Here is a 57,147-nt window from a genome sequence, read left to right as displayed (position 1 = left end):
CCGGAGCCCGGATCCTCGGGCTGGCCGTCGCGGCCGTGATGGTCGTCGGAGGGGCCGTGGTGACCTACCTCGGCCTCTCCTACGACGGCGGTGTCGGCGGGGAGAGCGCCGGCGGGGACCGCACGCTGGGCACCCTCGGCCCGATCCTCGCCGGCCTCGGCGTCGCCCTGGGCATCGTGGTGCTCCAGCGCCGCCGCTGACCCGGCCCCAATATCCCGCCGACCCGGCGCAAATCACTCGCCGACCCGGCCTGAACTTCGCGCCCAGCCGGCCCGGATCTCCCCAGGGGAGATTCGGGCCGGCTCAGGGCGAAGTCCGGGCCGGGTCAGCGGGTCAGGCGAAGGGGTTGGGCAGCGCGCCGGGGAGGTCGGCCAGCTGCTCGCGGGCGCGGGCCAGGTGCTTGTGCTCGACCAGCACCTCGTAGCGGGTGGCCACCACCTGGGTGACCGAGGAGAAGTCGCGGCGCCCGCGCGAGGCGGCGTACCCGACGAGGGCGAAGATCAGCCCGAACAGCGCGCCGATCACCACCACCGGCAGGAACGTGGCCAGGAAGCCCTCGTCGGTGAAGATCGTGAAGACGAGGCCGATGAAGGTGCCGAACCAGGCTCCCGACGCGAGCCCGCCGACCGCGACGCGACCCGTGGTCAGGCGCCCGGTGATCCGCTCGACCCGCTTGAGGTCGGTGCCGACGATCATCAGGTGCTCGACCGGGAACTTGTTGTCGGAGAGGTGGTCGACGGTGCGCTGGGCATCGGCGTAGTCGTCGTAGACGGCCAGGGACTGGGGGAACTCCAGCGGGAGGGCGGCGCGGGCGCGGGAGCCGGGGGTCATGCTCATGAGCCCATTGTGCAGCCACCGCGCGGGTGGGCGGCTGCACGCGGCGCCTAGGATGGGGACGTCCCTAGCAACAGTTCTCGCCCCTCCCGCCTCCAGGAGCGCCCCGTGCCCCGTGTCGTCGTCGACGTGATGCCCAAGCCCGAGATCCTCGACCCCCAGGGCAAGGCGGTGCTCGGCGCTCTGCCGCGGCTGGGCTTCACCGGGGTCGCCGACGTGCGCCAGGGCAAGCGCTTCGAGCTCGAGGTCGAGGGCGAGGTGACCGACGACGTGCTCGCCGAGGTGTCCCGCGTGGCCGAGACCCTGCTGTCCAACCCGGTGATCGAGAACTTCACCGTGCGCGTCGAGGAGTCCGTCGAGGTGCGCGCGTGAAGATCGGCGTCGTCACCTTCCCCGGCTCGCTCGACGACGTCGACGCGCAGCGCGCCGTGCGCCTCGGCGGCAACGAGGCCGTCGCGCTGTGGCACGGCGAGCACGACCTCAGGGGCGTCGACGCCGTCGTCCTGCCGGGCGGGTTCTCGTACGGCGACTACCTGCGCTGCGGCGCCATCTCGCGGTTCTCGCCGGTGATGGCCGAGGTCGTCGAGGCGGCCCAGCGCGGGATGCCCGTGCTCGGCATCTGCAACGGCTTCCAGATCCTCTGCGAGTCGCACCTGCTGCCCGGCGCGCTGATCCGCAACGACCACCGCAAGTTCGTGTGCCGCGACCAGCGCCTGCGCGTCGAGCGCACCGACACCCCGTGGACCTCCGCCTACTCGGCCGGCCAGGAGATCACGGTCGTGCTCAAGAACGGCGAGGGCGGCTACGTCGCCGACGAGGCCACCCTCGACCGGCTCGAGGGCGAGGGCCAGGTCGTGGCGCGCTACGTCGAGCACAACCCCAACGGCTCGCTGCGCGACATCGCCGGCGTGAGCAACGAGCGCGGCAACGTGGTCGGCCTGATGCCGCACCCCGAGCACTCCGTGGAGTCGCTGACCGGCTCCGGCACCGACGGGCTGGGCTTCTTCACCAGCCTCGTCGAGGCCGTCCTCGCGTGACCCCGCGGCTGCTCTTCCGCCGGCTGGCGGCCGCCGAGGCGGTGACCTGGTCGCTGCTGCTGGTCGGGATGTTCCTCAAGTACGTCACCGAGACCACCGACCGCGCGGTGAGCGTCTTCGGGATGCTGCACGGCGTCGTCTTCGTCGCGTTCGGCGTCACCACGCTCGTGGTGGCCATCGACCAGCGCTGGGGCGCCGGTCGCACCCTGCTCGGCCTGGCCAGCGCGGTCCCGCCGCTGGCCACCCTCCCCTTCGAGCGGTACGCCGACCGGCGCGGTCTGCTCGGTGACACCTGGCGGCTGCGGGCCCCGGGTCCGACGGGGTCACCGGGCCCCACGGGGTCACCGGGCCCCGCGGGCGCAGCGGCGCCGACCCCCCTCGAGCGCCCGGTCGCGTGGCTGGTGCGCCACCCGGCGCGGGGCCTGCTGACCGGCCTCGCGGCGGTCGTGGCCCTCACGGGCGCCGCGCTGGTGGCCGGGCCGCCGGTCGGCTGACCCGCGGGCCGGGCCGGCTCAGCTGCGCTTGCCCGCCTGCAGCTTGCGCCAGGTGGCGGCGTTGACGACGCCCGAGGCGCTCATCCCCACCCGCTTCTGCCAGTCCTTGACCGCCTTCTCGACGGCCGTGCCGTAGACACCGGTCACGACGACCTTGGCCTTCGGGGAGGCGGCGTTGAGGCTGCGCTGCAGGCGGCGCACGGCGTCGCCGCTGGAGCCGTACTTGGTGGTCGTCTTGGAGCCGGCGGCCAGCAGCGACATCCAGTGGGTGCGCGCCCACAGGTCCTTCTCGGCGAACCCGTGGTCGCGCTGCCAGGCCTTGGTGGCGTTGACGACGCGACCGCCGTACGTGCCGGTGATCGCGGTGTCGAAGTAGCCGCGCTGCTTGAGCAGGCACTGCAGCGCGGCGACCTTCTCCGGGTCGGGGCGCACGGTGCCGTTCTTGGTCTCGCGCGGCGGGCGCAGCATCTCGTAGGAGGGCCAGTTGACGCGGGTGCCGCCGCACATCTCGCCCTGCGGGCGGGCGGTGCTGCCCTTGCCGAGGTCGAGGAAGTTGGAGTCGATGTTGATCCGCACCCCGCCCCAGGTCTCGTCGTGGCCGCCGCGGTACTGCTTGACCCGGCCGCCGGGGCGCCAGCCGTCCTCGCGGATGTAGCTGCTGGAGGTGTTGGCCACGCCGTCCCAGCGCGCGAGCCAGATGGCGTCGGGCAGGGCGAAGCGGTCGGGGCGGTTGACGCGGGCGTCGTCGAGCGCCTTGATGCCCGACGAGACGCTGGAGTAGACCCCGGAGACGTAGTCGAGGGCGTGCAGCTTCTGGGTCCATCCCGAGAGGAAGGACAGCGCCGACTCGCGGCAGGCGGTGTTGTTGTGGTCGAAGCCCTCGAGGTCGTACCAGAGCGTGCTGCCCTCGGCGATCTTGAGCGCCTTCGCGGCGGCCACGGCCGAGACGGCCTCACGCCGGCCCATCTTGAGCGCCCGGACGTAGGTGCCCTTGCGACCCGGGCGCGGGTCGATGGTGACGTCGTCGTCGTAGCGGGGGAACCGCGGCTGGCAGGAGGCCTGCGGGCCGAGCGTGATCGGCAGCAGGCGCCACCCCCGGGTGGCCTGCTTGACCACCCAGCTGGGGGTCAGGTTGGGCTGGTCGCGGCAGGCGCGGGACGTGCCGGAGATGTAGATGCCGACCGCCGAGAACGGCGAGGTGCGCCACCAGGTGTTCATCGCCTTCTGCGTCGGCGCCAGGCACTGGTCGAAGCCGTAGCCGGTGAAGTCGCCGGGCGTGACGACCTGGCCCTCCTCGACGGTGGGGGCCCGGCGCTCGCTGGTCGAGCCGGTGCCGCCCTGGTCGGCGGCGGAGGCGAGCGGCGCCTGGACGGCGACGCCGGTGACGGCGAGCGCGCCGCTGAGGGCGCCGGCGAGGGCGAGGCGGACCCGGGGGGAGGTCGGTCGGGACATCGGAGGGCTCCTACGAGGCGGGGAAGAACGGCGCCCGAGCAGCCGGGCTGAGTCACCATAACCACTCCAGTCACACGAGTAACAGCGAACGCTGTGAACTACAGACGTGTAGTTTTCCCAGGTCAGAGGGGGTGTGCGCACTCCGCGGCGGTCGGGCGCAGGCCTCGACGGCGGCGCCGGTAGATTGGCCCCCGTGCCTGAGGTCCCCCCGCAGCCCCGCGTCTCCGCTCTCGACACCGTCGCCGCCGCGGCCGACGACCCGGGCCGTGAGCAGCCCTGGTCCGACCTCGGCCTGAAGGCCGACGAGTACGCCCGGATCCGCGAGATCCTCGGGCGCCGCCCCACCTCCAGCGAGCTGGCGATGTACTCGGTGATGTGGAGCGAGCACTGCTCTTACAAGTCCTCCAAGGTGCACCTCAAGCAGTTCGGGGAGATCCCGCAGGAGACCCCCGCCGGCGCGATGCTCGCCGGCATCGGCGAGAACGCCGGCGTCATCGACGTCGGCCAGGGCTACGCGGTGACCTTCAAGGTCGAGTCGCACAACCACCCGTCGTACGTCGAGCCGCACCAGGGCGCCGCGACCGGCATCGGCGGCATCGTGCGCGACATCCTCGCCATGGGCGCGCGCCCGGTCGCGGTGATGGACCCGCTGCGCTTCGGCCCGCTCGACGCCGCCGACACCCACCGCGTGCTGCCCGGCATCGTCGAGGGCGTGGGCCACTACGGCAACTGCCTGGGCCTGCCCAACATCGGCGGCGAGGCCGTCTTCGACGAGAGCTACCTGGGCAACCCGCTGGTCAACGCGCTGTGCGTCGGCGTGCTGCGCCACGAGGACCTGCACCTGGCCAAGGCCTCGGGCGTGGGCAACCAGGTGATCCTCTACGGCGCCCGCACCGGCGGCGACGGGATCGGCGGCGTCTCCGTGCTCGCCAGCGAGACCTTCGACGCAGACGGCCCCGCCAAGCGGCCCAGCGTGCAGGTCGGCGACCCCTTCATGGAGAAGCTGCTCATCGAGTGCACGCTGGAGATCTTCGCCGCCGGCCTGGTCGCCGGCATCCAGGACCTCGGCGGCGCCGGGCTCTCCTGCGCGACCTCCGAGCTGGCCAGCGCCGGAGACGGCGGCATGCACGTCGAGCTCGACCGGGTGCCGCTGCGCGACTCCACGCTGGCGCCCGAGGAGATCCTGATGAGCGAGAGCCAGGAGCGGATGATGGCCGTCGTCGAGCCCGGCGACGTCGACGCGTTCATGGCGATCTGCGCCAAGTGGGACGTCGAGGCCGTCGTCGTCGGCGAGGTCACCGACACCGGCCGGCTCGAGATCGACTGGCACGGTGAGCGCGTGGTCGACGTGCCGCCGCGCTCGGTGGCCCACGACGGGCCGACGTACGAGCGTCCCTTCGCCCGTCCCGCCTGGCAGGACGCCCTGCAGGCCGACGGTGCCGAGGCGCTGGCGCGCCCGAGCAGCGGCGAGGAGCTGCGCGAGACGCTGCTGCGCCTGGTGGCCAGCCCCAACCTCTGCGACAAGTCGTGGATCACCGACCAGTACGACCGCTACGTGCGCGGCAACACCGTGCTCTCGCAGCCCTCCGACTCCGGCATGGTGCGCATCGACGAGGAGACCAACCTCGGCGTCGCCGTGGCCACCGACTGCAACGGCCGCTTCGCCAAGCTCGACCCCTACACCGGCGCCCGACTGGCCCTGGCCGAGTCCTACCGCAACGTCGCCACCGGCGGTGCCGTCCCGTTGGCGATCTCCGACTGCCTCAACTTCGGCTCCCCCGAGGACCCCGACGTGATGTGGCAGTTCGCCGAGGCCTGCCGCGGGCTCAAGGAGGGCTGCCTCGAGCTGGGCATCCCCGTCACCGGCGGCAACGTCAGCCTCTACAACCAGACCGGCGAGACCGCGATCCTGCCCACGCCCGTCGTGGCGGTGCTGGGCGTCGTCGACGACGTCACCCGGCGTACGCCGACCGGCTGGCGCGCCGTCGAGGGCGACGACCCCGGCGAGAGCGTCTTCCTGCTCGGTGAGACCCGCGAGGAGCTGTCGGGCTCGGAGTGGGCCCACGTCGTGCACGGCCACCTCGGCGGCCTGCCGCCGCGGGTCGACCTGGCGGCGGAGAAGTCGCTCGCCGGGCTGCTGCACGAGGGCGTGGGGCTGCTCACCAGCGCCCACGACGTCTCCGACGGCGGCCTGGCCCAGACCCTCGCCGAGTCGGCGATCTCGAACATGTGCGGCGTGCGCGTCGACCTGGCCGCCGTCGCCGGCGGCGATCCGTTCCTCGCGCTCTTCGCCGAGTCGGCGGGCCGGGCCGTGGTGACCGTGGCCGACGCCGACGCTCCGGCGCTGCTCGAGCTGGCCGCCCGCCACGGCGTGCCGGTCACCGAGCTCGGCCGCACCGGTGGCGACCGGCTCGTGGTCGAGGGGGCCTTCGAGGTCAACCTGCTGCAGCTGCGCTCCGCCTGGACCGCCACCCTGCCGGCGGCACTGGCCGGCGACCCGGCCGCGGTGGCCGCCACCCTCTGACCCGGCCCGGATCTTCCACCGACCCGGCCCGAACCTCGCCTCGAGCCGGCCCGAACTTCGCTCCGAGTCGGCCTGAACTTCGGCCCGGGCGACGGCAGGTGCGGCCGCGGGGACGCGCCGCGTCATGATGGGCGGGTGCCCGACGACCTGCCCGTGACCCGCACCCTGGTGATCCCGGGGGCCGAGCTCAGCGAGCGCTTCTCCCGCTCCTCGGGCCCGGGCGGGCAGGGCGTGAACACGACCGACTCGCGCGTCGAGCTGTCGTACGACGTCGCCGCCTCGTCGCTGCCTCCGGCCGTCCGCTCGCGGGTGCTCGACTCCCTGGCCGGTCGGCTCGTCGACGGCGTGCTGACGGTGAGCGCCTCGGAGTTCCGCACCCAGCTGGCCAACCGTCGCGCTGCCCGCGAGCGGCTCGCCGCGCTGGTGCGCTCGGCCGCCGGCCCGCCGCCCCCGAAGCGGCGGCCCACCAAGCCGACCCGTGGCTCCCAGCGCCGCCGGCTCGAGGCGAAGAAGCAGCGCAGCCAGACCAAGCGGCTGCGGCGCGGCCCCGACGAGTGAGCCACGAGCGGTCACCTTCGCACTTGCACAAGTGACTGGTCGGCATCGGGATGGGCCGCGGCTCCGAACCAGGGGTGTGCGCCGACGTACCCTGCTTGCCCTGCCCGCCCTCGCCGGCCTCACCGCCGTCGCGAGCGCCTGCGCCACCGGCCCCCAGGAGGTCCCGCCCGTGCCCGCACCTGCTGACGGCTCCACGACCGAGCGGCTCACCTACGGCGACGACCCCAGCCAGTACGCCGTGCTCACCCGGCCCGCGGGCACGCCGCGCGGGGTCGTGGTGGTCGTGCACGGCGGGTTCTGGAAGGCGGAGTACGGCATCGAGTACGCCGAGCCGCTCGTGCCCAGCCTGGTCGCGGCCGGGTGGGCGACGCTGGCGCTGGAGTACCGCCGCGTGGGCGCGGCCGGAGCGGACGGCGCCGGGGGTGGGGTGCCCGAGACCCTCGACGACGTCGCGGCCGGCATCGACCTGCTCGCAGGCACCGACCTCGACCTGACCACGCTGGTGGCGCTCGGGCACTCCGCGGGCGGGCACCTCGCGACCTGGGCCGCCTCGCGCACCCGCCACCAGCGCTGGGCGGGCGGGGTCGAGCCGACCCACGTCGTGTCCCAGGCCGGGGTGCTCGACCTGGCCGGCGCGCACGCCGCCGGCCTCGGCGGGGGAGCGGTGGCGGCGTTCCTGGGCCACGCCCCGAACCCCGCCGCCGACCCCGAGGACGCCGCGGTCGACCCGCTGAGCCAGGTGCCGCTCGACCAGCCGGTCTGGTGCGTGCACGGCGCCGACGACACGATCGTGCCGCCCACCCAGTCGCAGCGCTACGTCGACGCCGCCCTGGCCGCTGGTGCGCAGTCCGAGCTGGTGGAGGTCGAGGGCGACCACTTCACCGTCGTCGACCCGACGTCGCCGGCCTGGGCCCGCACCCTGGAGATCCTCGACGGCCTCTGATCGCCCCGGGCCACGCGGGACGTCATACGTCTGGCACAGGGGGACGTCCGGCCCGTATGACGTCCGGCCGGGGCGGGCCCGGCTGGCAGTGCGGGCACCACCACGTACGCCGGTTGGCCGGGTCGTTCGCGATCTCGTCGACCATCCGCACCGTGGTGCCGCAGCGCAGGCACGGGCGGCGCTGGCGGCCCGCGACCCAGTGCGACTCGCCGCGGCGACCCGTGCCGGTGGTGACCTGGTAGGCGCCCGGGACGAGCGCGGAGTGCCGCAGCGCGCGGGCGGCCAGGGTGACCAGGCGCTCGACGTCGATCTCCCCGACCGGGGTCCAGGGGCTGCGGCCGAGGAGGAAGGCGAGCTCGTTGGCCCACAGGTTGCCCAGCCCCGCCACCCGGGTCTGGTCGAGCATCGCGCTGACCAGCGGCACCTCGGGGTCGGCCCGCAGTCGGCGCGCCGCCTCGGCGACGTCGAGGTCGTCGTGCAGCAGGTCGGGGCCCAGGTGGCCGACCAGCCGCGACTCCTCGGCGGTGGCGACGAGCTCGAGCTGGTGCAGGCGCAGGCCCCAGGCCGTCGAGCCCTCGGTGGTCTCGAGGACGACCCGCACCTCGGGCTGCAGCCGCCGCGGCAGCGCGCGGCCCGGCCGCGTCACCGACCACTCGCCGTCCATCAGCAGGTGGCTGTGCAGCGTCACGCCGCCCGAGAAGCGGGTCAGCAGGTGCTTGCCGTGGGTGGCGTGCTCGAGCACCTCGCGCCCCGCCAGGTCGCGGGTGGCCAGGCGCGGCACCCGCAGGTCGGAGCGCGCCACGGTGCGCCCCAGCAGCGACTGGTCCAGGCGCCGCGCGAGCTTGTGGACGCTGTCACCCTCGGGCACGTCGTGCGTGCCGCCTCAGGCCAGCACGCCCGCGGGGAAGACGCCCCCGGCGACCATCTGCTTGACCCACGGCCGGCCCAGGGTGCGCAGCCGGTCGGCGCCCTCGTCGCCCAGCGCGGCCCACGGTGCGTGCCCGAGCTCGTCGGTGGCGGTCTCGACCGAGGCGCGCAGCGCCTGGCCCTGCTCGGTGAGGGAGCCGTCGGCCGCCAGCAGGCCGCGCCGGTGCAGGTCGGCCGCGCAGGCGCCCCACTCCTCGCTCGACCAGCCGCGGGTCGCCTGGGCGGCCGGCACGGTGAAGCCGGTGCCGGTCGCGGTGTGGGTGACCAGCGACTCCAGCCCGCTCAGGCCGTGGCCCAGCAGGGTGGCGACGTGTCCGTCGCCGCGGTGCTCGCGGATGAGCGTGAGGGCGTGGAAGAGCACCAGGTGCGGCGCCTCGGGCCACGGCTGGTCGGCGTGCGCGGCGTACAGGGCGCGGCCCTCGGGCGCGCAGGCCCCGGCCGCGGTGCGCGCCAGCCCGGCAGCCTCGGCCATCTCGGGGGAGTCGAGGACCTCCTGGCCCAGCAGCCGTCGGTACGCCGCGTCGACGCCGCGGTAGCGGGCCGCGATCACGTCCTCGGGCGTGGCCGCCTCCCAGCAGGCCGGCACGAAGTGGGCCACCAGCGAGGGGGAGAAGACGAAGAAGGTGGCGGCGACCGGCCCCGGCCCGACCCGGCCCATCGCCGCGGAGCGGGAGGCGAAGTAGGTGCCGCGGCCGCGGCGGACGCCGAGGGCGGTGACCTCCTCCTCGACCTCGGGCACGAAGTAGCCCAACGCGTGCAGGGTCTCGAGCGATCGGGCCGTGCGGCCGGAGGAGTGCGGGTCCATGCGCCCTGTCTACCCGATCGCACCGACCGCCTGGGCGGCACTAGGCTGCCTCGGTGCCCGTCCGCCTGCGTCCCGCCGATCCCGCCGACGTCGCCGACGCCCTCGAGCGCCTCGCGACCGGGTCGGAGGAGCGCGCCGACCTGCGCCTGCTGGTCAAGCACTTCCTGGCCGTGCTCGAGCAGCGCGCGCCCGGGCACTCGGTCGAGGTGCGGGTGCCGCCCTACGCCGCCGTGCAGGTGATCCCGGGCGTGCGCCACACCCGCGGCACCCCGCCGGCCGTCGTCGAGACCGATGCCGCGACCTGGATCGCGCTGGCCACGGGCCGGATGACCTGGGGGCAGGCCGAGGAGTCCGGCAGCGTCAGTGCCTCGGGCCAGCGCGCCGACCTGGCGCCGCACCTGCCGCTGACCTGAGCCCGCCCGCTCCCCGCTAGCCTCCACGGGTGCCCCTCCGTGCAGATCCTCGCGACTGGTTCCTCTCCCGCGAGGAGCGCGGCAACGGGTCGACCCGGGTCGACGACGCCCACCCGGACGCCGCGTTCTCCACCGGCAACCGGGTGCGGGCGCTGGTGCACGGGCGCACCTACTTCGCCGAGCTGCTGCGCTGCGTCGAGGCGGCCGGCGAGGGTGACCTGGTCTGGTTCACCGACTGGCGCTCCGACCCCGACCAGCGCCTCGGCGACGAGCCGGGCAGCGAGCTGGTGGAGGTCCTGGGTCGCGCGCTCGACCGGGGTGCCGACGTGCGAGCCCTGGTGTGGCGCTCGCAGGCCGACACGCTGGGCTACGCCCACCAGGAGCACCGCGACCTCGGCGACCTGCTGCAGGAGCGCGGCGCCGACGTGCAGCTCGACATGCGGGTGACCCGCGCGGGCACCCACCACCAGAAGTTCGTCGTCGTGCGTCACCGCGACGAGCCGGCCCGCGACATCGCCTTCGTCGGCGGCATCGACCTGTGCCACGGCCGTCGCGACGACGCCCTGCACGAGGGCGACCCCCAGACCCTGCACGTCGCCGACGAGTACGGCGAGCGCGCGCCCTGGCACGACGTGCAGGTCGCCCTGCAGGGCCCCGTGGTGCACGACGTCGAGACCGTCTTCCGCGAGCGCTGGGAGGACTCCAGCCCCACGACCCGGCACCCGTGGCGACGCCTGCGCGACGCCCGCGCCGACCTCGACGGCGCCCGGAGCCCGCTGCCCCCGCAGTCCCCGCCCCCGCCCCCCGCCCCCGACGAGGCCGCCGACGACACCGACGCCGACACCGGTCACGCGGTCCAGCTGCTGCGCACCTACCCCGTGCTGGGCACCGGGTGGGCGTTCGACTTCGCCCCCCGGGGCGAGCGGTCGGTGGCGCGCGGCTACACCAAGGCCGTCAAGCACGCCCGGCGACTGGTCTACGTCGAGGACCAGTTCCTGTGGGGCCACGAGATGAGCACCGTGCTGGCCGACGCGTTGCGCGCCCAGCCCGGGCTGCACGTGGTCGTGGTGCTGCCCCAGCACCCCGACCAGGACGGCTGGTTCGCCCGCGACCCCCAGGTCCTCGGCCGGCTGCGCGGCGTGCAGCGGCTGCTGCTCGAGGCGCCCGACCGGGTCGCGTTCTACGGGCTCGAGAACCACGCCGGCACCCCCGTCTACGTGCACGCCAAGGTCTGCGTCCTCGACGACACCTGGGCCTCGATCGGCTCCGACAACTTCTGCCGGCGCTCCTGGACCAACGACTCCGAGCTCTCGGCCGCGATCATCGACCGCGACGAGACCGACGGCGCGACCGACGGCGGGGCCGGCTTCGCGCGGCGCCTGCGCCTGACCCTGGCCGCCGAGCACCTCGACCGCCTCGACCCCGACGAGCTCACCTCGGTCGACGAGATGGACGACGCCGGGCTGCTCGAGGTGATGGCCGACTGCGTCGACCCGGTCGACATGTTCCGGCGCTTCGCCGAGAGCGCCGACGCGCTGGAGGCCTGGCACGACGGCGGCCGGGTCGGCCCGCGTCCGCCGGGCCGGCTGCGGCGCCTGCCCGAGCCGCGGCTGCCCCTGGTGCGCCAGCTCCTGGCCGTGCCGAGCTACCGCTACCTGCACGACCCCGACGGCCGCTCCTGGCGGATGCGCCGGCGCAAGGGGTTCTGAGCCCCCGGCCCGACGGGGGCGCCGACCGCCCCGACTACCTTGGCGCCATGAGCCACCACGCCGACACCACCGACCTGCGGGCCCGCGTCGCCGACGTGCTGCCCGGGCTGCGCAGCGACCTCGAGGACCTCGTGCGGATCGAGTCCGTCAGCGCCGACCCCGCCCGCGCCGACGAGGTACGCCGCAGCGCCGAGGCCGTGCGCGCGCTGCTGGCCGCGGAGGGCATGGACACCGAGGTCGTCAGCATCGAGGGCGGGGCACCGGCGGTGATCGGCCACAGGGCCGGCCCGGAGGGCGCGCCGACGGTGCTGCTCTACGCCCACCACGACGTGCAGCCCGAGAACGACCACGCCGACTGGGACTCCCCGCCGTTCGAGCCCACCGAGCGCGACTCCCCGAGCGGTCGCCGGCTCTTCGCCCGCGGCGCGGCCGACGACAAGGCAGGCATCGTGGCCCACCTGGGCGCGCTGCGGGTCTTCGGCGACGACCTCCCGGTCAGCGTCACGGTCTTCGTCGAGGGCGAGGAGGAGGTCGGCTCCGAGACCCTGCCGGCCCTGCTGGCGGCCCACCAGGAGCGGCTGCGCGCCGACGTCATCGTGATCGCCGACTCCGGCAACTGGGACGTCGGCGTCCCGGCGCTGACCACCAGCCTGCGCGGCCTGGTGCGCGCCGACGTCGAGGTCCGCACCCTGACCCACGCGGTGCACTCGGGCATGTGGGGCGGGCTGGTGCCCGACGCCCTGATGACCCTGAGCCGGCTCATCTCGACGCTGCACGACGACGCCGGCGACGTCGCGGTCGCGGGCCTGCACGCCGGCCCCGCCGCCGACGTGGACTACCCCGAGGAGCGGCTGCGCGCCGAGTCCGGCGCCGCGCCGGGAACCCGGTGGATCGGCAGCGGCTCCGCCGTCGAGCGGCTGTGGACCAAGCCGTCGCTGAGCATCACCGGCCTCGACGCCCCGAAGGTCGAGGGCGCCAGCAACACGCTGGTGCCGGCCGCCCGGGCCCGGATCTCGCTGCGCATCGCGCCCGGCGACACCACCGAGAACGCCGCGGCCCGGCTGACCGAGCACCTCGAGCAGCACGTCGCCTGGGGCGCGGAGCTGTCGGTGCGCATCACCGACACCGGCGAGGCCACCCAGATCGACGCCACCGGCCCGGCGTACGACGCGGCCCGCGCGGCGTTCGCGGAGGCCTGGGACGGCACCGAGCCGATCGACATGGGTGTCGGCGGGTCGATCCCCTTCATCGCCGAGTTCCTCGAGGCGTTCCCGCGAGCCAGCGTGCTGGTCACCGGTGTCGAGGACCCCGACACCCGCGCCCACGGCGCCAACGAGGGCCTGCACCTGGCCGAGTTCGAGCGGGTGGTGCTGGCCGAGACGCTGCTGCTGGCCCGGCTCGCCGAGGCGGGGCGTCCCACTGCCTGAGACGATCGGGCACGGGTAAAAATCCGTCCGTCTGACAGGACCGAACTCCACATGTGCGTGACGACGCTCACGCGCGGGTAGAGAGGGGGCACGACCGCAAGCGGTCGGCCCCCACCCCCCCGAACCGCATGGGAGCACCTCGGACACATGACCTCGCCAGACGCACGACCCCAGCCCCCCGCCCCCGGACCGGACCCCGCGGGAGGGGTCCGGCGTCGCTCCTTCCTCGGCTACGTGATCGGCGGCACCACGCTCGTGGCCGCGGCCGACCTCACGATGGCGCGCCCGGCACGGGCCGCCGTCCCGTCGCTGCCGCAGGTGCCCGAGCTCTACGACCTCGAGGACCTGCAGACCGACGCGGCGCTGCCCACCTCGCAGCTGATCACCATCGAGATCAACGACGACGGCACCGCCTCCTTCGCGCTGCCGCGCATGGAGGTCGGCCAGGGCATCACCACCTCGACCGCGATGATCATCGCCGAGGAGCTCGACCTGCCGGTCGACAAGGTGCGGGTCACCCTGGCCCCGGCCCGCCCCGAGCTGGTCTTCAACCAGCTCACCGGCGGCTCCAACAGCACCGTGTCGACGTACACGCCGATCCGGGTGGCCTCGGCCATCGCCCGCGGCGCGCTCCTCGAGGCCGCCGCGCTCGAGATGGGGTACGCCGTCGAGCGGCTGCGCACCAAGGACGGCGTCGTCATCGGCCCGGCCGGCGAGACGCTGGGCTACGGCGACCTGGCCCGCCTCGCGGCGAGCCCGGTCACCGAGGTCGTCGACGTGCTCCTCAAGGACCCCGAGGAGTTCACCCGCATCGGCAGGCCGCGCAACCGCGACGACGCGCGGCTCGCGGTGACCGGCCAGAAGGACTTCACCCTCGACCTCGAGGTCAAGGGCGCGCTGCCCACCATGCTGTGCCGGGCGCCCACGCTCAACGGCACGCCCAAGCGGCTGCGCAACAAGAAGAAGATCCTGCGGATGCCGGGCGTCAAGCAGGTCGCGCTCGTCGACACCGGGGTCGCGGTGCGCGCCAAGACCTTCGGCCAGTGCATCGACGCGATCCGCGCGATGGACGTGGTGTGGAACGGCGGCCCGGTCGACGGGGAGTCCGACCAGACCATCCTGGCCCGGCTGAAGAAGGCCGAGCTGCCGCTGGCGGTGCCGGAGGTGCCGCTGCTGGCCAAGACCGTCGAGGAGCGCTTCGAGTTCATGTTCCGCTCCAGCGCGGCGCTGGAGCCCAACTGCGCCATCGCCGACGTGCGCGAGGACTCCGCCGAGATCTGGTCGGGGCTCAAGGTGCCGATCCTGGCCCAGCAGAACATCGCCCAGGCGCTGGGGATGAGCCAGGACCAGGTGAAGGTCAACGTCGTGACCGGCGGTGGCTCCTTCGGCCACAAGCTCTTCAGCGACGCCGCGATCGAGGCCGCCAAGGTCTCGCAGGCGATGGGCAAGCCGGTCAAGCTGATGTGGCACCGCGCCGACGAGCCCCGCCAGGGCCGGCTGCACCCGATGGTGACCTCGCGCATCCGCGCGACGGTGCTGGCCGGGCAGGTGCTCAGCTTCGAGCAGCGCAACACCAGCGTGGTCACCGACTTCAGCCACGGCCTGGGCGAGATCATCACCTCGACCATCGACGAGGCGCCCACCGAGGTCGGCAAGATGGTGGGCGGGCTGGGCTTCTCCCAGACCATCTTCACCCTGACCCAGGAGCTCGGCTACAACTTCGGCGTCGTCACCCAGCTGCTCAATGAGACCGACGACCGCTTCAACACCGGCAGCATGCGCAACATCTACTCGCCCGACACCCGGGTGGCCGCCGAGCTGGTCGTCGACCGGCTGGCCGCCGAGGTGGGGCTCGACCCGCTGGAGTTCCGGCTGCGCCACGCCAAGAGCGACAAGGTCCGCAAGGCGCTCGAGAAGGTCGCCGAGGAGGGCGACTGGGGTCGCAGGATGCCCCAGGGGACGGCCCAGGGCATCGCGATCCACCAGGAGTACAAGGGCGCGACCGCCTGCCTGGTCGAGATCGACGTGCGCCCCGAGACCGTCAACCGCAAGATCCGCAACGCCGTGACCGGCCCGCGGGTCACCCGCGCGACGTTCGCCGTCGACGCCGGCCTGGTGATCAACCCCCGGGGCCTGGAGGCCCAGATGATGGGCGGCTTCTCCGACGGCCTGGCGCTGACCCTGACCAGCAGCGTGCACCTGCGCGACGGGCACTTCCTCGAGGCCAGCTGGGACAACTACTACTACACCCGCCAGTGGAACATCCCGCCGCGCTTCGACTGCTTCGTGCTGCCCTCGGAGGACCGGCTGCCCGGTGGCGCCGGCGAGGCCGGCGTGGCCGCCTCGGCGGCGGCGGTGGCCTGCGCCTACGCGCGGGCCACGGGCACGATGCCCACCCGGTTCCCCATCAACCACGGCAAGGTCACCTTCAAGCCCAAGTCGTTCGTGCCGTCGGTCCCCAAGTCGCCGACCAACGGCCTCAAGTTCACCTACTAAGGAGAGGCCGACATGCCCAAGCAGACCTTCATCCTCAACGGCAAGCCGGTCACCGTGAACGTCAAGGACGACGTGCGGGTGCTCTGGGTCCTGCGTGACCTCCTCGGGGTCACCGGACCGAAGTACGGGTGCGGCATCAACGTGTGCAAGGCGTGCACGTCGCACATCAACGGCAAGGCCTTCAACCCGTGCTCGGTGCGGGTCGGCGACCTGGGCCGCCGCGACGAGGTCACCACGATCGAGGGCCTCCCCGACACCGTGGGCCAGGACCTGCACCCCATGCAGGAGGCCTGGATCGACCGCGACGTCCCGCAGTGCGGCTACTGCCAGCCCGGCCAGATCATGGCCGCCGTGGCGCTGGTCAAGAAGGTGCGCCGCGAGGGTCGCGAGATCAGCGAGTCCGACCTCGACACGATCCGCAACATCTGCCGCTGCGGCACCTACACGCGCATCCGCGAGGCCGTCGTGCAGGGGGCCCGCGGGATGGGCTGACCCGCTCAGACGCGGCTGCCGGGGAGGGTGACGGTGAAGACGCTGCCCTCCCCGGGGGCCGACTCGACGTCGATCCGGCCGCCGAGGTGGTGCACGACGCGGTGCACGATCGCCAGCCCGAGCCCCGTGCCCGACTGGCTGGCGGCAGCGGGGTCGGCCGAGCGGTAGAACTCCTCGAAGAGGCGCTGCTGCTCGGCGGGGTCGATGCCGATGCCGCGGTCGACGACCCGCAGCACCACGGTGGGTGGCGCGGCCTCGAGGTGCACGTCGACCTCACCTCCGTCGTGGGAGTACTTCACGGCGTTGCTGACCAGGTTGACGACCAGCCGCTCGAGGTCGGAGGGGTCGGCGTCGACCAGGGCCTGCTGGGACGGCAGGTGCACCTGTACCCGGATGCCGCGGGCGTCGGCCTGCACCGCCAGGCCGTCGACGACGTCGTGCAGGAGGACGCCGAGGTCGTGCGGCTCCAGCGACGCGGGGTCGGCCGCCTCGTCGAAGCGGGCCAGCGTCAGCAGGTCGGCCACGATGTCGTCGAGACGCCGGGTGGCCCGTCCGATCCCGCGCAGCGAGCGCTGCACCTGGGTGCCGGTGCCCGGCTCCTCGGCGAGGAACATCTCCAGCATGTCGAGGTAGCCGCCGACGGCCGCGAGCGGGTTCTTGAGCTCGTGGGCCATCGTCGCGATCAGCTGCTGGCGGTACGCCGCGGCCTGCTGCTCGCGCTCGAAGCTGCGGGCGTTGAGCACCGCCCGGCCGAGGTCGTGGCCGATGTCGAGCGCGGCGCTGGCCTCCTCGTCGGACCAGTCGGCTCGGTCGTGGCGGAACATCAGCAGGCGGCCGACGCACTCGGGACCGGCCCCGAGCGGCGTCAGCAGCAGCGAGGCGTCACCCTGCTCGTGGAGGCCGTCGAGCAGCACCGCGTGCTCCTCGGCGCTGAGCAGCGCGGGAGCCGCGCGGCGGTGCGACACGATGGCGACTTGCTGGTCGCGCCAGCAGCGCTCGGCCAGGAGACGCGACTGCAGCGAGAGCTCGTCGAGGTCGGCCACGTCCTCCTCGGCCAGCAGGTGCACACGCACCTCGTCGACGGCGAACCCGTCGCAGACGCTGTCGATCGTGGTCTGCACCAGGCGGGCCAGGTCGAGGTCGGCGGTCGCGGTGCGGACCACCCGCCGCGCCGCGTCGGCGAGACGCACCTGCTCGCGCAGCCGCTCGTGCTCGAGCGCCTGGACCATGGCCCGGTTGGCGCGCTCGGCGTGCTCGGCGAGACGGCGGCGCTGCTCGGGGCCGGGACGACGGCCGTCGTGGGGCAGGTCGACCCAGACGATGCCCTGCAGGGCGCCCTCGGCGTCGGTGAGCGGAGCCATCAGCAGGTCGCACGGCTGCCAGGCGTCCGGGTGGGCGTCGGGGTGGGCGTCGGCACCGTCGCCCTCCGCGGAGCCCACCCAGATGTGGTCGAGCAGCTCGACCGCCTCGTGGTGCGGCAGGAAGCGCAGCGGTCCCCACCGCTCCGCGCGCTCGAGCATGGTCATCGCGACCGGGGTCGGGGTGATGTCGCCGGTCAGGTCCGCCGCCGCGTCGTCGTCGCCGTCGACGACGACGAACTCGAGCTCGTCGCTGGCGCGGAAGAGGCTCACGGCCGAGACCCGGAAGCCGCCGGCGCTGGCCATCTCGGCCGCGATCGTGCCGAGCATCCGGGCCAGGTCGGGGCTGTCCCGCGACGTCGAGGGGTCCACAGGAGCCGTGGTGGCGGTGCCCGGGGTGTGGCTCACGGGGGCGGCTCCGGCAGCTGGTGCAGTTGTCGGGCGGACGGGGGGTCTGCTCCACCATAAAGCGGCCTCTTGGCCGACGGCCCCTCTTTCCACAGGTCGGGCCCGGCCGCGACGCGACGGGCTCGGGGCCCGCCGTGCCTCAGCCCGTGACCGCGACGGGCAGCCGCACCCGGAAGGTGCTGCCCTCCCCGAGCCGCGACTCCACCTCGGTGCGACCGCCGTGGCGGGCCACGATGCGGTGCACGATGCTCAGGCCCAGGCCGGTGCCCGGCTGGGCCTGGGCGAGGGGGTTGGTGGAGCGGAAGAACTCCTGGAAGAGCTGCTCCTGGTCCTCCGGCGAGATGCCCAGCCCGGTGTCGGTGCACTCCAGCACCGCCTCGGCGTCCTCGACCGCGAGGCAGACGGTCACCCGGCCGCCGGAGGGGGTGTACTTGCCGGCGTTGCTGACCAGGTTGGTGACGACCCGCTCGATCTCCTCGAGGTCGGCCATGGCCACCACCGCCCGGTCGGGCTTCTCGACGACGACCTCGATGCCCTTGCGGGTCAGGACGTGGCCCTGCAGCCCCAGCACGTCGTCGACGACGTCGGCGAGGTCGACGGGCCGCGGCACCACGGGGTGGGCGGGGTCGCCCACCCTCGCCAGGAGCAGCAGGTCGTCGGCGACGCGGGCCAGGCGCCGTGCGCCGCGGTCGATCGCGGCCACCGACGCGGAGACGAGGGGCTCGGTCTCCTCGTCCTGCAGGATCTCGAGGTGGCCCACGATCGCGGCGAGCGGGTTCTTGAGCTCGTGCGACACCGTGGCGATCAGGCGTCCCTTGTAGACGTCGAGGGCACGCAGCTCCTCGATCAGGCGGTGCTCACGCTCGAAGGAGCGGGCGTTGAGCACCACCCGCCCGAGGTCGTGGCCGATGTCGAGGGCGGCCTCGCGCTCGGTGTCGCTCCAGGGCTGCGCGCCCGGCGGCCGGGTCAGCACCAGGTTGCCCAGCGCCTCCGGCCCGGCGCCGATCGGCACGAAGAGCAGCGCGCCGACCCGGATGGACTCGAGGAAGTCGACGATCTCGGTGACGTCGCGCTCGGTCAGCACCGGCGCGAAGGGGTGCTCGTGCGAGACCACGTCGACGCGCTGCTGGGTCCACGCGGCCCGCGCCGCCCGCTCGGCGACCCGCACGAGCCGTCCCGGCAGGCTGACCTCGGTCTGGTCGGCCGTCACGATCCGCCCGGTGCCGTGCCCGTCGTCGTCGTCGAAGATCTGCATCCACGCCCCGACGGCACGGAAGCCCTGCATCAGGGCGTCGGCGCTGGCGCCCATCACCTCGTCGACGCCGAGGTGCGCGGGGGCGTTGCGGACGATCTGGCGAGCGGCCGAGGCCAGGCGCACCTGCTCGGCCAGCTGCTCGCGCTCGAGGGCCAGCAGGGCGGCCCGCGCGGCCTGGTCGGCGTACGCCGCCAGCACCCGCTGCGCCTCCGGGCCCGGGCGGCGCCCGTCCTCGGGCACGTCCATGGACAGCATGCCCAGCAGCTCGCCGTCGCGCCCGTGCAACGGCGCGCACAGGGCGTCCATGGGGTGCCAGGCGTCGGGGGCGTCGATGGGCACGGTGTCGGGCACCCAGCCCCAGACGTGGAGGTCGTCGGGGAGCGCCTCGTGGGGGACGAAGAGCAGCGGCCCCCAGCGTTCGGCCAGCTCGAGCTCGGCGAGGATGAAGGTGAGCGGGGTCCGCGAGCCCAGCAGTGCCCCGCGCACGGCCTCGTCGCCGGCCACCGCGACGGTCTCGAGCTCGTCGCCGCGCACCAGCCCGACGGCCGCGACCTGGAAGCCCACCACCCGGGTCACGCCCTCGGCGATCAGGGTCAGGACGTCGGCCCCCGGGGTCGCGGTGTCGGCACCCGGCCAGGCTCGCTCGCTCACAGGTCCCTCGTCCGTCCACGCGTCTTGGTCATGCTCCCAGGCTGCGGTGATCGTACGGCCCGGGTCCGCGTCCGGGAGGCGAATCGGCCAGGCAGCCCCCGGTGCGTAGACTGCGAGCCGTGCCCTTCCAGAGCAGTGGCAGCACCCGCCGAGGTGGAGACGGGCGACTGACGACCGCCCTCGACCCGCAGGACCAGGGGCCGCAGGACGCCTGCGGCGTCTTCGGCGTCTGGGCGCCCGGTGAGGACGTCGCCAAGCTGACCTACTTCGGCCTCTACGCGCTGCAGCACCGAGGCCAGGAGTCGGCCGGCATCGCGGTGAGCAACGGTCGCCAGATCCTCGTCTACAAGGACATGGGGCTGGTCTCGCAGGTCTTCGACGAGACCACGCTCGACTCCCTCAAGGGCCACCTGGCGATCGGGCACTCGCGCTACTCCACCACCGGCGCCTCGACCTGGGAGAACGCCCAGCCGACGTTCCGTCCCACGCCCGACGGCTCCATCGCGCTGGGCCACAACGGCAACCTCATCAACACCCACGAGCTGCGCGAGGAGGTCGCGGCCCTGCCGGGCCCCGACGGCGAGCTCGACCTGCAGCGCCCGGGCGACGCCGCCACCAACGACACCAGCCTGGTCACCGCGCTGCTGGCCCACCACCCCGACAGCACCCTCGAGGCGCGGGCGCTGGAGGTGCTGCCGATGCTGCGCGGGGCCTTCTGCTTCGTGTGGATGAACGAGGACACCCTCTACGCCGCCCGCGACCCCCAGGGCATCCGCCCGCTGGTGCTCGGGCGCCTCGACCGGGGCTGGGTGGTGGCCTCCGAGGACGCCGCGCTCGCCACGATCGGCGCCAGCGTGGTGCGTGAGGTCGAGCCCGGAGAGATGATCGTCATCGACGGCGACGGGCTGCGCTCGCACACCTTCGCCGAGCCCGATCGCAAGGGCTGCGTCTTCGAGTACGTCTACCTCGCCCGCCCCGACGCCAAGATCGCCGGCCGATCGGTGCACGAGGCGCGCGTCGAGATGGGGCGCGAGCTGGCCCGCCAGTTCCCCGTCGACGCCGACATGGTGATGCCGGTGCCCGAGTCGGGCACCCCCGCCGCGTCCGGCTACGCCGAGGAGTCCGGCATCCCCTTCGGCCAGGGCTTCGTCAAGAACGCCTACGTCGGGCGCACCTTCATCCAGCCCAGCCAGACGCTGCGCCAGCTCGGCCTGCGGCTCAAGCTCAACGCCCTCGAGCACATGATCCGCGGCAAGAAGCTCGTCGTCGTCGACGACTCGATCGTGCGCGGCAACACCCAGCGTGCGCAGGTGCGGATGCTGCGCGAGGCCGGTGCCCTCGAGGTGCACGTGCGGATCTCCTCGCCCCCGGTGAAGTGGCCCTGCTTCTACGGCATCGACTTCGCCACCCGCGCCGAGCTGATCGCCAACGGTCTCGACGTCGACGAGATCGCGGCCAGCGTCGGCGCCGACAGCCTCGGCTACATCTCGCTCGAGGGGATGGTCGCCTCGACGGGCCAGGAGCGCTCGAGCCTGTGCACCGCCTGCTTCACCGGCGACTACCCGGTCGAGCTGCCCGACGAGTCGCTGCTCGGCAAGCACCTCCTCGAGGCGAGCCTGAGCTCGCCCACCCTGGGCCGCGCGCTGCCGGTCCTCAACAACCCGTGAGCGGCCAGGAGGCCTGACGTGACCGAGACCAACGCCTACGCCCGGGCCGGCGTCGACATCGAGGCGGCCGACACCGCCATCGAGCTGATGAAGGGCTCGGTGGCGCTGGCCACGCGGCCCGAGGTCATCGGCGGGCTCGGCGGCTTCGCCGGCCTCTTCGACGCCACCGCGCTGACCCGCTACACCCGCCCGCTGCTGGCCACCTCGACCGACGGCGTCGGCACCAAGGTCGCGATCGCGCAGGCGATGGACGTGCACGACACCATCGGGCGCGACCTGGTCGGCATGGTCGTCGACGACCTCGTGGTCTGCGGCGCCGAGCCGCTCTTCATGACCGACTACATCGCCACCGGCCGGGTGGTGCCCGAGCGGATCGCGGCCATCGTCAGGGGCATCGCCGAGGGCTGCGCCGAGGCCGGCTGCGCGCTGGTCGGCGGCGAGACCGCCGAGCACCCGGGCCTGCTGGCCCCCGACGAGTACGACGTCGCCGGCGCCACCACCGGCGTGGTCGAGGCCGACCGCCTGCTGGGGCCGGCCCGCGTGCGTCCCGGCGACGTGGTGCTGGCGATGGAGGCCAGCGGCCTGCACTCCAACGGCTACTCGCTGGTGCGCCACGTGCTGCTCGGCAGCGCGGGCGACGGTGGCGCCGGCTGGGCGCTCGACCGTGACGTGCCCGAGCTGGGCCGCACCCTCGGCGAGGAGCTGCTCGAGCCGACCCGCATCTACGCCAAGGCCTGCCTCGACCTCGCCGCGCGCACCGGTGTCCACGCGATGTCGCACGTGACCGGCGGCGGCCTGGCCGCCAACCTCGAGCGGGTGATGCCGGTCGAGCTGGCGGCCACGATCGACCGCGCCACCTGGACCCCCCAGCCCGTCTTCGACCTGGTGCGCCGCGTCGGCTCGGTCTCCCAGCCCGACCTGGAGGCGACGCTGAACTGCGGCGTGGGCATGGTGGCGCTGCTGCCGGCGGGCGACGTCGACACCGCGGTGTCGGTGCTGGCCGGGCACGGCGTGCGCGCCTGGGTCGCCGGCGAGGTGCGGGCGTCGGCCGACCGCGGTGGGCGCGTCGACCTGGTGGGCCAGCACCCCGGTTGGTGAAGCCTGGGGGCGTCACCGCGAGCCGGGTGTGCGTGAACGACCCCCCAGCAGGTAGCGTTGCCCCCACGAGATTGCAGAGACAGCCCGGGAGCCATAGCGCCCCGGCCAAGCGTGCGAGGGGGCTGACCCTATGGGGCGCGGCCGTGCAAAGGCCAAGCAGACGAAGGTCGCCCGCGACCTGAAGTACCGCACTCACGAGACGGACTTCGGGGCGCTGGCGCGAGAGCTGCATGGCAGTGAAGAAGCGAGTGACACCGAGCAGGGCGACGAGCCCGACGAGTGGTCGGACTACGACCCTCGTCGCGACTGAGCCCTCCGGCGGCCCTCGGGCCCTCCGCGAGCCGGCACCAGCTCCTGCGAGCCGGCGCTGCTTCCTGCGCGAGCCGGCGGCACTTCCTGCCGCCGACGTCGTACGACGGGAAGTGGCGCCGGCTCGGCGAGGAACTGGCGCCGGCTCGGGGGTGTCTCAGCCGACCCAGATGGAGCGCAGCCGACCCACGTCGCGCATCCGCGCCTCGGCGATCCGGTCGGCGGCCAGGGCCGGCGAGACGTGCTCGGCCTCGGCGTGGGCCAGGATCGCCAGGGTGGTGTCGAAGATGCCCGTGGCGCGCTGGCGGGCGCGCTCGAAGCTGAAGCCGGCGGGGTGCAGCTCGTCGGCGACCTGGACCAGTCCGCCGGCGTTGACGCAGTAGTCGGGGGCGTAGACGACGCCGCGGTCGGCCAGCGCCTTCTCGACGCCGGGATGGGCCAGCTGGTTGTTGGCCGCGCCGCAGACGACGCGGGCGCTGAGCACCTCGACGACCTCGTCGCTGATCGCGCCGCCCATCGCGCAGGGCGCGTAGACGTCGAGCCGGGAGCCCACCAGCTCCTCGGTGGTGGCCACGGAGCGCACGCCCGGGTGGGCGGCCAGCACGGCGTCGACCGCGGGCGCGTGGACATCGGTGACGACCACGTCGGCGCCGTCCTCGACGAGGTGGGCCACGAGGTGGCGCCCGACCTTGCCGACCCCGGCGACCCCGACGGTGCGCCCGGCCAGGGTGGGCTCGCCAAAGGCGACCTGGGCCGCGGCCCGCATGCCCTGGAAGACGCCGTACGCCGTCAGCACCGAGCTGTCGCCGGCGCCGCCGTGGGCGACGGTGCGGCCGGTGACGAAGTCGCACTCGCGCGCGACGTGGTCCATGTCGACCGAGAAGGTGCCGATGTCGCAGGCGGTGCGGTAGCGCCCGCCGAGGGTCTGCACGAACCGGCCGTAGGCGCGCAGCAGCGCCTCGGTCTTCAGCGTCGCCGGGTCGCCGATGATCACGGCCTTGCCGCCGCCGAGGTCGAGGCCGGCCAGCGCCGCCTTGTAGGACATCCCGCGCGAGAGGTCGAGCACGTCGCGCAGCGCGTCTGCGGTCGAGGCGTAGGGGTAGAAGCGGGTGCCGCCCAGCGCCGGGCCCAGGGCGGTGGAGTGGATGGCGACGATCGCGCGCAGGCCGGTGGCCGGGTCGTTGGCGAAGACGACCTGCTCGTGCTCGGCGCCGACCTCGAAGACGTCGACGGGGCTGCCGGGGCTGCTGGGGGTCACGGACATGATGGGCCGCTCTCTGCTCGGGCCACGGGGGTGGTGTGGCGGTGGGTGGCGAGGCCCGCAGGGGTGGCGCAGGTCTCACTGCCAGCCTACGACGCCGGGTCCGCCGCCGTGTCTTCCGCGCCGGCCCCCGGCGCCGCCGCGGGGGCGCGCAGCACCACCACGTCGCCGTGGCTGCCGTAGCCCACGACCCGCCCGCCCACGCCGCGGCCGTTGAAGGTGAGCAGCAGCCAGCCTCCGTCGGGCAGCGGGGCGAGCGTGGGCCACGGGATGTTGGTCGGGTACGCCGCGTCCAGCGGTGCGCCGTCGGGTCGCAGGTCGAGGTCGAGCACGGGGTACTGCGCCCGGTGCCGCCGCGGGTTGTCGCGCCCGTCGCTGGCCAGCACCCGCCACCGCCCGTCCCAGCGCACCAGGGTGGTGCCCTCGGTGGCACGCCGCGAGGTCAGCGCGGCGCGCAGCGAGAGCCGGTCCAGCGCCGGCCCCTCGGCGAGCACGGGGTGGAAGTCGAAGAACTCCCGCGCGCTGACGTAGCCGACCAGCCACACCGGCCCCTGCCCGAGGTCGGTGCGCACCAGGTGCGGGTCCCACACGCCGACGGAGGCCAGGGGGTCGACCGGCAGCGGCAGCGGCTCGGTGTCGAGCACGTGGCGCCCGTGCAGCAGGTCGGCGTCGGTGCGCGCCAGCGTCACCTCGACCCCCGCGTCGTCGCGCCGGTGGTCGAAGTCGCCCCAGGTGCTGGTCGCGACCAGCCAAGAGCCACCGTCGCGCACCACGTGGGTGGCGTGGTCGCCGAAGACCCCCGGCCGTCCCGGCCTGCGGAAGAACAGGTCGGCGCGGTGCTCGAGCCGGTAGCCGTCGAGCTCGAGGCGCCACACCGAGGTGTGGGCGGTGCCGAAGAACCCCGGCCCCGCGCTCGTCGCGCTGAGCCACAGCACCCGCCCCTCCTCGCCCGGTCCGTCGGCGTACGCCGTGCCGTCGGCGTGGGTGAGCAGCCTCAGGTCGCGCAGCCCGAGCTGGCCGTAGCCGCCGGCGCGCAGCCGGGCCACGTCGCCGGTGTGCTCGACCTCGAGGCCGGCCAGCCAGGTCTCGTCGCGGCACAGCCCGGCCGTGCGACCGCGGTCACCGACCTCGCGCAGGTCGACGCGTCCGTGGGCGCGCCAGCCGCTGCCGTCGTCGCCGAGCACGACCGCCTCGGTGCCGGTGAGGGTGAGCGCCATCCGGTGCAGCCCCTCGGCGCGGGCCGAGCGCCGGCTGCGGTGCCGGCTGGTGCGGGGCGCGGGGGAGGCCGGCGTGCCGACGGTGGTGGTGACCTCGAGGAGGCACGCGCCCTCGGCGTGCACCGCGCTCACCGACAGCGTGTCGTCGCCGAGCCGCAGCCGCACGGGGCCGGTGCCCCGCAGCTCGGCCTCGACGGCCACGCAGGGGGCGGGCTGCGGGAGCGCGTGGCGCGAGGAGCCCCCGGGGTCGGCCCGGTCGACCTGCACCGCACCGGGCGCGACGAGGTCGACCGGCCGGCGCCGGGCGACCTCCTCGAACCGGCCGGGTGCTGCCGGGCCGGGCTCGTGCGGCGGGGGCGCGCTGGTCAGGGCCGCACCAGCCGGGCGAGCTCGTCGACGGCGAGCGCCACCTCGGCCTCGAGCTCGTCGAGCAGCGGCCGGGCCTCGTCGGTGCGCCCGGCGTGGGTGTGGGCCTCGAGCGCGGCGGCCACGGCGGAGACCCGGGGCAGGCCCAGGTTGAGCGCGCTGCCCTTGACCAGGTGGGAGGCGGTGAAGGCACGGTTGGCGTCGCGGGCGTCGACGGCGGCGCGGATGGCCGCGACCTGGTCGTCGATGCGGCTGGAGAAGGAGCGTGCCGTGCGGTCGAAGAAGCTCTGTCCGTCCTTGACCAGCTCGTCGAGGACCTGGCGGCGCACCTCGTCGACCACCGGCGGCTCCGGCTCGGCCTCCTCACCCGGCTCCGGCTCGGGGGTCGGTTCGGGGATCGGGTCGGGTGCCGGACCTGGTGCCGGACCTGGTGCGGGGTCGGGTGCTGGGGCGTCGTCGGCAGGCTGGGGCCGGCTCCAGCGCCGCACCACCTCCTCCAGCGCGGTCGGGTCGACGGGCTTGGTCAGGAAGTCGTCCATCCCGACCTGCAGGCAGCGCTCCCGCTCGCCCTCGAGCGCCGAGGCCGTCATGGCGATGATCGGCACCCGGCGCCCGGCGCCCTCGCGGGCCCGGATCACCTCGGTGGCCTCGAAGCCGTCCATCTCCGGCATCCGGCAGTCCATCAGCACCAACGCGTAGTCGTGCCCGGCGCGCAGCGCCTCGACGGCGCCCAGCCCGTCGTCGGCGACGTCGACGTGCAGCCCCAGCGACTCTAGCAGCCCCGTGGCCACGAGCTGGTTGACCGGGTTGTCCTCGACGACGAGCACCCGGAGGTCGAGGGAGGGCACCACCAGCCGGCGCACCGCGCGGTGCGCCGGCTGCCCACCGCGCCCGGTGGCGGCGACCAGCGCGTCGTAGAGCTCGGCGTGGCGCACCGGCTTGTTGAGGGTGGTGCTGATGCCGGCGGCGCGGGCGCTGCGGCTGCTGACGGCCTGGTCGGAGGTCAGCAGCAGCATCTTCAGCCCGGCGAGGTCGGGGTCGCTGTGGATCATCCGGGCCAGCTCGAGTCCGTCGATGCGGGGCAGCACCAGGTCGAGCAGGCCGATGGTGAACGGTTCGCCCGCCGCGTGCGCCTCGCGCAGCGCCGCCAGCGCCTCGGCCGGGGTGGCCACCGCCACGGGTCGCAGGTGCCAGGCGGCGAGCTGCTCGGTGAGGATGAAGCGGTTGGTCTCGTTGTCGTCGACCACCAGGACCCGCTCGTCGCGCAGCGGCTGGGGTCGCGGGGCGCTCTGCCGCGGGGCCACCGAGGTGTGCTCCAGCAGGGCGGTGAAGGCGAAGGTGCTGCCGCGGCCGAGCTCGCTGTCGACCCGGATCCGCCCGCGCATGGCCTCGACGAGCTGCTGCGAGATCGCCAGACCGAGGCCGGTGCCGCCGTGGCGCCGGTTGGTCGAGAGGTCGGCCTGGGTGAAGGCGTCGAAGAGGCCCGCCTGGGCCTCGGGCGCGATGCCGGCGCCGGTGTCGGTGACCTCGACCCGCAGCAGCACCCCCTCGTCGTCGCTGCGCTCGATGCGCGCCCGGATCGCGACCTCGCCGTGCTCGGTGAACTTGACCGCGTTGGAGCCGAGGTTGGTCAGGACCTGGCCCAGGCGGGTCGGGTCGCCGCGCAGGAACTCCGGCACCTCGGGGTGGCAGGAGACCACCAGCTCGAGGTCCTTCTCGTGGGCCGGCCCGCTGAGCACGGCCGCGGTCTGCTCGAAGACGCTGCGCACGTCGAAGTCGACGTCCTCCAGCTCGAGCTTGCCCGACTCGATCTTCGACAGGTCGAGGATGTCGTTGATGATCGCCAGCAGCGACAGCCCGGCGCTCTGCACGCCTGCCGCGAGCCGGTGCTGGTGGTCGTCGAGCTCGGTGCGCAGCAGCAGCTCGTTGAGGCCGATGACGCCGTTCATCGGTGTGCGGATCTCGTGGCTCATCGTGGCCAGGAACTCCGACTTGAGCCGGGAGGCCTCCATCGCGGCGTCGCGCGCGGCGCGCACCTCGGCGGCGTCACGTTCGCGGGTCGCGACGACACCGAGCTGGTCGGCGACCTGCGCGGCCAGGCGCTGGTGCTCCTCGCCGACCCAGGGGCCGGTCAGGGCCTGCAGGACGGCCACGACCTGGTCGCCGGCCAGCACCGGCAGGGCGACGAGGTGCCGGGCGCTGGTGTCGGGGGCGTCGGGGGCGTCGTGCGGCGCCGGGGCGGGGCCGTCGGCGATGCGGGCGGTACGACGTGCGCGCTCGGCCAGGTCGGTGTCGGGCGGGCAGGCGGGCGGGATCGGCAGGTCGAGGCGGCGCAGGGGCCCGTCGTCGGAGTCGACGCGGTAGCCGGCGACCGGCGACCAGTCGGTGTGCTCGACCAGGGAGGCCCCGACGACGACGACGGCCTCTTCGAGCGTGGTGGCGCTGTTGGCCGCGACGGCGAGCTCCTGCAGCAGGCGGATCCGCCCGGTGGCCTCGGTCGCGGCCTGCTGGTGGCGGTGCAGGGCCGTGACGTCGGCGGTGGTGCCGCTCATCCGCAGCGGGCGACAGGTCGTGGTGTCGCGGGTGACCCGGCCCCGGCCGTGGGTCCAGCGCACCTCGCCCGACGGACGCAGCACCCGAGCGTCGAACGAGAACTCCTCGGCGCCCTCGAAGGTGGCCTGCACCCGTTCCTGCACCATCTCGCGGTCGTCGGGGTGGATGCGGTCGAGGAAGCCCTGGTAGGTCGCGACGTGGTCGGCGGGGTCCAGGTCGTAGATGCGGTAGAGCTGCTCGGACCACACGACCCGGTCGGCCACGACGTCCCAGGACCAGCTGCCGATGCCGGAGATGTCCTGCGCCTCGGCGAGCTGGCGCTCGCGCTCGGTGACCTCGGCGAGACGTCGGACGAGCGACTCCTCCCCGTCGTCCGGTGCGGCACCGGCAGCAGTGTCGGGGGTCAGCCGGTGCAGCCAGCGGACCGGGGCTGCGGGCTCGCGCACGGGCGAGTAGCTGACGAGCACCGGCTGCAGCGTGCCGTCGGCGCGCTGCAGCGCCATCGGCACGTTGTCGCGGCCACGGGTGGCGCGCGCGAGCAGGGAGACGTGGCGCGCGACGCGGGCCCGGGTCTCGGGCGCGAAGGCCTCGGTGGCGGGGGTGCCCACGAGGTCGTCGTCGGGGCGGCCGAGCAGCTCACCCAGGCGACGGTTGGCCCACACGGTGGTGCCGTCGGCGTCGAGGAGCCACAGCGCGTCGGTGCTGGCCTCGACGACGGCACGCCACGAGGCGCCGGTGGTGCCGGCCGGCTCAGCCACGTGTCCCTCCATGGGTGGTCGTCGCGCGATGGTGGTGGCGCAGTGCCCGGTGTGTGCCCCAGTGTGGCCTGCCCGGGCGTGCCGGGTCCCAGGTTCGCACGTGGTGCCCCCACCCGGGAGGTCGACTCGTCCGTCAGCGCAGGGTGACCACGAGCCCGAGCAGCGTGGGGAGCACGCCGAGCAGCAGCCACGGGGACAGCACGGGACGGCGGTGGATCGCCCGGGCGACCGCCACGGCGATCACCGCGAAGACCCCGGCGATGACCTCGAGGCCCACGACCGGCACCAGGTCGTCCTGGTCGATCACCCAGGCGGCCAGGAGCAGGCCGAAGGTCAGGTGCAGGATCGTCGTGGTGGCCAGCACCGACAGCACCCACTGCTGGACGCGCCCGAGCGAGGCGCTGCTCGGCGGCGGGGGAGGGTTGGCGGGGTCGATCAGGTGGCGGCGCCGTGGGCGCGTGACGGGCTCCGGTGTCGTCATGGTGCTCCCATGGTCCCACGCGGGAGCCCGCGGACCAGGGCCGGAGGTCCCGCCCCGGGCAGCCCTCAGCTGGAGGGCTCGGGCACCTCGCAGTCGACCTCCGGGTTGGCGCCGAAGTAGTTCAGGGGTCCGGCCAGGACCGTGACAGCGGTGGTGCCGGCGGTGGCGCAGCTGACCTCCTGGTCGTCGCCGAAGTAGCCGCGCTGGACGGCGGCGGCGACGCCGATGACGAGCCAGATGATGACGATCGCTCCGAGGATGCCTCGCATGGTGGTGCCTCCTTCTCGCGCCGGCGGCGCTCCCTGGGAGGGTGTCGTGTCCGCTCGGGGTGCACACCGCCCGTGCGGGTGAGGGCCGAGGGGCCGGGCCAGGTGGGAGGGGTGTGCCGGGTGTGTCCGAAGGGGTGGCCCGCGCGCCGACTGGCCACTGGCAGGTTGGTGCCCCACGATCAGGGGCGGGAGCCCGTCCGGGCGTCCCGCGCCCCGTCACCAGGAGGAACCATGAACACTCGCACCATCGCCATCGCCGCTTTCGTCATCGCCATCATCATCCTGCTCTTCCTGGTGCTCTGACCTGACGAGCCCTGGCACGACGGGCCCCCACCCTGCGGCTCACGCCGACCAGGGCGGGGGCCCGTCGTCGTCCCGGCCCGTCGGACGGGGCTAGTCGGAGACGACCCGCTCGGCCCTTGCCGTCGCCGGCATCAGCCGCGACAGCAGGTCGGCGATGGTCACCACCGCCGGGGCGGCGCCCTCGCGCACGACCAGGGCGATCTGGGTGCCCTGCTCACGCAGGTCGGAGAGGGCCTCCAGCACCGTCGTGCTCCCGTCGAGGCGGTGCAGGTCGCGCACGAACGGGGCCACCGGGTCGTCGTCGCCCGCGGTCAGGGTGTCGCGCACGTGCACGACGCCGGTGGGGGCGTGCCGGCTGCCCACCAGCACCCGCAGGTGACCGGTGGTGCGGGCCTGCTCGTGCACCTCCGCGACGCTGGCCCCGGCCTCGACCACGACGAGCTCGCGGTCGCCGACCACCTGGTCGACGGTGGCTCGCGACGTCTCCAGCGCGCTCACGAGCTGCTCGGAGGAGCCGGCGTCGAGCTCACCGGTCTCGGCGGAGTGGCGCACCAGCTCGCGCAGGTCGTCCGGGTCCTGCTCGATGGCCACCTCGGCCTTCGGCTCCACGCCCAGGCGCTGGACGAGACGGTTGGCGGCCTCGTTGAGCACGTGCAGCGCCGGGCGGAAGGTCCACATGAACGCGCGCATCGGCAGCGCGAGCATGGTCGCGGAGCGCTCGGGGTGGCTGATCGCCCACGACTTGGGCGCCATCTCGCCCACCACCAGGTGCAGGAAGGTGACCAGCAGCAGCGCCAGGGCGAACGACGCCGGGGCGGCGGCGTACGCCGGGAGGCCGACCTGCTCGAGCACCGGCTCGAGCGCGTGGTCGACGGCCGGCTTGGTGACCGCGCCCAGCGCGAGCGTGCACGCGGTGATGCCGAGCTGGCTGCCGGCCAGCAGCAGCGGCACCTCGGAGGCGCTGCGCAGGGCGGCCCGCGCCGAGCGGCTGTCGGCCGCGGCCGCCTCGAGGCGGGTGCGCCGGGCCGCGATCACCGAGAACTCGACGGCCACGAAGAAGGCGCTCGCGGCGATGATGGCGATGGTGACGGGGATGGCGGCCAGACCGGTCATCGGGCGACCTCGCTCTCGGTGCTCGGCAGGTCGCTGACGGGCTCGCTGGTGCACAGGGCCACGGCCAGCTGGGTGGGCACGTGCCTGGCGACCTCGAGCACCTCCACCTCGAGGTGGCGCTCGGGCGGGTCGTCGTCGTGGGCCAGGTCGGCGGGGTCGGCGGGCAGGGCCACCACGACGCGCTCGCCGACGTCGGGCAGCGCCCCGAACGAGGAGATCACCAGGCCGCCGAGGGTGACGTAGTCGCCCTCGGGCAGCGACACCCCGATCTCGCGCTCGACCTCGTCGAGGGGGGCGTCGCCGCGCACGCTCCAGCGACCGTCGTCGCCGATCGGCGCCAGGTGCGGCTCCTCGTCGACGTCGTGCTCGTCGGTGATCTCGCCGACGACCTCCTCGGCGAGGTCCTCGACCGTCACCACGCCGACGAAGCCGCCGTACTCGTCGACCACGCAGGCCATCTGGTCGCCGCTGCGCTCCATCGCCGCCAGCGCCGCGGGCAGCAGCATCAGGCTCGGCACGACCGTGGCGGGCCGCACCACCTCGGCCACGGGGCGGCTCGCGCGGGCCTCGTCGTCGGCGACCCCGTGCAGGGCCTCGAGCACGTCGACGAGGTGGACCACCCCCACGATGTCGCCCTCGTCGTCGAGCACGGGGTAGCGCGAGTGACCGCCCTCCATGGCGTCGCGCACCTCCGCGAGCGGGGTGTCCTGGGCGATGACGTCGACGCGGGAGCGCGGCACCAGGGCGTGGCCCACGGGGCGCTGAGGGAAGTCGAGCATCCGGTCGAGCACCAGGCTCAGCTCGGGCGGCAGCTCGCCGGCGTCGCGGGAGACGGTCACGATGCGGCGCAGGTCGTGCAGGTTGGCGGAGTGCTCGACGTCGTGCACCGGCTCGATGCGCAGCACCTTGAGCAGCGCGTTGGAGGCGGCGTCGAAGACCCTGATCAGCCAGCCGAAGGCGCCCATGTAGAGCAGCGTCGAGCGCGAGAGGCGCTCGGCGACCGGGTAGGGCCGGGCGATGGCGAGGTTCTTGGGGAACAGCTCGCCGAAGAGCATCTGCACGAAGGTCGAGCCGACCAGCACCAGCACGGTGCCGGCCAGGACGCCCGTGGCGGTGGGCACCCCCACCCCGCCCAGGACCTCGCCGATCGCGGTGCCCAGCACCGGCTCGGCCACGTAGCCGACCAGCAGGCCCGTCACGGTGATGCCGAGCTGGGCGCCCGAGAGCATGAAGGAGGTGCGGTCGGTGATGCGCAGGGTGCGGCGGGCGGCCTTGTCGCCGCGCCCGGCCATGGCCTTCAGGCGCGACCGGTCGACGGCCATGTAGGCGAACTCCTGGGCCACGAAGTAGCCGTTCGCCGCGATGATGACGGCGATCAGCAGGGTGCCCGCGACCAGGGTGAGGGCGACGTCCATGCCCCCACTGTCGCAGCCGGGCGACGCACCGGGAGGGTGGGCGACGACGCGGGCAGGTCCTCAGGCGGTGGCCAGCGCGCGAGTGCCGGTCATGGCTCGACGCCAGGAATCGTCAAGCACCCCTCTCACCACCCGCTCGGGCGTCTTCGCCCCGAGCACGACATGTGCCGGCGGTCGCCGGGGTACGGCGAGGCCGACCGACCGGGCCCGCCGGCGGCACGAACGAAGGAGGCAGCATGACCACTGCACGCGAGCTGATGACCCCCGACGCCCACTGCGCGCGCACCGAGGAGACCGTGGCCACGGCGGCGGCCCGGATGCGCGACCTCGGGGTCGGCTCCCTGCCCATCTGCGGCGAGGACCAGCGCCTGCACGGCGTCGTGACCGACCGCGACATCGTCGTGGGCTGCGTGGCCGACGGCAAGGACCCCTCGCAGGTGCTGGTGGCGCAGTTCTGCGCGGAGGAGCCGGTGACCATCGGCGCCGACGACGACGCGAGCGAGGCGCTGCGCACGATGATGGACCACGACGTGCGCCGGCTGCCCGTCATCGACGGACACCGGCTCGTCGGCATGCTCAGCCAGGCCGACCTGGCGCGGGCGCTGCCCGAGGACGAGGTGGGCCGGATGCTGGCGGCGGTCTCCGCCCCGCCGTCCGACCGCTGAGCCCCGACGACCTCCGGCCCCGGGCGCGCGTGCGGGCGTAGGGTGAGGGCCCAGTCCAGTCCTGCCCGGCCCGCCGGGCCCGGAGATCGAGGTGGTCGTGGTGTCGCAGCACGCCCACCTGCTGCTGCAGCTGACCCGCATGCTGGCTCGCCAGGAGCTCAGGGGAGCGCCGCTGTCGATGCGGCTCTGCACCGCCTACGTGCGCCTGGCGCGGGCCGAGCGCGGCGCGATCTCGCTGGGGTCGCTGGGCGACGAGCGCGCCCTGCTCTGCGCCACCGACGAGCCGGCCGCGCGCTACGAGGACGCCCAGGACCTGGCGGGGGAGGGCCCCACCCTGCAGGCGCTGCGCACGGGGGCGGTGGCCTCCGTCGACTCCAGCGAGGCGCACGCCAGCACCTGGCCGCGGCTCTCGGGCCTGTCGCCGCAGCACCCCGCCCACGTCCACGCCCTGCCCATGCGCCCCGACGGGGTGGTGGTCGGCGTCGTCACGGTGCACTTCGAGGCCGCCGGGATGCTCGACGAGGAGCAGGAGAGCCTGCACTTCCTCGGTGACGCCGTCGGGGCCGCGTGCCTGGGCCAGGCGTCGTACGACGACGACAGCCGGGGCCTGTGGTCCGAGCGCGACCGGGTGGCCCAGGCGACCGGCGCGATCGTGGCGCAGCTGCGGGTCGGTCCCGCCGACGCCGCGGCCATCCTGCGGGCCCACGCCTTCGCCTCCGACGCCAGCGTGCATGAGGTGGCGCGCCGGGTCGTGAGCGGCGAGCTCGACTTCAGCCGAGATCCCCACGGAGGAACCCAGTGAGCGACTCGAGCGTGCGACACGCCCTCAGCGGCGCGGCGGCCGCCCTGGTGGGCGGCCCCGAGGACGTCACCGACGCCCTGGCCACGCTGGTGGCCGACTGCGCCGCGGGGGTGGGCGCGTCGGCGGTGGCGGTGATGACGCGCGACGGCGACGACTCCCGGGTGGCGCTGCTCAGCGCCACCTCGCACCGGGCCGCGGAGCTAGAGATGCTGCAGATCCAGCACGACCGCGGCCCGTGCGTGGAGTGCCTGCGCACCGACCGGGTGGTGCGCGCGAGCGGCGACGAGATGGTCCGGCGGTGGGGCGAGGTGGGCCAGGGGATCCGCGAGGCGGGCTTCGACTCGGTGGCGGCGTTCCCGATGCGCTACCGCGCCACGACCATCGGCGGCCTCAACGTCTTCCACGCCGGGGGCTGCCTCGACGCCGAGGACGAGACGCTGGTGCAGGCCGTGGCCGACATGGCCACGCTCCTGGTCGTCCACGCCCGGCCGGTGCCGCGAGCGCACGTCGACGCGCTGGTGGGCGAGGCGCTGCGGGCCCGCGAGGTGGTGGAGCAGGCGAAGGGCGTGCTGTCCTACCTCGAGCGGATCGACCTGGCCACCGCCTACGAGAGGCTGGTGGAGCGCTCCCGGCGGCGCGGCACCACCTTGACCCGCACCGCCCTGGACGTGATCGCCGAGGCGCAGCGGGGCTGAGCCGTCCTTCACCCGCCGGTCGGGCCACGGGCCCCGGTGGGGCCCGACACGCGGCTGCGCAGCCACTGCTCGCCGTCGTCCGGGAGGCCGCTGGCGGCGACCGCGCCGGTCAGCGGGACCACCAGCAGCGCGACGTCGGCGGGCACGGCCTCGCGCAGCACGGCGAGCACCTCGTCGGCGCTGCAGGTGCCGTGCACGAGCAGCAGGTGCGGGTCGATCAGGCGCACCGAGTCCCAGTCCTCACGCTGTGGCGGCTCGGGCAGGGGCGACGTCGACCAGGCCAGGTGGACCGACACGGGTGTCCTCCTCGTGGTGGGGGTTGGCCGTCCCGGTACCCGTTCCCGGCTGGTGGCACACCTCGGAGGCCTGCTCAGCCCGGCGCGGTGTCGTCGTCGGGAAGTTCGCGAGTGGTGACCACGATGCGGGCCACGTCGCGCAGCTTGGTGTTGGTGCGGCTGGAGTAGCGGCGCAGCAGCTCGAAGGCCTGCTCGTGGCTGATCTCGTAGCGCATCGCGAGGATGCCCTGGGCGACGCCGATCTCGTGGCGCGACTCCAGGGCGGTGCGCAGCCCGGTGACCAGGTGGGCCTGGTTGAGCGCGGTGGCCGCGTGCGTCGCGTAGATCTCCGCGACGTCGAGGGCGTCGTCGGTGAAGGCGCGGCTGCGGCGCGAGTAGAGGCGCAGCGCACCGATGTCCTCGGCCTCGGTCTGCAGACGGATGGCCAGGACCGAGCGGAAGCCCTGGTCGACCGCCGCGGCCGCCCAGCCCGGCCAGCGACGCTCGTGGCGCAGGTCCTCGGAGAGCAGCATCCCGCTGTCGGTGCCCGACCAGGACGGGCCGCCGCCGTCGTCCAGGAGCTGCTCGAGCAGCTCCAGCTCGGGGGCCGTCGCGGCTGCCGGAACGGCGTCGCGGCGTCGCCGGGCGACGGTGATGGCGCCCTCGTCGCAGCCCGGCACGATCTGCACGGCTCGGCGTACGACCCGCTCGAAGGTCAGGGGCTCGTCGCCCGAGCTGAGGAGGCCCTCGCTGATGCGGGCGAAGTAGGCCGCGTAGGTCCGGTCGCGGTGGCCGGGCTCGCCCGGACGCGGGGGTGTGGAGGCAGCAGACATGGGCCCTGAGGTGCAGGAGGACTCCGTCTTGCCGTGGTCTCCAGCAAGAGTTTCGAGGAGATACTAGGACGTGTCTCGGCTTCTTTCCGCACTGGGCCGCCCCGGCTCACGCGGATGGTGCAGGTCACACCGTTGTGGGTCGGGTCCCAGGCATGCCCCGAGGGGGCGGGGGGTACGGGGGCCACCTCACTCCCGGGAGGTACACACGATGACCACCGCCAGCCTCGCCCCGACGCGGCGTCCCGCCGAGGGCGGCGTCCAGATCGCCGTGATCGGCCAGTCCGAGCTGCTCACGCAGGGGCTGAGGGCGCTGCTCGAGCCGTTCGTGCCCACGGCACGCGTCGACGTGCTCGGCCCGACGCTGTCGCTGCAGTCGCCCCGGCCGGTGGTCTTCGAGCCCTCGGCGCCGATGAGCAGCGACGACCGGGTCCTGCTGCGTCGCGTCGTCGACCGCGGCTGGCTCCCCGTGGCCTACGCGTGGCCGGGTGAGCCGGGACGGCGCCCGCACGTGCCCGGCCCCGCGGTGGCCGTCTCCCGCGCGCTCGGGGCGCAGGAGCTGCACGCCGAGCTGAGCCGGCTGGCCCACCGCGTGGACGGGCGCACCGACGTGCCTGCGACCCGCTCCGCGAGCGGCCCCGGTGCCGTCGTCGGTGATGGTGACGGTGTCGGTGTCGGTGACTTCCGGTCCGTGGGACCGTGCGCGGTGCCGGTCGAGCTGAGCGCACGCGAGCGCGAGATGGTCGAGCTGATCGCGCTCGGCCTGAGCAACGAGGAGATCGCGCGGCACTGCTACGTCACGGTGAACACCGTCAAGACGTTCATCCGCTCGGCCTACCGCAAGATCGGCGTCACCCGGCGCACCCAGGCGGTGGCCTGGGCCCTCGAGCACGGGCTGGTCGACCCGTCGGCGGCCACCGGGCTCACGGCAGCAGCCCCGCCGGTAGACCGCGTTCGGTGAGCACCTGCCGGGCCACGTCGCGCAGCTTGGTGTTGGTCTCGTTGGAGAGCCGGCGCAACAGCTCGAAGGCCTGCTCGTAGCTGATCTCGTAGGTGACGGCCAGCACGCCCTGTGCCACGCCGATGTCGTGGCGCGACTCCAGGGCGGTGCGCAGCCCGGTGACCAGCTGGGCCTGGCTGAGCACCCCGGTGGCGTGGACGGCGTAGATCTCGGCGAGCTCGACGCTCTCGGGCGCGAAGGCGCCCGTCGAGCGGGAGTAGCAGTTCAGCGCACCGATGTTCTCCTCCTCGGAGTGCAGCCGGATGCTGAGCACCGAGCGCACGCCCAGCCCGGCCGCAGCCTGGGCCCACCGGGGCCACCGCGGCTCGTGGCGCAGGTCGTCGCTGACCAGGGTGCCCCCACCGCGCACGGAGTCCAGGCACGGTCCCTCGTCGAGGTCGTACTGCAACCGGTCGGCCTCCAGGGTCAGCTCCGAGGTCGCGGCGGCGGTGCTCTCGGACTCCCGCCCCCGGCCGCGCAGGGTGATGCCGGCACCCTCGCAGCCCGGGACGATCTCGAGTGCGCGGTCGACCACTCGCTGGAAGCTCAGTGGGACGGAGGGATCGCCGAGCAGGCCCTCGCTGATCCTCGCGAAGAACGCGGCGTACGCCGTGTCGCGAGCCCGTGCCTCGGCGGTCCCTCCGGTGGTCATGCAGCGATGTCTCTTCTCAGCTTCTCGAGGATGCGGGCCAACAATCGGGAGACGTGCATCTGGGTGATGCCCAGCTCACGACCGATCTCGCTCTGGGTGCGGTCCTCGACGAACCGCAGGTGCAGGATGCGGCGCTCCCGCTCGCCGAGGCGACCGACCGCCGGGGCCAGGAGCAGGCGCATGTCGCTCGTCTCCTCCTGGTCGTGCTCGTCCACCATCATGTCACCGAGCGTCGTGCCTGTCTGCTCGTCGAGCGGCTGGTCGAGGGAGGTGGCGGCGAAGCACCCGTCGGCGCGCTGGGACTCGTCGTAGTCGCTCCCGTCGAGGCCGGTGTCGGCCAGCACCTCCAGGCGCGAGGGCTCGCGCCCCAGCTGCACCCGCAGCCGGTCGCGCGACCGGGCGACCAGGCGGCGGGCGTCCTGCACCCGGCGGGGAGGCCGCACGGTCCAGGCGTGGTCGCGGAAGTAGCGCAGCACCTCCCCGCGCATGGTGGGCACGGCGAAGCCGAGGAGGTCGTCGCCGGCGTCCGGGTCGAAGCGGTGCACGGCTCGCACCAGGCCCTCGAGCGCGATCTGCTCGAGGTCGTCCCAGGCGACGCCGCGGTCGCGGTAGCGGCGCGCGACCGCGGTGGCGACGCCGCGGTTGAGCAGCACCACCTGGTCGAGCAGCGCGTCCCGGCCCGGGCCGGGCGGCTGGCTCCGGGCCTCGGTGAGCAGCCTGGAGGTCGCGCTCCGACGACGCTCCCTGGTCATGGTGGTACTGAGGGGGGAGACGGTGTTCATGCGTGGCAGCCCAACGGTGGGAGGTGCCTGCCCCGCCGTCGTCTTCAGCGGGGGTTCCTTTACCACCCTCGCACCGCCGCGTCGTGGCGACAAGTACCCCGAAGGTGTGAGGGCCCGGGAGAAGCCGAGAGCCCCCGTCGCGCTGCGACGGGGGCTCCGGCTGCAGGTCAGAGCCCTGCGGTGCTCGTGGGCAGGGGCGGGGTCGAACCGCCGACCTTCCACTTTTCAGGCGGACCGAGGTGGGTCCGGCGGGGTCCGAAAGCGTCCGTTTCAGGCGTGGATGGCAACTCGCGGACCTCAGCGGACCCCTGCGAATCCCCTCGAACTGCAACTGGAACTGCAACTGGCAAGAGGCGGCCGGACCGGGTCGGTGACGTGCATAGTCAGGTCGACGGCGCGCTCCGCTTGGTGATGCTCGAATCGACTTCGGAGCTCAGTCCGCGTGAGCGGCGGCGTACGCATCTTGCAGGTCGGCCGGCAATCGGCCTCGCTGCCCTAGGTTCCACCCGTTGTCTCTTCCCCACGCGCGGACAGTTGCTGCCGAGACTGTCGCGGCCGTCGGCGCCGTGCGTGGCGCGACAGCCACCTCGTCAGTCGCTGCGCCCGGACTGGCTGAACCAGTAGCGCGGACGGTGGGCGATGTCGAGTTCGAGGCGGTCGCGACAGGATCGGCTGCCGACTTGGCGTGGGGCTGCAGGTGTTCGAGGAGGCGCCGATAGGTGGCCGGCTCCACCATACGGACTCCAAGAGCGGTCGCCTTTTCGTGCTTGCCGCCGTGCATCGTTCCGTCGGTGACGAGCATGGCGGTCTTCGATGACACGTTGTTCATTACTCGCACGCCTAGGTCCGTCGAGCGCTGCTCAAGGGCGTCTCGGCCAGCGTCCTCGCATCCTGTAAACACGACCTTGTCGCCCACTCGCAGCGGCTCTCCGTGTGCCCAATCCCGGGGGAGGGGGCCCAGTCCCGCGGACAGGCGCGCGTGCCGTGCCGCTTCGGCGGCGTCGATCAGGGAGCGGACCAGTTCGGGCTCGACGTCGAACAGCGCGGCTACGGCGCGTAGTTCCTCAGTCTCTGCTCGCGTCACCTTTCCGTCCGCCAGGGCGGCGTGGGCCATCGAAAGGACGAAGGCGCGGTGCGTGGCTGTCACATCGGCGCGGTCAAGGTCGTGGACTGCCGCCACCTCACGGAGGTCGGCTGCTTCTTCTGAGGTGAGCACCCCGTCTTCGAGAACTTCTGCAAGCTTCTCCAGGTACGCCATTGCCCCGGCGGGGGCGCCTTCGTCGAGTGCATCTGCGAGGGAGAACCGCTCGATGAGCTGCACCAGGGGCTCCGCCTTGCGAGGCGCAGTCAAGTTCAACTCGGCGATCTTCCGGCGTGCGCGTTCTGAGAGCTCGCGGCGGTCGGTGGTGGGATCAGTGCCGCGGGCTGCGGTGACAAGCGTGGCGTCCCTAGCGGGGCCGTCTGGCCACCGCACCGCGAGGGCGTCGTGCGGCATTCGCAGGTGCTCGGGGCGGGCAGGGACTCCCAGGTGTGGATGCAGGTAGTGAGCCAACAGCCCGGCCGTGGCGCGTGCGTCCCCCAGTGCTGAGTGAGCATCGGTCAGTGGTTGACCGATCGCATGGCAGCAGTCCGCGAGTCGACGGCGGGCTAGGTGAGGCAGGTGATGAGCAGAGGCATCGAGGGTGCACAGGGCAGGTACGTGCGGTAGCTGCCATCGAGCCCGCGCGTACTCAGCGCGGATGAATGCCAGGTCGAAGCGAGCGTTGTGGGCAACCACCGCGGCACCGGCCAGACGCTGGTTGAGCTCTGCCAGTACGTCGGAGAATGACGGTGCGTGGGCTACTTCTGCGTCCGTGATTCCGTGAATATGGGTGGCGCCCACGGGGCCTTGGGGGTTCAGACGCGTCGACCACTCGTCGAGCACCCGCCCAGAGGGGTCGGTGGTCAGCAACGCCAGCTCGACGATGCGGTGGCTTGACGCCGAGAGTCCTGTGGTCTCGACGTCCAGGACAACGAATCGCGGAGTTCCCGCGGGCAACCCGAGAGGCCTAGTGGTTTGGCCCCTCGCGTCGTGTACGGCTTCGGCCGGCGTCGGGGTCTCGACACGAGCGTGCGGAGGAGATGGCGTACCCGGACTCGGCCGGCGGAAGCGATCGAACCAACCCATGCATAGCCTCCCGACGGTGCAGTAGTGACCCGTCCAGCCTGGCATCGACGGGGCTCGTGGCGCGCGGAAACAAGCCAGATGGCTCGGGTGCGTTTAGGCCGGTGAGGGCGGAGGGTGGGCGACCGGCATGAGCACCGAGCGGAAACGCGGCGGTAGGACGCTGGTCGCGGCTATGCCTCGCCGACGATCCCGACCGTCGCCGGCGCCTTGATCCGCAGCGGAGCATGACGGGCGTCACCCCGCGACCGTCGGGCCGTTGGATCTCGGGAGGATCGGGAGCTTCTTCGCCAGCAGCTGAGTGGGGCTGGGCGGCTCGTCGATTTCGTGTCGTCCGCGGGCCGGTGGGCGCCTACGGATTCAGCCGCGCGTCAGCCCGTTGCACGATGCGGAGGAGCAGGTCGGCGAGTTGGATCACTTCGGCGGCCTCGACGGCGTCGTCGAACTGAACGGTGCGATGGCTGGCCGGGTTCTTGTAGGCACCGATCGCGCCGGCGAACAAGTCGGCGATCGCCTGCTGCTCGCCGCCCTCCGCACCGGGATCGCGAAGAACGCCGTCCTTGGGGCTGAACGCCTTCCTCATCAGGGCCACTCCGAGGAGTTCGTTTGGCAGACCGGCGACGCGGCGCACTTCCACCTCGACGGCCTTCATCGCCGCGAAGGATGCCGTCTCGTAGTCACCGAGAGCGAAGTTCGATCGGGCAGACGACAGTGCAGGATGAAGGCTGCCCGAGAGTCGATCCTCCGCCCAGACCTTCGAGAGCGCCTTGGGATCCTCGAGCAGGGCCCGTCCCTTGCTCGTGACTCGACTCCAGTCGCTGCCTTGGGGGTTCTTGGAAGAGTGGCCAATCAGGGCATGGGACTCGAGCCATGCCCACGCATCCGACAGACGAGCGAGCATGGCCTCGAGGTCGGGCGGGGACTGGTCGTATCCGCCGCGCTGCTTGAATCCCTGGATCAGGTTGTTGAAGTTCGGATCGGGGCCCAACGACCTGAGCAGGTTCAGGCTCAGATCGGGCAACGGAAGATTCCGAACGTCGTCGTAGGACAGGCTCATGAAGCGAGGCTAAGGCCGGACGTTCCTCCGCGTGGGCTCGCCAGGGGAGGGGTCTGCGCCGAGCACGTCCCGATCGTTCGTGAGCGGCTGGATGGTGACGCTCTAGGGTGCTAGTCATGGCAGGCATCCCGGTCGTGCTCGAGACGTTCAGCTGGCCGACGCGCTCGGCCGCCGAGGCAGCGTTCCGCGGGATCCTGCGGGAGTCCGGCTACTCGGTCGGCGACGCCGTCTCGGACCCGGTCCACCACCGGATGCTCATCGAACTCCTCGAGCGCCACCCGGAACACGCCCAGAAGACTGGCCCGGGCGTCAAGGAGTTCTTCATCGGTCGAACTCGCGATGCGAGCGGTGTGTTCGTCGGGGCCAAGGCGATCGGCATCTGGATCCGCCGCGTCGATGGCGAGGAGGTGGATTTCAGTTACCTCACCGCGATTCGCCAGCACTCGGCGAAGTCCGACGCCAAAGAAGCGCTGCGGACAGAAGTCGACGACCGGCGGCAGGAGTACCGCGAGGCGCGCTTCGCTTCGCGAGAGGAGGTGCGGAGCGACCTGTCTGGAGATCGGATCGACAGCCTTCGCGACGCGCAGGTCATCTACATGAGCCCGACCTGGGGACAGCTCACCTATCGATTCGCGGAGAGGGAGGGTGGTTGGGGCGAACTGGCCGCAACCCCAGCGGCGAGCGGGATCGCAGCCGTCGGGTCACGCCTCGCCGACCGGAGCCAGGCGGGCCGATGGCTAGTATTTCACGCGCGCCACGCCAAGCTGGGCCTCGCGACCGCGTCCGAAGCCTCCCGACGTCGCCAGACCAGCGATCTCGACTGGATGCCTGTCGACCCGAACGACTAGTCAGCCTCCGGTGCTGTCTCGCCGCGCCGCGTCGCCACCTCGAGCACGTCACCGATCTCGCGCTGGAGGAGCACCGGCACGCCAAGCCCATCAAGGTTCTGAGCCGCGAGCCATGCCAGGGCCTCCGTGCGCGACCACTCGTCGACTCCGATGAAGTCGGACAGGGCAACGGTGGCTGTTCGAGACAGACCCAGCGACATGAGCACGACCTCGCTCGTGCGGGAGACGCCGAGCTCGAGCATCATCGCGTAATCGGGTCGAGCAGCAGTCTCCAACCCGAGCTCAGTCGAGTACAGCTCGAGCAGATCGGCGTAGCAGGCGAGGTACTTCGGCGCATGGAACCTTGCGATCGATTCGATGTCTCGCATGACGTCTCGGATCGCCCTCGCTGAGGTGAGCGATGCGTTGAACGAGAGCCTTTGGTCGATCAGCCGAGAGAGGGGCATACCCTTCATCCAGTTGACGACGAGGTTCGCGAGCTGCCACTTGCGCCGATCCTCCCCGGAGCGGGGCGCGCCGAAGACGCTCGTCATCGTTGCGCCGACCCGCACGAGCGCCTCTTGGAATCGGGCTCGAGCATCGGGCTCCTCGGGGAGTGGCAATTGGAGCTCTGTCGGCGTCTTCCCGGATCGCCGGAAGCTCTCCAAGAGCCGCTCCATCGAGATGGGCGCGATCCCCGTGTGTCGGCTCACGATCTCGACGGGGATCGTCAGGTCGGTCGCCGCGCGTACGACGGCGGACTCGACCTCGCTTCGTTCCGATTCCAGGGGAATACGATCGAGAAGGGGCTGGATGGACTCGCCTGCGAGGTGCCGCGAGCACAGGTACGCGAAGAGGCTTTCAGCGGCGCTGTCGTCGTGCACCTCATCGACGGAGCGAACGAATGCGAGCAGCCCCGACGCGTCGTCGAGCCCGTTGCTGACTGCTCGGGTGATCTGTGACCGCTTTCGCACCCGCGGTAGGTTGGGCCACAGGCTTTCATCGTCGGTGTCGATGCACACGACGTTGCCTTCGAACTCCTTGCCCCAGCGCCCCGCGCGTCCCGCGAGGTTCCAGAAGTCGCCTTCGCGGAGCGGATTGCCGGGGCCCTTCTGAGGGTTGCGCATGAAGATCGTCCGGCACGGGAGATTCACGCCCTCCAGCAGTGTTGAAGTGCAGACCAGGTAGTGGATCTTGCCTTCTCCGAAGAGGCGCTCGATCTCCGTTCGCACCACCAGCGGCATGTTCCCGTAGTGGAAGGCCACGCGCCGGGCCAGCACGTCGGCGAGCAAGTACCTGCTGTGCACAGCGGTCTTGATCAGATCCCGCAGATCGTCGATCTCCGTGTCAGCCTCCGCCAAGGCCGGGAGCTGCTCGTAGACCGCCTTCGCGACCTTCTCGGCTTCGCTCGGGCCGTTGACGTAGATGACGTTTCCTGGGGTGTTTCCGGCCAGCGCATGCGCCACCAGCGCGATGCGCATGGGCACAGACGTCGCGCGTTGCGCGAGCACGAGTTCGCCGACTCTGTGGCTGTTCCCATCCGACACCAGAGATACGGCTCTGCGCTGAGGCTTCCGGTTGATGTGCTCGACCCATAGGAGGTTCTGATTGACGGTGACTGTCTCGGAGACGAACGAGTCGGAACGCCGGTCGGCGGGCGCGTTTTCGACCAGCAGTTCCGGGTTGGAGGTCAAGGGGCTGGCGAACAGCACTCGCGCCTCCGGGCTGCGCCGGATGGAGCGCTCGATCGCGTGCTGGAGAAGAACTCCCCGTGCGTCACCGGCGAGCGATTGCGCTTCATCAACGAAGAGGAGGTCCACGCTGAGAGACGGAAGGAGCTCCAGCACCAGGTGGAGCCGCTCCTGCGTGACGACCAGGACCGTCCGTGACGACTCCGCGAGGTCGGGGTCCCACGGCATGGTGAAGACGTCGACGTCCGGTGGCGCCTCGCGCCGGAGATCACGCGAGACTTCCTCGATCAGGGCGCGCGTCGGCACGAGATACACAAGCGTCAACGGGCCTGGCTGGCGCGCGACCTCCAAGAAGTGCTCTCTGATGATCCTGGACTTCCCAGCGGAGGTCGGAGCCGACACGCTCAGCCAGTCGTTCGTCTCTACTGCTTCCCAGAACTTCCCCTGAAACGGATTGACAGGCAGCACACGGCCGTCTGAGAGGCGGACCGAGTAGTCGATGCGGCTCCGGACGACCTCCATCCGGAGCGCACCCGGCAGACGTCGCCAGACGTCGGCCGGCAGTCGATCCCGGGACTCCGCCAGCTCCACGGCCATGTGATTGCCGCTGCGTTCGAGCAGCGCGGCGGCGGCCGCCTTGTGAGCGTCCTCCGCGTCCAAGGACAGCATGCACGCCGTGGCGATTCTGAGCACCGCGGATTGCGCGCGCTCTGATTGAGCCGACGTGATCGCGCTGGCGTAGAGAAGGGCGAACCCCCAATCGACCGAGGGGGCTTCCTCATCCCACTCCACCGCCGCGAACTCCGAACGGACCGTCAGCCTGCGAGCGGCGTCGAGCACGTCTCTGAACTTGTGCGAGACGAAGACGACCTCTTCGAGCGCCGTGCTGGCGGTCACTTGGCCCCCATCCGCATCAGGACCCGAGCACGCAGATCGGCGACATCAGGCATCGGAATGCAGAAGAGGTCGATATTCACGCCGACGATCTCGAACTCCTCGACGCGGCTCCCGACCGTCTTGTGCCACCGGCCAACCGCCTTCGACACCCCCTTCTGCTGGGCCTCGTCGAGAGCGGCGATGTTCGGATAGTTGCCGTGGTCGAAGCCGACCAGGCAGACCCCGTTCCATCGCACCTTCAACGTCTTCGGGTTGGTCTCGTCGAAGTACTCGAGCAGATGAGCTGCCAGCTCAGTTTGAGGGACGTTGAGGTGATCGCGCACCAGTAGGAGGTCTTGCTTCCGGCGCTCGTCTCCGTCGGAACGCAGGTACGGGGCAATGCTGTCGAAGCAGTCTCGGAACGCGTCCGAGCTCGACTTGTAGAGCTTCGACTCGCCCCAGTAGATGTCCAGAACCCCGTCATCCGCCAAACTCGCATGGATGCCGTCCGAGCCGTGTACGTGCACCTCGGTGTTCGTCTTCAGCGCCATCTTCGAGATCAGCTGCGGCCGCTGTAGAACACGTTCCATGAGCAGGAACAGGAGGAGCTCGCCCCCTTCTCCCGAGCTTTCCGACTTCACGAACAAGTCTCGTGCCTGCTGCTCCAAGCTCACGATGGCCGTGGTTGCTCGAGTTGCCTCGTACTCTGCGAACGCTCGGTCGATCTTCGAACGAGGTATGCAGAAGTCCATGGTTGCCCACGCCATCGCCCCTGCGAGCTGCTCCACAGCCGGAGTCCCGTTGGCGTCGTGCGCAAGAAAGTGCGTCCTCACGAGAGTCGACGTTCCCGGAACTGTGACGGCCGCTTCGAAGGCCGGCAAGAAGTCGATCAGAGAGCTGCTGGTGCCCCGCGCCAGCTCGAGGAACTGTTCGACAACCGCCGCTTCATCAACCATCAGGCATCCTTGATCGCGTACCACGTCCACCCGCGGACGGGGAGGCACGCACGCAGGATATCGGCGCAGGAGAGACATTTCTGGCGAACCGACTAGACGTCACAGCGGGCCACTCTTCAGGAGCCTCACTGGCGCCCCAGACAGGATGCGTGCTGGTCTATCGGTGACAGCGTGGCGGCTGTAAGTAGGAGCAGGCCGGCGCACAGCAAGGCTGCGGCATCGAGTACGCGATTTTGCCCACGGTCGGTTCTTACTGGGTGAAGTGGGCGCGTGGCAACACCGGACTCAGGCAGCCAGGTAGCCCGGCACTGCAGAGCCCTAGTCCAGAGGAGCGCCTTGGCCATGTTCCACCGGCGCCACCTTGAAGCGACGCGGCAGTGGTTGTGGCCCGAGTTGATGAGCAGAAGTAGTACGTCACGACCGCGGAGCGGCTGCACGGGCGCCGTCTCCCTCGAGACTTCTCTGGATCAGTCCTCTAGACAGTCCACGCACTCATCCTGTCCTGGTGCCACCGGCTGCTGGTTGCAGGTGCGGCAGTACTCGACCCGGGGCGGTAGATCTGCGGGGTCGGTGACTCGACGCATCCACACGATCCGGCTCGCGTGCATCACGTCGGTGAAGGAGCCGATGCCCACGGTGAACAGATTGCCAACCTGCAAGTCGCAACTCTCTCTGGAGCCTCTCGAGCGGCCGCGAAGGCTTCCGAGGCGGTTCCAGCGACCGGCGTACTCGCCGCTGGATGTGGGGCCTGGGGAGCGGAACCAGCGCGGGTCGGGACCTCCGAGGCGCAGGTAGTAGCGGGTGCCGCTGGCTGTCAGCACCTCGAAGTCACCGTGGGCGTCCAGGGCGAGGGTCTCGATCAGTGGGCATATGCACTCGGCGCCCATGCCCGCGGGGAGCCGGCAGGTGCGAGGCGACAGCGGGAGTCGGGAGTTCGGCTCGTGACGACTCTCGAGGTGGCCACACAAGCGGCAGATCGCGTCGACGCGGAGCTCGACCAGCGGGACGTCCACGGCGGGTACCGCCTGGTGCTTGTCGCACAGGACGCTTCGCCACGTCCCGGTGGTCCTGACGAGGCCCGATGCGCCACAGACCTCGCAGGTGGCTACTGAGTGCTGCGCGGCGGTCCGTTGCGCGGCCCGCACCGCTGCCTGCTCGGAGGGGCTGGCGCCACCGGGCAGGTCGACGTACATATCGAGCATCGCCAGGTCGCTCTTCACCTGTCGCAGCTTCCAGCCCGGCAGGTGCTCGTCGAGCGCCCGGGTCACCTCGTCGAGCAAGCCGACCCACCCCACGGGGCAGTGGCTCCATTGCACCTCAGAACCTGCGGGGAAGTAGCGGACCACCGGCGCGTCCGGTGGCCGGGACTCATTCATGCGTGCCTCCCGCGTCGGCCCACGGCGACTGGTCGAGTCCGCAGCAGCCGCAGCAGGGTTGATGCAGCCAATCGGGGCGGCGGCCCGCGTAGTTCGTACGACCCCGGCCACGCCAGGCAACGTCGTCCACGTCGGGATGGTCCTGGTGTCGGCACCGGCGACCCAGCCCTCCCGTCGCCGGGTACGACACCAGCGGGGCGTTCCGCAGCGGATGGTCCGAGGGGGCGTGGAGCGGGCACCCGGCCTCCCCGGCGCAGTCGTCGGGGGAGTGGGTGTTCGAGATGACCGATCCGTCTGTCAGCCAGATCGTGCCCGCGGTGGTCTCGGGCTGTCGTCGTATGCCGCCGGGGGCAGGGTGGCCGTCGGCAGCTGTGTCAGTCATGACGCCTGCCGCTAATTAGTCGGCCGGCGGTCGGGTGAGGACCCATGTGCGTTCCCTTCGGTCGAGCGAGGGCAGCGCCTCGCTGGCTCATCGCAGTTATACAAGTTGGACAATACCAACTTGCATGGTTATCGTCGTAGTCATGGACTCAGAACAGTGGTGGAAGCGTGTGATCGCCGTGTTGATCGATCTCCCGTTCACCGGCAACGACCCGCGACACATGACCGACCTGCTGCGCGCGGCTGGCTACTACGACGACTCGGGTCAGCTGCCTCGTCCGGCTGGGCACAGCCCCGAGGCCTACGCCAGGGCCTGCTGGCGTCTGCGCTTCCAGGCTGCAGCGGAGAAGGCCTCATGAGGCCGTGGTGGTCTCGTGACGAGGCGCCGTACTGGCTCGAAGTGGAGTGGGCGCTTTGCGCGCTCTCGCTCGGGAGCACCGACGGCACGCGTGCATTGGTGCGCAGCGCGGTCGGGGAGAAGATCTGCCGGGGAATGCGTCACTCACGAGGCACGGCGGCGGAGGCGGACCCGATCCTGCTGGCTTATGCGATCCACACCTGGCGATGAACGCACCTGCCGTTCAGGCAGCCGCCAGGGTGCACGCAGGAGGCGGGGACGACCCGTGGGGTCCGCCGGGGACGCCGCCGTTGGACAGCGGGATCGTTGGGTTGACACGATCGCCTGGTGGCAGGCACCCCGGACAGGCGCAAACGCGCGGCGCCGTCCGAGGAACGACGTGTCGCCTTGACCGAACGGATTCAAGAGACCTCCGCTCGGTACGACGCCGCGGCGAAGGCGTTGCAGGACGCCGAGAAGGAGTTCGCGAGGTCCCTGCTGGATGCCTACCTCGAGGGCATGACCTGGGCCCAGGTGGCAGCTGCCGCCGGTCTGGCCACCGTGGGCCAGGCACGGGCCCGCGCCGAGAGTGCGATGACCGCCGAACAGCTCTCGCCATCGCGCCGCCGCTCCGCTGCCCTTCAGCGCGAGGGATCGACGCAGGGGGTCAGCGTGGCCGAAGCCGCGCGCAGGCTTGGACGGTCACGCTCCACGATCTACCAGATGCTGGACGACGGTCGACTGGTGCAGGTGCTGGATCCTCTCGGTCGTGCCCGGGTGCTGCTCGACGACGAGTGAGGTCTGCTCGTCTCGACGCCGTTGCGCGGTGGCGGTGCCGGCGATGAACGCCTGGTGCTCCTGCTCGCCCGCCGACACGGGGTGGCGTACGTCGGGAGGCGCGCAGCGGATGTGCGACCACGGGCTGGTGCACCCAGACCTGGACGAACGTACGGCCGCGCTTGTCGAGCGGGGCGTGGACTGCGGGTCTCACCTCTGCGACGGCTGCTGTCATGACTGGCACGAAGGCACTCGGGTCGACGCGCTCTCCCCCGCCGCTGGAACCGACGCCGGGCGGGGAGGTCGTGACCGGCTCATGCTGATCGACGCCAGTCGGGACCAGGGGATGTTCATGGTCTTCGACGACCACGGGGTCGAGCACTTCCTGGATTTCGCGTCCGGCGTGGTGCTCCGGCACGCCGCGTTGGCACTCGGCCCCCGGCACCGGGTGGAAGCCGTAGGCGAGGGACTCTTCCTCGACGAGCCGGTGGGTCGTCAGCGCGAGAGGTGGATCGACGGTGGCGAAGGAGTCGACGCTGCCCGGCTTGTCCATCTCCATCCGGTGCTACTTGGCCAGCCCATGTGTTTGGTGGTGAGGCCAGGAGACGCGTTCCGGTGTGTGCGACGTTTGACCGGTCGCGTGCTGCACGTCGAGCGATGCGACGAACCCCCGTGGGTGACGCGGCGCGGAGAGACATGAGCGCTGGCGCTAGAAGGTCGGTTCGGGAGTGGTACGCCTGGCGCGCTCCCAGGTCCAGGACGCGTGACGAGCTGTTCAACGAATTGCCCTCGGCGCGCTTCTGGCCCGGTGGTGCTCGCGCGAGCTCGCCTGGGCGCACGCTTCTCGGATGCTCGCCGTTGAGTCGGATAGCCCGCTGGGGGAAGCTGCGGCTCGTGCCCAAGTGGGTGCGCGCGGTGGTTGCCCCGCCACGCGCACGATGCCTCTTCGCCCGAGCTGCCACGCGTGGGCGTGACCCAGTCGCGATGCAGATCCGGAGGACCGAGCGGCTGTGGCGTCTCTTCGAGATGAAGGGGGAGATGCTCACCGTCGCCCAGGTGCTCGAGCTGACCGGCGGCGAGGTTGCGACTGCCGATGCGCACATGGCCGGACTTCACCAGCACGGTCTCTTGGGAGTGCTGCGTGGCGGGCGGCCCCTCTATCCCGCGTGGCAGCTGACCTGGGAAGCCGTTTCGTCACAACCTGCGGTGGTGGACCCGGCCTGGCGGGCTGTGCAGTCAGTGCTCCGGGCGGCCGGTTGGAGCCCGGACGAGATCCTGCTCTGGGCCCGCAGCCCGACGGGCCGTCTCGTCGGTGGTGCCTGCCCCGCCGATCGACTCCGCGACGATCCGTCGAGCGTCGTCGACGTTGCGCACGCGATCGCCGCGGCAGGTGCTCAGTGAGAACTGACCCCTTGGCGGGCATCCTTGGCGCGGTCTTCATCGTGCGGTCGGTTCGATCGCTGCTTGCCTCTCGACACTGCAGGCCGCCTTTGCTCGCGGTGGCTCCTCACACGGTCGCCACGGAGCCCGGGCCCCGGCCGTCGCTGCTCTGATGTTGCGAGGGGCCCAAGCGGCGTCAGCCGGGCCCCATGTAGTAGGCCTCGCTTCGCTCGGCTCGGTGCGCCGCGTGTCCTACCTGTTCCTGTTCGGGCGCGGCGTGCTGTTCGTCATGTGTCCGTGTTGGTGCCTGCTCGGTGACGTTGCGTGACTGTCGTGTTCTCGTAGGTGCTGCAGTTCGGCTTGCCCCAGGGGACTTGCTCTTCGAGGCTTGTTGTATCGCAGCGGGGTCAAAGGCCGAAGGCCTTCGTCCCCCGGCGCAGCGGGCCCTGGACTTGGGATTCTCGTCGCGAATTCGTCGGGCCCGAGGGCCTTCGTTGCGACGAGAATCCGGGTGCCAATCCCGACCGATTGACGCTGGCTGCTGGCGCGGGCTGCGTCGGGATCCTTCATGGCTCCGCCACGAACCAAGGCATCGCCCCACCGCGCGGAACGTCGCCGCGACGTCACGTCGCCGGTCAGCGCTCAGCTGTGTTCGCGGCTTCCTGATCGCGCGAAACCGGTGGTCCCGGCCTTGCGCATGGTCCGAATCGCCAGCACCGCAGCGAGAGGGACAAGCCATGAGCGAGCACGACGACGAACGCAGCAACTCGAGCCTAGACGGGGGACCGGACACCCAGGCGCGTCTGAGAGAAGTGGAGCAAGAAGATGATGTCCGGGTCGTCGTCGCTCGGCGGGACAGGCCGCCGAGCCCCCCGGGGGCGAGGGCCAGCGAGGGGAGACTCGGGGACACCCGTGACCCCGACCGGCACGACGGCCACGGCCCCTCGCGTCCCGGCGGTGAGGTGCAACCGCAGCCACAACCTTCGCCCGTCTCCCGGGTCGCTCGACGAACCAAGCCGGCCAATCCACCAACCGGTGGGGCCGGTGCGCGCTCACGGGCGGAGACCGTCGTGGCCCCCATTGCGGGGGCGGACCCGGCCAAGCCGGCTGCCACGCTTGCGGGGGCACGGTCCGTCGCCTCCAGTCGTCCCGCTGAGGCTGCCCAGCAGGTCGTGCCCCGCAGCGCTTCAGATCGCCGGCCCTCCCCTCGAGCGGGGAGCGCCGCGACCGGAGCGCACACTCCCACGCCGCGGCCCTGCGCGCCGCAGCCGCCTCTGCCTTCCGGCGACGCGGAGCGGTCGGCCAACGAGCAGCATGTTCAGCGTGTGACTCGGCCGGTTCCCGTGGTCGCAGCCGGCCTCGAACCGTCCCCGGCCCGCGACGCGACTGCCCGGCGGCCGGCCATCCCGAAGGAGCGCTTCGACCATGCCGCTGCTCGCCACCTGGGCGACCTGACCTCAGCGTGTCCCGACCCGAACCTGCGCGCAGCTCGTCGTGTGGACCCGTACTGGTCCGAGCCGCTCGCCGGCCGGGCGAACGCTTCGGTCTGGTTCAACCGAGCAACCATCTGCGACGAGCTCACCGCTGCCGAGATCCGCCGGGTACCCCGGGCGTTGACCCTCGACGCTGCGGTAGCGACCGCACTCTTCAACGACCCCGGCGACCGCAGATGGCTCCACCGCCTCTGCCTGCGCGGCGCCCTCTACGGCTGGCACACCCTCACCGCCGCACAAGCCGCGGCCTTCACCGGATACGAGGCATTCGCCGACCCGACGCGGTCCGCGATCGGCGACGGCTTCGCCGCCGGCGCCATCAAGCTCGGCCTCTTTCAAGGCAGCGCACACGTCCGTTTCCTGCGTGAGCCGACAACGACGCTCAGGTTGGTCGACGCCACTGCCGAGCGCGACGACCCGAACCTCACCGCGATCGAGCAGCTCAACCTCACCGGGTACTCCCAAGCGGCGTCCCAGCGGCCCGGAGACCGGCACAACATCCTCGCAGCCGACCTGGCGCTACGCGCGGCTGAGTACCTCGACGTCGCCACCGTCCTGAGCGAACGGTTCTGCACCTTCGATCTCCTGGCCGGCACCGGCGCGGGTCTCGTCGAACGCTCGGGTGGCCGTGCGGGCGACTTATGTCTCATCCTGCGCAACGGCACCCGGGTAGCGATCGAGGTCGTTGCCAACAAGAACGGCGACCTCCGCAAGAAAGTCAAGGAGGTCGTGAGGCTGCTGTCCTCCGCACCGTGGGAGCAATCCGCGTTGGTCTTCCTCTTCGTCATCGCACCCACCAACGACTCCAGCGTCAACCAGCTCCGCTACGCCGTCTACGACGCGATCGCCGACGCCGTCCACGAACACCCCGGAACCTCGTTCGACCGGACCTCGGCGCGGGTCGGGGTCGTGATGTGGCGCGAATGGTTCCCCGGCCCGCACCTGGCCTCGAGGGACTTCCGCACCCTTACCGCCGACCGGCTCACCACTTCGACAGGCATGCCGGGCGCCGCCTGGGAGCCGACCGCCTTCCTGCAGACCCATGTCGGTGCCGAAGAGCAGCAGCGTCTTCTCGCGGTCGCCGGACACGCCGCCCACCTCGCCCAGACCCCCTACTGGCTTCGCGATCTCCACCGCGGCTCATCCGCCGCTATGGAGGTGTTGCGGGCGTACACGGCCGACGACCTCCCGCACCCCAGCCCCGTCCGGAGCAACCGCGTCACCAACCCCGCAACCGCCAGCGTCCCCCGCACCGCCCGATCTCAGGGTGCCGCCGAACCAGCCCAGCTGCCACGACGTCTGCGCGGCATCGCCGCGGCCGGCAGCAACGCCAATTAGGGCTAGCGCCGCCGGCGCGGACGACGCCCCGCGCGCCGAGTAAACCCAAACGAATCGTCGAGTCATCCACGTCAGCAGGAGCACCAATGCGACCCGACAACCTCGCCAACAACAACTACCGCCGACAGCAGGCACTGTCTGAAGCACGGATGGAACGCAGCCAAGCGCTCATCGACATCACCGAAGGGCTCCTCGAATCCTGGGACGTGATCCTCGATGCCTGCCAACCTCACGGCATCGCCTTCCGGAAGATCTCTCTGCGTCAACTCCTTCTCGCACGACCCCACGCCGGCAAGGCCGCCGCAAAGCGGGACCTCCACCGCCTCGCCGTCCTCCTAGAACTGCAGCACGATCCCTCGTGGACCATCGGATGGCTCATCGACCCACGCGCCGGACAGCGCCGCATCCACGCCTGGCAGGAACTTCACCGCGAGCACACGCCCCCTTGGGACGGATTCCCGCTAGCGCCCGGCCGTTGAGGTTCAAGACCACCCGATGAGGGCTGGGGTGGCTGACGCTGGGTCCGCGTGCGGGACGCCCCCCACGTGCTCGTCCTCTCCGGACGAGGAGCTGTCCGAGGGGACCGGCGCCTCCGACACCAACGAGGCCCGCGTCGCCGAAATCGATGAGCACCAGCTCCTCCGAGCTGGCGCCTGCCAGTGTCCGCCGTCGATCTGTGCCTATACCACCCAGCGGCGCACGGTCTCCTTCTCCAGAAACTCGCGGTGTGCGACAGCTTCGGCAGCCGCGATCAAAGACGGGGACTGCAGCGAGCGCTCCAGCACCTATCGCACGCACCGCTGCTTGACGGCGGGGTCGATCTACTTCGGCATTGTCCTCATCCTCCTGGACTCAAACAGGGGCAGCATTAACCGAGGGTGCTTCAGTGATCCCTACAGTCGGCCTATCGCAGGCGCACGGCGTCGTGCGGGACCGCAGAACGAGGTGAACCTCCGGAACGGAGCGCATGCCAGGTCGGGCGGTCGATGTGGCTCCGTTCGAAGTACCGTCCGGGAGAGTCAAAAAGGGAACGACCAGCCAGAACCTTCTGTGGACGAATCAGAAGAGTCCCGACCCTTGCGCATGGCCGCAAAAACCCCGAAAGGCATGTCGGCCGCGCACGCCTGCACGAGATGTGCGGTTCATCCGGAGTGCCTGCCTGGGTCGGGCTGAGCGATCGGACCGTGACGGTTCATGCTTCGACTTACCAAGGAAGCGGCATCAAACTCGTGACCGGTCACGTTGGTGCCCTTGCCATCCGTGTCGACGTGTCCGAAGACACCGCGCGGAAGTGGGTCACACGTGGCCCGGACTGCGGGCTCGTCCTCCGACTGATCTAGGTCGACGCCCAGGACGCTGACGTCGGGCCGAAATGGATGCATGTGCTATACATGTAGTATGGATGCCTCAGAAGAACATCATCAGCTTCTCGACGAGGCACTAACGGCAGTGCGGGTCGCCATGAGGCGTCCAAGTTATCGGCGAAGACTTTTGGAAGGCATGGAGGTGCCCGGCGGCGACGGGGTTCTGCGATCTCTGCGGGCGGTCGACGTTCTTTCTGCCGAGGGAAGCCCCTCGATCAAGGCCGTGGCCGCTCAGCTCGGTATCGAGGCCTCCACTGCAAGTCGTCTCGTCGTAGGGGCGGAGCGGAGCGGGTTCCTGACCAAGCAGCCCAGCGACGACGACCTCCGGCGCTCCGAGCTTGCCCTGACTCCGCGTGGCAGCAGACTCCTTACTCGCAGTTCGTCACGCCGTCGAGACCTTCTCGCCGAAGCCACGGCCGGCTGGACTCGTGACGAGGTGGACTGTCTCGCGAAACTCTTGGACCGATTGGCCGACGGTCTCGAGGCCTTGGCGGACGAGCTGTGAGCGCGCAAGGTGTCGGTACGACGCGCGGGGATCCGGTTTGCCAATTGGCGCCGCGCGGTTTGTATCGGCTGTTGTTCGACCGCGTGCTCGGCTCCTTCTTCTGGGGCAAGACCCTGTCTTCGATCGGAATCTGGATTCACAACGTCGTCGCAGTCACGGTGGCTTTTCAGATCACCAACTCGACGCTCGTCGTCGGGCTCGTGAGCATCGCCCAGTTCGGTCCCCAGATCGTGTTGGCACCACTCAGCGGCAAATGGGCTGACCGTGGCAACGCGCCCTTGCAAATCATCCTCGGACGGGTCGTGACAGCGCTCGGGTCCGCAGGAATGGCAACCGCCATTTGGTTGGCTGGAGGCGTTTCCGGGCTTGACAGTGCAGTGTCATTGATCGCCCTGTCGGTCGTGGTGGGCGTGGGTTTCGCGCTCGGCGGGCCGGCGATGCAGTCGGTGGTGCCGCTCATGATCCGCCCCGGCGAGATGGCTGCGGCGATGACCCTTAATAGCGTCCCCATGACGCTGTCGCGCGCTGTAGGCCCTGCGCTGGGCGTCTTGATCGTGGCGCGGTTCGATGCCGTTGTTGCTTTTGCCATCGCGGCAGCGACCCAGGTGTTCTACGCAGTCATCGTCCTGGTCCTTCGACTTCCGCGCAGAAGTGTCGCTGTGGGCGCGGACTCCTCTGTTCGGGGAGCGTGGCGTTATGTGAGGAAGGACTCGCGACTGCTTGTGCTCTTGCTTGGCATAGCTGCGGTCGGGTTCGGCGTTGAACCGACGATGACACTGGTCCCCGCCCTTGCTGACGACCTAGGCGGTCAATCGGGTCTGGTGGGCTGGCTTGTTTCAGCGTTCGGGGTCGGTTCGGGTATCGGATTCTTGCTCTTCACGCCGCTCGATCGTCGGCTCAAGATCGAGACGGTCGGCGCGATCGGACTGTTGTCTATTGCGGCCGGACTAGTCGGGGTGGCAATTAGCCCCACGCCGGCGGGCGCGTTCGCGGGGTTTATGGTTGCAGGACTCGGGATGACCCTGGCCTTCAGTGGGGTGACCACTCAGATTCAGGAGCGGACGCCTGAGGAGTTTCGCGGCCGCATCATGGCTTTGTGGTTCGTCGCGTTCTTGGGTGCGCGCCCGTTCGCGGCTGCGCTCACGGGCTATCTGGCTGATGTTGTCTCGGTCGACGCGGCATTCGTCATCACGGCGGCCGCAGTTTTCGTGGCCGCGATTCTCGTTGCGGACAGGCGCGCTGAGCCTGCTACCGCGACCGTGCCCGCCGTCCAAGTCGGCTCGCAGCCCAAGGGAGCCGGGACTGCTGCACGATCAGGTGACAGGTCGGGTTAGGCAGCCTGGATGGCTCTGGTGGTCATGATGGTTTCGTACTCGACGGGGGTCAATCGCCCGAGACCGGGCTGTCGACGGCGCCGGTGGTAGGTGCGCTCGATCCAGGTCACGATGGCGATCCGGAGGTCTTCACGGGTCGCCAGGAGCGGCGGTCCAGGACGTTCTTCTGCAACAGCGCAAAGAAGCTTTCCATGGCCGCGTTATCGCCCGCGGCACCTACTCGGCCCATCGATCCGACCATCGCGTGGTGGTTGAGTGCGTGGACGAATTTCCTGGATCGGAACTGGCTGCCTCGGTCGGTGTGAACGATGCAGCCGGCGACCTCACCGCGCCTGGCGACGGCGCTGTTGAGGGCTGCGACCGCTAGGCGCGACTTCATCCGCGAGTCGATGGAGTAGCCCACGATCTTGTTGGAGTAGACGTCCTTGAACGCACACAGGTAGAGCTTGCCTTCGCGGGTCCAGTGCTCGGTGTAGGGGTCGGACCGGGGCGCCCTGTCAGCCTCACGGCTGGTGGGTTTCCTCGGCCCGCCCTCCGAACCGGACGTGCGACTCTCACCGCATCCGGCTCTCCACGTGGTGAAGCGCCCCAGGTTTGATGCCGCTCCTGTTTGAGTCCAGGAGGATGAGCACCATGCCGAAGAAGATCGATCAGGAGCTGAAGGCCAGGGCTGTACGTCTGGTCAACGACCACCAGGGCGAGTACCCCTCGCTGAGTGCTGCCGCGGCGGTGGTGGCCAAGCAGCTGGGGGTCGGCAAGGAGTCGGTGCGCCGCTGGGTGCTCCAAGCCCAGATCGACGGCGGTCAACGCAGCGGCGCGACCAGCGAGGAGCTGGCTGAGATCAAGGCGTTGAAGGCCGAGAACCGGCGGTTGCGCGAGGACGTCGAGATCCTTCGCCGGGCCACAACTTTCTTCGCCGGGGAGCTGTGCGCCACGAGGCGCTGTGTGTGTCGAGGGGTGGTGAGAGACCACCCTCGTTGGGTCGTCGCAGCGGCCT

At 71.8% G+C, this 57,147-nt stretch carries 52 protein-coding genes, 1 tRNA gene and 1 pseudogene (1 of these 54 only partly in view); 30 read left to right on the top strand and 24 right to left on the bottom strand.

Going from position 1 to position 57,147, the window contains the following annotated elements; translation table 11 throughout:
- A protein-coding gene (locus ABKW28_RS05210) for a hypothetical protein (protein ID WP_193668217.1) crosses the window boundary here: on the top strand, positions 1-200 show its 3' portion. The gene continues 4 nt to the left of window position 1, outside the view; only the last 200 of its 204 coding nucleotides appear in the window; its start codon lies beyond the left edge, outside the window; its stop codon occupies positions 198-200.
- Positions 201-333: 133 nt separating this feature from the next.
- Here ABKW28_RS05210 and ABKW28_RS05205 read toward each other — a convergent pair whose 3' ends face one another.
- Positions 334-837 carry a general stress protein gene (locus tag ABKW28_RS05205; protein WP_204797232.1) on the bottom strand — a complete coding sequence of 168 codons (504 nt, stop codon included), beginning with the start codon at positions 835-837 and terminating at the stop codon, positions 334-336.
- A 105-nt stretch (positions 838-942) separates the two neighbouring features.
- Here ABKW28_RS05205 and purS point away from each other — a divergent pair, with 105 nt between their 5' ends.
- Genes purS through ABKW28_RS05190 form a run of 3 tightly spaced genes read left to right on the top strand, consistent with a single transcriptional unit; the run spans position 943 to position 2,365 of the window.
- Positions 943-1,206 carry a phosphoribosylformylglycinamidine synthase subunit PurS gene (gene purS / locus ABKW28_RS05200; RefSeq protein ID WP_193668215.1) on the top strand — a complete coding sequence of 88 codons (264 nt, stop codon included), beginning with the start codon at positions 943-945 and terminating at the stop codon, positions 1,204-1,206.
- Positions 1,203-1,871 carry a phosphoribosylformylglycinamidine synthase subunit PurQ gene (purQ, locus tag ABKW28_RS05195; protein WP_193668213.1) on the top strand — a complete coding sequence of 223 codons (669 nt, stop codon included), beginning with the start codon at positions 1,203-1,205 and terminating at the stop codon, positions 1,869-1,871. The genes purS and purQ overlap by 4 nt, the downstream gene beginning before the upstream one ends.
- On the top strand, positions 1,868-2,365 hold the full coding sequence (locus tag ABKW28_RS05190) for a DUF3817 domain-containing protein (RefSeq protein WP_348606950.1): 498 nt from the start codon (positions 1,868-1,870) through the stop codon (positions 2,363-2,365). Before purQ ends, ABKW28_RS05190 begins: the two co-directional genes overlap by 4 nt.
- A gap of 18 nt (positions 2,366-2,383) precedes the next feature.
- Here the strand turns inward: ABKW28_RS05190 and ABKW28_RS05185 are convergent, their stop codons facing one another.
- Entirely contained in the window at positions 2,384-3,817 is a 1,434-nt protein-coding gene (locus ABKW28_RS05185) for a glycoside hydrolase domain-containing protein (RefSeq protein ID WP_348606947.1), read from the bottom strand.
- A gap of 193 nt (positions 3,818-4,010) precedes the next feature.
- On the opposite strand from ABKW28_RS05185, the gene purL reads away from it, so the two are divergent.
- The 3 genes from purL (at position 4,011) to ABKW28_RS05170 (ending at position 7,842) form a co-directional block, all read left to right on the top strand.
- On the top strand, positions 4,011-6,341 hold the full coding sequence (gene purL, locus ABKW28_RS05180) for a phosphoribosylformylglycinamidine synthase subunit PurL (RefSeq protein WP_348606944.1): 2,331 nt from the start codon (positions 4,011-4,013) through the stop codon (positions 6,339-6,341).
- Between the two features lie 135 nt (positions 6,342-6,476).
- Positions 6,477-6,899, top strand: a complete 423-nt coding sequence (arfB, locus tag ABKW28_RS05175) for an alternative ribosome rescue aminoacyl-tRNA hydrolase ArfB (RefSeq protein ID WP_193668208.1) — start codon at positions 6,477-6,479, stop codon at positions 6,897-6,899.
- A gap of 169 nt (positions 6,900-7,068) precedes the next feature.
- A complete protein-coding gene (locus tag ABKW28_RS05170; protein WP_348606941.1) occupies positions 7,069-7,842 on the top strand; it encodes an alpha/beta hydrolase in 774 nt (257 codons plus the stop codon).
- Positions 7,843-7,864: 22 nt separating this feature from the next.
- Here the strand turns inward: ABKW28_RS05170 and ABKW28_RS05165 are convergent, their stop codons facing one another.
- Together ABKW28_RS05165 and ABKW28_RS05160 are read right to left on the bottom strand one after the other, a co-directional pair.
- Positions 7,865-8,710: a DNA-formamidopyrimidine glycosylase family protein gene (locus ABKW28_RS05165; RefSeq protein WP_348606938.1), complete on the bottom strand. Its 846-nt coding sequence runs from the start codon at positions 8,708-8,710 to the stop codon at positions 7,865-7,867.
- Between the two features lie 15 nt (positions 8,711-8,725).
- Positions 8,726-9,574, bottom strand: a complete 849-nt coding sequence (locus tag ABKW28_RS05160; RefSeq protein WP_348606935.1) for a hypothetical protein — start codon at positions 9,572-9,574, stop codon at positions 8,726-8,728.
- A gap of 53 nt (positions 9,575-9,627) precedes the next feature.
- Between ABKW28_RS05160 and ABKW28_RS05155 the strand changes: the two genes are divergently transcribed.
- The 5 genes from ABKW28_RS05155 (at position 9,628) to ABKW28_RS05135 (ending at position 16,111) form a co-directional block, all read left to right on the top strand.
- Positions 9,628-9,987, top strand: coding sequence for a sterol carrier family protein (locus tag ABKW28_RS05155; protein ID WP_348606932.1), 360 nt, complete (start codon positions 9,628-9,630; stop codon positions 9,985-9,987).
- A gap of 29 nt (positions 9,988-10,016) precedes the next feature.
- Positions 10,017-11,696 (top strand): phospholipase D-like domain-containing protein, encoded by a 1,680-nt coding sequence (locus ABKW28_RS05150; RefSeq protein ID WP_348606929.1) that lies wholly within the window; start codon positions 10,017-10,019, stop codon positions 11,694-11,696.
- A 47-nt stretch (positions 11,697-11,743) separates the two neighbouring features.
- Positions 11,744-13,123: a dipeptidase gene (locus ABKW28_RS05145; RefSeq protein ID WP_348606926.1), complete on the top strand. Its 1,380-nt coding sequence runs from the start codon at positions 11,744-11,746 to the stop codon at positions 13,121-13,123.
- Between the two features lie 147 nt (positions 13,124-13,270).
- Positions 13,271-15,619: a molybdopterin cofactor-binding domain-containing protein gene (locus ABKW28_RS05140; protein ID WP_348606923.1), complete on the top strand. Its 2,349-nt coding sequence runs from the start codon at positions 13,271-13,273 to the stop codon at positions 15,617-15,619.
- A 12-nt stretch (positions 15,620-15,631) separates the two neighbouring features.
- A complete protein-coding gene (locus ABKW28_RS05135; RefSeq protein ID WP_193668192.1) occupies positions 15,632-16,111 on the top strand; it encodes a (2Fe-2S)-binding protein in 480 nt (159 codons plus the stop codon).
- A gap of 5 nt (positions 16,112-16,116) precedes the next feature.
- Here ABKW28_RS05135 and ABKW28_RS05130 read toward each other — a convergent pair whose 3' ends face one another.
- Entirely contained in the window at positions 16,117-17,877 is a 1,761-nt protein-coding gene (locus ABKW28_RS05130) for a GAF domain-containing sensor histidine kinase (protein WP_348606920.1), read from the bottom strand.
- A 139-nt stretch (positions 17,878-18,016) separates the two neighbouring features.
- Positions 18,017-19,783 (bottom strand): HAMP domain-containing sensor histidine kinase, encoded by a 1,767-nt coding sequence (locus ABKW28_RS05125; protein ID WP_193668188.1) that lies wholly within the window; start codon positions 19,781-19,783, stop codon positions 18,017-18,019.
- Between the two features lie 119 nt (positions 19,784-19,902).
- Here ABKW28_RS05125 and purF point away from each other — a divergent pair, with 119 nt between their 5' ends.
- The 3 genes from purF to ABKW28_RS05110 all read left to right on the top strand — a co-directional run bounded on the left by purF (position 19,903) and on the right by ABKW28_RS05110 (position 22,858).
- A complete protein-coding gene (gene purF, locus ABKW28_RS05120) occupies positions 19,903-21,450 on the top strand; it encodes an amidophosphoribosyltransferase (protein WP_348606917.1) in 1,548 nt (515 codons plus the stop codon).
- Between the two features lie 18 nt (positions 21,451-21,468).
- On the top strand, positions 21,469-22,548 hold the full coding sequence (gene purM / locus ABKW28_RS05115; RefSeq protein WP_193668184.1) for a phosphoribosylformylglycinamidine cyclo-ligase: 1,080 nt from the start codon (positions 21,469-21,471) through the stop codon (positions 22,546-22,548).
- A gap of 130 nt (positions 22,549-22,678) precedes the next feature.
- Positions 22,679-22,858 (top strand): DUF3073 domain-containing protein, encoded by a 180-nt coding sequence (locus tag ABKW28_RS05110; RefSeq protein WP_179614518.1) that lies wholly within the window; start codon positions 22,679-22,681, stop codon positions 22,856-22,858.
- A 156-nt stretch (positions 22,859-23,014) separates the two neighbouring features.
- Here the strand turns inward: ABKW28_RS05110 and ABKW28_RS05105 are convergent, their stop codons facing one another.
- The 7 genes from ABKW28_RS05105 to ABKW28_RS05075 form a co-directional block, all read right to left on the bottom strand.
- Entirely contained in the window at positions 23,015-24,121 is a 1,107-nt protein-coding gene (locus ABKW28_RS05105) for a Glu/Leu/Phe/Val dehydrogenase dimerization domain-containing protein (RefSeq protein ID WP_348606907.1), read from the bottom strand.
- Positions 24,122-24,207: 86 nt separating this feature from the next.
- The gene (locus ABKW28_RS05100) at positions 24,208-25,602 is read right to left on the bottom strand and encodes a hypothetical protein (RefSeq protein ID WP_348606904.1); all 1,395 of its coding nucleotides are present in this window, start codon (positions 25,600-25,602) and stop codon (positions 24,208-24,210) included.
- A 98-nt stretch (positions 25,603-25,700) separates the two neighbouring features.
- Positions 25,701-29,012, bottom strand: coding sequence for a response regulator (locus ABKW28_RS05095; protein ID WP_348606901.1), 3,312 nt, complete (start codon positions 29,010-29,012; stop codon positions 25,701-25,703).
- 133 nt (positions 29,013-29,145) lie between these two features.
- Positions 29,146-29,493, bottom strand: a complete 348-nt coding sequence (locus ABKW28_RS05090; RefSeq protein ID WP_193668179.1) for a hypothetical protein — start codon at positions 29,491-29,493, stop codon at positions 29,146-29,148.
- Between the two features lie 65 nt (positions 29,494-29,558).
- Positions 29,559-29,762: a hypothetical protein gene (locus ABKW28_RS05085; RefSeq protein ID WP_193668177.1), complete on the bottom strand. Its 204-nt coding sequence runs from the start codon at positions 29,760-29,762 to the stop codon at positions 29,559-29,561.
- Between the two features lie 393 nt (positions 29,763-30,155).
- A complete protein-coding gene (locus ABKW28_RS05080; RefSeq protein WP_348606898.1) occupies positions 30,156-31,178 on the bottom strand; it encodes a CNNM domain-containing protein in 1,023 nt (340 codons plus the stop codon).
- On the bottom strand, positions 31,175-32,593 hold the full coding sequence (locus ABKW28_RS05075; protein ID WP_193668170.1) for a hemolysin family protein: 1,419 nt from the start codon (positions 32,591-32,593) through the stop codon (positions 31,175-31,177). The genes ABKW28_RS05080 and ABKW28_RS05075 overlap by 4 nt, the downstream gene beginning before the upstream one ends.
- Before the next feature lie 236 nt (positions 32,594-32,829).
- On the opposite strand from ABKW28_RS05075, the gene ABKW28_RS05070 reads away from it, so the two are divergent.
- The 3 genes from ABKW28_RS05070 (at position 32,830) to ABKW28_RS05060 (ending at position 34,755) form a co-directional block, all read left to right on the top strand.
- Positions 32,830-33,258 (top strand): CBS domain-containing protein, encoded by a 429-nt coding sequence (locus ABKW28_RS05070; RefSeq protein WP_348606895.1) that lies wholly within the window; start codon positions 32,830-32,832, stop codon positions 33,256-33,258.
- Positions 33,259-33,358: 100 nt separating this feature from the next.
- Positions 33,359-34,060: an ANTAR domain-containing protein gene (locus ABKW28_RS05065; protein ID WP_348606892.1), complete on the top strand. Its 702-nt coding sequence runs from the start codon at positions 33,359-33,361 to the stop codon at positions 34,058-34,060.
- Positions 34,057-34,755 carry a GAF domain-containing protein gene (locus tag ABKW28_RS05060; RefSeq protein WP_348606889.1) on the top strand — a complete coding sequence of 233 codons (699 nt, stop codon included), beginning with the start codon at positions 34,057-34,059 and terminating at the stop codon, positions 34,753-34,755. The genes ABKW28_RS05065 and ABKW28_RS05060 overlap by 4 nt, the downstream gene beginning before the upstream one ends.
- An 8-nt stretch (positions 34,756-34,763) precedes the next feature.
- On the opposite strand, the gene ABKW28_RS05055 is transcribed toward ABKW28_RS05060, so the two are convergent.
- Together ABKW28_RS05055 and ABKW28_RS05050 are read right to left on the bottom strand one after the other, a co-directional pair.
- Positions 34,764-35,051, bottom strand: coding sequence for a hypothetical protein (locus ABKW28_RS05055; RefSeq protein ID WP_193668162.1), 288 nt, complete (start codon positions 35,049-35,051; stop codon positions 34,764-34,766).
- 74 nt (positions 35,052-35,125) lie between these two features.
- Entirely contained in the window at positions 35,126-35,863 is a 738-nt protein-coding gene (locus ABKW28_RS05050) for a GAF and ANTAR domain-containing protein (protein WP_193668161.1), read from the bottom strand.
- Positions 35,864-36,071: 208 nt separating this feature from the next.
- Between ABKW28_RS05050 and ABKW28_RS05045 the strand changes: the two genes are divergently transcribed.
- Positions 36,072-36,821, top strand: coding sequence for a LuxR C-terminal-related transcriptional regulator (locus tag ABKW28_RS05045; protein WP_348606886.1), 750 nt, complete (start codon positions 36,072-36,074; stop codon positions 36,819-36,821).
- Here the strand turns inward: ABKW28_RS05045 and ABKW28_RS05040 are convergent.
- From ABKW28_RS05040 to ABKW28_RS05020, 5 genes are all read right to left on the bottom strand, one after another.
- On the bottom strand, positions 36,784-37,512 hold the full coding sequence (locus ABKW28_RS05040) for a GAF and ANTAR domain-containing protein (RefSeq protein ID WP_193668159.1): 729 nt from the start codon (positions 37,510-37,512) through the stop codon (positions 36,784-36,786). The genes ABKW28_RS05045 and ABKW28_RS05040 overlap by 38 nt on opposite strands.
- Positions 37,509-38,264: a sigma-70 family RNA polymerase sigma factor gene (locus tag ABKW28_RS05035; protein WP_348606883.1), complete on the bottom strand. Its 756-nt coding sequence runs from the start codon at positions 38,262-38,264 to the stop codon at positions 37,509-37,511. Before ABKW28_RS05035 ends, ABKW28_RS05040 begins: the two co-directional genes overlap by 4 nt.
- A gap of 217 nt (positions 38,265-38,481) precedes the next feature.
- A tRNA-Phe gene (locus tag ABKW28_RS05030) sits at positions 38,482-38,586 on the bottom strand.
- A gap of 141 nt (positions 38,587-38,727) precedes the next feature.
- The gene (locus ABKW28_RS05025) at positions 38,728-39,789 is read right to left on the bottom strand and encodes a hypothetical protein (RefSeq protein ID WP_348606880.1); all 1,062 of its coding nucleotides are present in this window, start codon (positions 39,787-39,789) and stop codon (positions 38,728-38,730) included.
- Positions 39,790-40,810: 1,021 nt separating this feature from the next.
- Positions 40,811-41,515: a TIGR02391 family protein gene (locus ABKW28_RS05020; RefSeq protein WP_348606878.1), complete on the bottom strand. Its 705-nt coding sequence runs from the start codon at positions 41,513-41,515 to the stop codon at positions 40,811-40,813.
- A 116-nt stretch (positions 41,516-41,631) separates the two neighbouring features.
- Between ABKW28_RS05020 and ABKW28_RS05015 the strand changes: the two genes are divergently transcribed.
- Positions 41,632-42,363, top strand: a complete 732-nt coding sequence (locus ABKW28_RS05015) for a DCL family protein (protein ID WP_348606875.1) — start codon at positions 41,632-41,634, stop codon at positions 42,361-42,363.
- Here the strand turns inward: ABKW28_RS05015 and ABKW28_RS05010 are convergent.
- The 3 genes from ABKW28_RS05010 to ABKW28_RS05000 all read right to left on the bottom strand — a co-directional run bounded on the left by ABKW28_RS05010 (position 42,360) and on the right by ABKW28_RS05000 (position 47,145).
- Entirely contained in the window at positions 42,360-44,930 is a 2,571-nt protein-coding gene (locus ABKW28_RS05010) for a DEAD/DEAH box helicase (RefSeq protein WP_348606872.1), read from the bottom strand. The genes ABKW28_RS05015 and ABKW28_RS05010 overlap by 4 nt on opposite strands.
- On the bottom strand, positions 44,927-45,865 hold the full coding sequence (locus ABKW28_RS05005; RefSeq protein WP_348606869.1) for a DUF1837 domain-containing protein: 939 nt from the start codon (positions 45,863-45,865) through the stop codon (positions 44,927-44,929). The genes ABKW28_RS05010 and ABKW28_RS05005 overlap by 4 nt, the downstream gene beginning before the upstream one ends.
- Before the next feature lie 467 nt (positions 45,866-46,332).
- Positions 46,333-47,145, bottom strand: coding sequence for a hypothetical protein (locus tag ABKW28_RS05000; protein WP_348606866.1), 813 nt, complete (start codon positions 47,143-47,145; stop codon positions 46,333-46,335).
- A 620-nt stretch (positions 47,146-47,765) separates the two neighbouring features.
- Here ABKW28_RS05000 and ABKW28_RS04995 point away from each other — a divergent pair.
- The 9 genes from ABKW28_RS04995 (at position 47,766) to ABKW28_RS04955 (ending at position 56,150) form a co-directional block, all read left to right on the top strand.
- Positions 47,766-47,981, top strand: coding sequence for a hypothetical protein (locus ABKW28_RS04995; RefSeq protein ID WP_348606863.1), 216 nt, complete (start codon positions 47,766-47,768; stop codon positions 47,979-47,981).
- Complete coding sequence (locus ABKW28_RS04990) at positions 47,978-48,190, top strand: hypothetical protein (RefSeq protein WP_348606857.1); 213 nt, start codon at positions 47,978-47,980, stop codon at positions 48,188-48,190. The genes ABKW28_RS04995 and ABKW28_RS04990 overlap by 4 nt, the downstream gene beginning before the upstream one ends.
- Before the next feature lie 117 nt (positions 48,191-48,307).
- Entirely contained in the window at positions 48,308-48,757 is a 450-nt protein-coding gene (locus ABKW28_RS04985) for a helix-turn-helix domain-containing protein (RefSeq protein ID WP_348606854.1), read from the top strand.
- 295 nt (positions 48,758-49,052) lie between these two features.
- Positions 49,053-49,436, top strand: a complete 384-nt coding sequence (locus ABKW28_RS04980; protein ID WP_348606851.1) for a hypothetical protein — start codon at positions 49,053-49,055, stop codon at positions 49,434-49,436.
- 284 nt (positions 49,437-49,720) lie between these two features.
- Entirely contained in the window at positions 49,721-50,137 is a 417-nt protein-coding gene (locus tag ABKW28_RS04975; protein ID WP_348606847.1) for a hypothetical protein, read from the top strand.
- Positions 50,138-51,459: 1,322 nt separating this feature from the next.
- Entirely contained in the window at positions 51,460-52,947 is a 1,488-nt protein-coding gene (locus ABKW28_RS04970; RefSeq protein WP_348606844.1) for a hypothetical protein, read from the top strand.
- An 86-nt stretch (positions 52,948-53,033) separates the two neighbouring features.
- Positions 53,034-53,426, top strand: coding sequence for a hypothetical protein (locus ABKW28_RS04965; protein WP_348606841.1), 393 nt, complete (start codon positions 53,034-53,036; stop codon positions 53,424-53,426).
- Between the two features lie 1,021 nt (positions 53,427-54,447).
- A complete protein-coding gene (locus ABKW28_RS04960) occupies positions 54,448-54,816 on the top strand; it encodes a MarR family winged helix-turn-helix transcriptional regulator (RefSeq protein WP_348606838.1) in 369 nt (122 codons plus the stop codon).
- Positions 54,813-56,150, top strand: coding sequence for an MFS transporter (locus ABKW28_RS04955; protein ID WP_348606835.1), 1,338 nt, complete (start codon positions 54,813-54,815; stop codon positions 56,148-56,150). The genes ABKW28_RS04960 and ABKW28_RS04955 overlap by 4 nt, the downstream gene beginning before the upstream one ends.
- Here the strand turns inward: ABKW28_RS04955 and ABKW28_RS04950 are convergent.
- Positions 56,147-56,622 (bottom strand): annotated as a pseudogene (locus ABKW28_RS04950) (DDE-type integrase/transposase/recombinase); the annotation flags it as partial. The gene ABKW28_RS04955 and the pseudogene ABKW28_RS04950 sit on opposite strands and share 4 nt — an antisense overlap.
- 161 nt (positions 56,623-56,783) lie before the next feature.
- Here ABKW28_RS04950 and ABKW28_RS04945 point away from each other — a divergent pair.
- Positions 56,784-57,147: transposase (locus tag ABKW28_RS04945; RefSeq protein ID WP_348606832.1), on the top strand; the 364-nt coding region annotated here is incomplete at its 3' end.

The sequence above is a fragment of the Nocardioides sp. 31GB23 genome (assembly GCF_040012395.1).
In the GTDB taxonomy this organism is placed as follows: Bacteria; Actinomycetota; Actinomycetes; order Propionibacteriales; family Nocardioidaceae; genus Nocardioides; species Nocardioides salarius.
This window is presented reverse-complemented; position numbering and strand designations above follow the sequence as displayed.

Coding starts and splice junctions, on each gene's coding strand:
- ABKW28_RS05050 (WP_193668161.1), bottom strand. CDS start 35,863: ATGTCTGCTGCCTCCACACCCCCGCGTCCGGGCGAGCCCGGCCACCGC.
- ABKW28_RS04995 (WP_348606863.1), top strand. CDS start 47,766: ATGGACTCAGAACAGTGGTGGAAGCGTGTGATCGCCGTGTTGATCGAT.
- ABKW28_RS05110 (WP_179614518.1), top strand. CDS start 22,679: ATGGGGCGCGGCCGTGCAAAGGCCAAGCAGACGAAGGTCGCCCGCGAC.
- ABKW28_RS05080 (WP_348606898.1), bottom strand. CDS start 31,178: ATGACCGGTCTGGCCGCCATCCCCGTCACCATCGCCATCATCGCCGCG.
- ABKW28_RS05045 (WP_348606886.1), top strand. CDS start 36,072: ATGACCACCGCCAGCCTCGCCCCGACGCGGCGTCCCGCCGAGGGCGGC.
- ABKW28_RS05160 (WP_348606935.1), bottom strand. CDS start 9,574: ATGGACCCGCACTCCTCCGGCCGCACGGCCCGATCGCTCGAGACCCTG.
- ABKW28_RS04960 (WP_348606838.1), top strand. CDS start 54,448: ATGGAGGTGCCCGGCGGCGACGGGGTTCTGCGATCTCTGCGGGCGGTC.
- ABKW28_RS05135 (WP_193668192.1), top strand. CDS start 15,632: ATGCCCAAGCAGACCTTCATCCTCAACGGCAAGCCGGTCACCGTGAAC.
- ABKW28_RS05145 (WP_348606926.1), top strand. CDS start 11,744: ATGAGCCACCACGCCGACACCACCGACCTGCGGGCCCGCGTCGCCGAC.
- ABKW28_RS05070 (WP_348606895.1), top strand. CDS start 32,830: ATGACCACTGCACGCGAGCTGATGACCCCCGACGCCCACTGCGCGCGC.
- ABKW28_RS05040 (WP_193668159.1), bottom strand. CDS start 37,512: ATGACCACCGGAGGGACCGCCGAGGCACGGGCTCGCGACACGGCGTAC.
- ABKW28_RS05140 (WP_348606923.1), top strand. CDS start 13,271: ATGACCTCGCCAGACGCACGACCCCAGCCCCCCGCCCCCGGACCGGAC.
- ABKW28_RS05005 (WP_348606869.1), bottom strand. CDS start 45,865: ATGGTTGATGAAGCGGCGGTTGTCGAACAGTTCCTCGAGCTGGCGCGG.
- ABKW28_RS05085 (WP_193668177.1), bottom strand. CDS start 29,762: ATGCGAGGCATCCTCGGAGCGATCGTCATCATCTGGCTCGTCATCGGC.
- ABKW28_RS04980 (WP_348606851.1), top strand. CDS start 49,053: ATGCTGATCGACGCCAGTCGGGACCAGGGGATGTTCATGGTCTTCGAC.
- ABKW28_RS05185 (WP_348606947.1), bottom strand. CDS start 3,817: ATGTCCCGACCGACCTCCCCCCGGGTCCGCCTCGCCCTCGCCGGCGCC.
- ABKW28_RS05035 (WP_348606883.1), bottom strand. CDS start 38,264: ATGACCAGGGAGCGTCGTCGGAGCGCGACCTCCAGGCTGCTCACCGAG.
- ABKW28_RS05015 (WP_348606875.1), top strand. CDS start 41,632: ATGGCAGGCATCCCGGTCGTGCTCGAGACGTTCAGCTGGCCGACGCGC.
- ABKW28_RS05025 (WP_348606880.1), bottom strand. CDS start 39,789: ATGCCGCACGACGCCCTCGCGGTGCGGTGGCCAGACGGCCCCGCTAGG.
- ABKW28_RS04990 (WP_348606857.1), top strand. CDS start 47,978: ATGAGGCCGTGGTGGTCTCGTGACGAGGCGCCGTACTGGCTCGAAGTG.
- ABKW28_RS05090 (WP_193668179.1), bottom strand. CDS start 29,493: ATGACGACACCGGAGCCCGTCACGCGCCCACGGCGCCGCCACCTGATC.
- ABKW28_RS05205 (WP_204797232.1), bottom strand. CDS start 837: ATGAGCATGACCCCCGGCTCCCGCGCCCGCGCCGCCCTCCCGCTGGAG.
- ABKW28_RS05020 (WP_348606878.1), bottom strand. CDS start 41,515: ATGAGCCTGTCCTACGACGACGTTCGGAATCTTCCGTTGCCCGATCTG.
- ABKW28_RS04975 (WP_348606847.1), top strand. CDS start 49,721: ATGCAGATCCGGAGGACCGAGCGGCTGTGGCGTCTCTTCGAGATGAAG.
- ABKW28_RS05105 (WP_348606907.1), bottom strand. CDS start 24,121: ATGTCCGTGACCCCCAGCAGCCCCGGCAGCCCCGTCGACGTCTTCGAG.
- ABKW28_RS04965 (WP_348606841.1), top strand. CDS start 53,034: ATGCGACCCGACAACCTCGCCAACAACAACTACCGCCGACAGCAGGCA.
- ABKW28_RS05075 (WP_193668170.1), bottom strand. CDS start 32,593: ATGGACGTCGCCCTCACCCTGGTCGCGGGCACCCTGCTGATCGCCGTC.